The 57,671-nt window shown below is 53.9% G+C and carries 48 protein-coding genes (2 of these 48 running past the window's edge); 13 read left to right on the top strand and 35 right to left on the bottom strand.

All coding sequences use genetic code 11. The features are described 5' to 3' along the window. A protein-coding gene (gene argA, locus OGV80_RS13410; RefSeq protein WP_043017426.1) for an amino-acid N-acetyltransferase crosses the window boundary here: on the top strand, positions 1 to 261 show its 3' portion. 1,071 nt of this gene lie to the left of the window's left edge; the window shows 261 of its 1,332 coding nt (coding positions 1,072-1,332); its start codon lies off the left edge, out of view; its stop codon occupies positions 259 to 261. Between the two features lie 44 nt (positions 262 to 305). On the opposite strand, the gene recD is transcribed toward argA, so the two are convergent. The 12 genes from recD to rppH form a co-directional block, all read right to left on the bottom strand. Next, a complete protein-coding gene (gene recD, locus OGV80_RS13405) occupies positions 306 to 2,135 on the bottom strand; it encodes an exodeoxyribonuclease V subunit alpha (protein ID WP_286515107.1) in 1,830 nt (609 codons plus the stop codon). Further along, positions 2,132 to 5,677: an exodeoxyribonuclease V subunit beta gene (recB, locus tag OGV80_RS13400; RefSeq protein ID WP_087052046.1), complete on the bottom strand. Its 3,546-nt coding sequence runs from the start codon at positions 5,675 to 5,677 to the stop codon at positions 2,132 to 2,134. The genes recD and recB overlap by 4 nt, the downstream gene beginning before the upstream one ends. Beyond that, on the bottom strand, positions 5,670 to 8,558 hold the full coding sequence (gene ptrA, locus OGV80_RS13395; RefSeq protein ID WP_047408993.1) for a pitrilysin: 2,889 nt from the start codon (positions 8,556 to 8,558) through the stop codon (positions 5,670 to 5,672). The genes recB and ptrA overlap by 8 nt, the downstream gene beginning before the upstream one ends. 179 nt (positions 8,559 to 8,737) lie before the next feature. Beyond that, a complete protein-coding gene (gene recC, locus OGV80_RS13390) occupies positions 8,738 to 12,106 on the bottom strand; it encodes an exodeoxyribonuclease V subunit gamma (RefSeq protein ID WP_087052045.1) in 3,369 nt (1,122 codons plus the stop codon). 12 nt (positions 12,107 to 12,118) lie between these two features. After that, entirely contained in the window at positions 12,119 to 12,442 is a 324-nt protein-coding gene (locus OGV80_RS13385) for a prepilin-type N-terminal cleavage/methylation domain-containing protein (RefSeq protein WP_043017431.1), read from the bottom strand. After that, positions 12,427 to 12,834 carry a DUF2509 family protein gene (locus OGV80_RS13380; RefSeq protein ID WP_286515104.1) on the bottom strand — a complete coding sequence of 136 codons (408 nt, stop codon included), beginning with the start codon at positions 12,832 to 12,834 and terminating at the stop codon, positions 12,427 to 12,429. The genes OGV80_RS13385 and OGV80_RS13380 overlap by 16 nt, the downstream gene beginning before the upstream one ends. Further along, complete coding sequence (locus OGV80_RS13375) at positions 12,831 to 13,394, bottom strand: prepilin peptidase-dependent protein (RefSeq protein WP_080626148.1); 564 nt, start codon at positions 13,392 to 13,394, stop codon at positions 12,831 to 12,833. Before OGV80_RS13375 ends, OGV80_RS13380 begins: the two co-directional genes overlap by 4 nt. Then, positions 13,385 to 13,855 (bottom strand): prepilin peptidase-dependent protein, encoded by a 471-nt coding sequence (locus OGV80_RS13370; protein WP_181634345.1) that lies wholly within the window; start codon positions 13,853 to 13,855, stop codon positions 13,385 to 13,387. The genes OGV80_RS13375 and OGV80_RS13370 overlap by 10 nt, the downstream gene beginning before the upstream one ends. 183 nt (positions 13,856 to 14,038) lie before the next feature. Then, positions 14,039 to 14,833 (bottom strand): thymidylate synthase, encoded by a 795-nt coding sequence (gene thyA, locus OGV80_RS13365; RefSeq protein ID WP_003033990.1) that lies wholly within the window; start codon positions 14,831 to 14,833, stop codon positions 14,039 to 14,041. Between the two features lie 6 nt (positions 14,834 to 14,839). Beyond that, entirely contained in the window at positions 14,840 to 15,715 is an 876-nt protein-coding gene (gene lgt, locus OGV80_RS13360) for a prolipoprotein diacylglyceryl transferase (protein WP_043017436.1), read from the bottom strand. 222 nt (positions 15,716 to 15,937) lie between these two features. After that, on the bottom strand, positions 15,938 to 18,184 hold the full coding sequence (gene ptsP, locus OGV80_RS13355) for a phosphoenolpyruvate--protein phosphotransferase (RefSeq protein WP_043017437.1): 2,247 nt from the start codon (positions 18,182 to 18,184) through the stop codon (positions 15,938 to 15,940). 12 nt (positions 18,185 to 18,196) lie between these two features. Then, complete coding sequence (gene rppH, locus OGV80_RS13350; RefSeq protein WP_135324454.1) at positions 18,197 to 18,727, bottom strand: RNA pyrophosphohydrolase; 531 nt, start codon at positions 18,725 to 18,727, stop codon at positions 18,197 to 18,199. A gap of 684 nt (positions 18,728 to 19,411) precedes the next feature. Here rppH and mutH point away from each other — a divergent pair. The 4 genes from mutH to OGV80_RS13330 all read left to right on the top strand — a co-directional run bounded on the left by mutH (position 19,412) and on the right by OGV80_RS13330 (position 22,406). Further along, positions 19,412 to 20,107, top strand: a complete 696-nt coding sequence (gene mutH / locus OGV80_RS13345) for a DNA mismatch repair endonuclease MutH (RefSeq protein WP_043017438.1) — start codon at positions 19,412 to 19,414, stop codon at positions 20,105 to 20,107. Positions 20,108 to 20,182: 75 nt separating this feature from the next. Next, positions 20,183 to 20,896 carry a TerC family protein gene (locus OGV80_RS13340; protein WP_003033961.1) on the top strand — a complete coding sequence of 238 codons (714 nt, stop codon included), beginning with the start codon at positions 20,183 to 20,185 and terminating at the stop codon, positions 20,894 to 20,896. Between the two features lie 144 nt (positions 20,897 to 21,040). Further along, positions 21,041 to 21,259: a lipoprotein YgdR gene (ygdR, locus tag OGV80_RS13335; protein WP_000758660.1), complete on the top strand. Its 219-nt coding sequence runs from the start codon at positions 21,041 to 21,043 to the stop codon at positions 21,257 to 21,259. A gap of 106 nt (positions 21,260 to 21,365) precedes the next feature. Continuing rightward, positions 21,366 to 22,406 carry an NADP(H)-dependent aldo-keto reductase gene (locus OGV80_RS13330; protein WP_003033954.1) on the top strand — a complete coding sequence of 347 codons (1,041 nt, stop codon included), beginning with the start codon at positions 21,366 to 21,368 and terminating at the stop codon, positions 22,404 to 22,406. Between the two features lie 100 nt (positions 22,407 to 22,506). Here OGV80_RS13330 and lplT read toward each other — a convergent pair whose 3' ends face one another. Together lplT and aas are read right to left on the bottom strand one after the other, a co-directional pair. Continuing rightward, complete coding sequence (gene lplT, locus OGV80_RS13325; protein WP_075145678.1) at positions 22,507 to 23,700, bottom strand: lysophospholipid transporter LplT; 1,194 nt, start codon at positions 23,698 to 23,700, stop codon at positions 22,507 to 22,509. After that, a complete protein-coding gene (aas, locus tag OGV80_RS13320; RefSeq protein ID WP_199994608.1) occupies positions 23,693 to 25,852 on the bottom strand; it encodes a bifunctional acyl-ACP--phospholipid O-acyltransferase/long-chain-fatty-acid--ACP ligase in 2,160 nt (719 codons plus the stop codon). The genes lplT and aas overlap by 8 nt, the downstream gene beginning before the upstream one ends. Positions 25,853 to 26,449: 597 nt before the next feature. Here aas and galR point away from each other — a divergent pair. After that, complete coding sequence (galR, locus tag OGV80_RS13315; RefSeq protein ID WP_043017443.1) at positions 26,450 to 27,478, top strand: HTH-type transcriptional regulator GalR; 1,029 nt, start codon at positions 26,450 to 26,452, stop codon at positions 27,476 to 27,478. 13 nt (positions 27,479 to 27,491) lie between these two features. Further along, positions 27,492 to 28,502 carry a LacI family DNA-binding transcriptional regulator gene (locus OGV80_RS13310; RefSeq protein WP_047408970.1) on the top strand — a complete coding sequence of 337 codons (1,011 nt, stop codon included), beginning with the start codon at positions 27,492 to 27,494 and terminating at the stop codon, positions 28,500 to 28,502. An 87-nt stretch (positions 28,503 to 28,589) separates the two neighbouring features. Here OGV80_RS13310 and lysA read toward each other — a convergent pair whose 3' ends face one another. After that, complete coding sequence (gene lysA, locus OGV80_RS13305) at positions 28,590 to 29,846, bottom strand: diaminopimelate decarboxylase (protein WP_043017445.1); 1,257 nt, start codon at positions 29,844 to 29,846, stop codon at positions 28,590 to 28,592. 118 nt (positions 29,847 to 29,964) lie between these two features. Here lysA and OGV80_RS13300 point away from each other — a divergent pair, with 118 nt between their 5' ends. Then, positions 29,965 to 30,900 (top strand): LysR family transcriptional regulator, encoded by a 936-nt coding sequence (locus OGV80_RS13300; RefSeq protein WP_043017982.1) that lies wholly within the window; start codon positions 29,965 to 29,967, stop codon positions 30,898 to 30,900. Here the strand turns inward: OGV80_RS13300 and OGV80_RS13295 are convergent. Next, complete coding sequence (locus OGV80_RS13295; RefSeq protein ID WP_075145676.1) at positions 30,872 to 31,579, bottom strand: aspartate/glutamate racemase; 708 nt, start codon at positions 31,577 to 31,579, stop codon at positions 30,872 to 30,874. The two genes, OGV80_RS13300 and OGV80_RS13295, sit on opposite strands and share 29 nt — an antisense overlap. A 141-nt stretch (positions 31,580 to 31,720) precedes the next feature. On the opposite strand from OGV80_RS13295, the gene OGV80_RS13290 reads away from it, so the two are divergent. Further along, positions 31,721 to 32,047: a cupin domain-containing protein gene (locus tag OGV80_RS13290; RefSeq protein WP_043017447.1), complete on the top strand. Its 327-nt coding sequence runs from the start codon at positions 31,721 to 31,723 to the stop codon at positions 32,045 to 32,047. A 106-nt stretch (positions 32,048 to 32,153) separates the two neighbouring features. Here the strand turns inward: OGV80_RS13290 and araE are convergent, their stop codons facing one another. From araE to OGV80_RS13265, 5 genes are all read right to left on the bottom strand, one after another. Next, positions 32,154 to 33,572: an arabinose-proton symporter AraE gene (gene araE / locus OGV80_RS13285; protein WP_043017983.1), complete on the bottom strand. Its 1,419-nt coding sequence runs from the start codon at positions 33,570 to 33,572 to the stop codon at positions 32,154 to 32,156. Between the two features lie 316 nt (positions 33,573 to 33,888). After that, positions 33,889 to 34,650, bottom strand: a complete 762-nt coding sequence (kduD, locus tag OGV80_RS13280; RefSeq protein WP_003033923.1) for a 2-dehydro-3-deoxy-D-gluconate 5-dehydrogenase KduD — start codon at positions 34,648 to 34,650, stop codon at positions 33,889 to 33,891. 56 nt (positions 34,651 to 34,706) lie between these two features. Continuing rightward, positions 34,707 to 35,543 carry a 5-dehydro-4-deoxy-D-glucuronate isomerase gene (gene kduI / locus OGV80_RS13275; protein ID WP_008785720.1) on the bottom strand — a complete coding sequence of 279 codons (837 nt, stop codon included), beginning with the start codon at positions 35,541 to 35,543 and terminating at the stop codon, positions 34,707 to 34,709. Between the two features lie 599 nt (positions 35,544 to 36,142). Next, complete coding sequence (locus OGV80_RS13270) at positions 36,143 to 37,321, bottom strand: acetyl-CoA C-acetyltransferase (protein ID WP_006686936.1); 1,179 nt, start codon at positions 37,319 to 37,321, stop codon at positions 36,143 to 36,145. A gap of 102 nt (positions 37,322 to 37,423) precedes the next feature. Beyond that, positions 37,424 to 38,308 carry a LysR family transcriptional regulator gene (locus OGV80_RS13265; protein WP_047408964.1) on the bottom strand — a complete coding sequence of 295 codons (885 nt, stop codon included), beginning with the start codon at positions 38,306 to 38,308 and terminating at the stop codon, positions 37,424 to 37,426. A gap of 101 nt (positions 38,309 to 38,409) precedes the next feature. Here OGV80_RS13265 and OGV80_RS13260 point away from each other — a divergent pair, with 101 nt between their 5' ends. Both OGV80_RS13260 and OGV80_RS13255 read left to right on the top strand, forming a co-directional pair. Continuing rightward, positions 38,410 to 38,865, top strand: a complete 456-nt coding sequence (locus tag OGV80_RS13260; protein WP_047408961.1) for a multidrug/biocide efflux PACE transporter — start codon at positions 38,410 to 38,412, stop codon at positions 38,863 to 38,865. 142 nt (positions 38,866 to 39,007) lie between these two features. After that, a complete protein-coding gene (locus tag OGV80_RS13255; protein WP_003825569.1) occupies positions 39,008 to 40,237 on the top strand; it encodes an amino acid permease in 1,230 nt (409 codons plus the stop codon). Between the two features lie 784 nt (positions 40,238 to 41,021). Here the strand turns inward: OGV80_RS13255 and rcnR are convergent. Further along, positions 41,022 to 41,294, bottom strand: coding sequence for a Ni(II)/Co(II)-binding transcriptional repressor RcnR (gene rcnR, locus OGV80_RS13250; protein ID WP_043017452.1), 273 nt, complete (start codon positions 41,292 to 41,294; stop codon positions 41,022 to 41,024). A 120-nt stretch (positions 41,295 to 41,414) separates the two neighbouring features. On the opposite strand from rcnR, the gene OGV80_RS13245 reads away from it, so the two are divergent. Next, complete coding sequence (locus tag OGV80_RS13245; RefSeq protein ID WP_286515093.1) at positions 41,415 to 42,314, top strand: nickel/cobalt efflux protein RcnA; 900 nt, start codon at positions 41,415 to 41,417, stop codon at positions 42,312 to 42,314. Between the two features lie 45 nt (positions 42,315 to 42,359). On the opposite strand, the gene OGV80_RS13240 is transcribed toward OGV80_RS13245, so the two are convergent. The 7 genes from OGV80_RS13240 to OGV80_RS13210 all read right to left on the bottom strand — a co-directional run bounded on the left by OGV80_RS13240 (position 42,360) and on the right by OGV80_RS13210 (position 50,863). Next, positions 42,360 to 43,742 carry an amidohydrolase family protein gene (locus tag OGV80_RS13240; RefSeq protein WP_087052040.1) on the bottom strand — a complete coding sequence of 461 codons (1,383 nt, stop codon included), beginning with the start codon at positions 43,740 to 43,742 and terminating at the stop codon, positions 42,360 to 42,362. A gap of 12 nt (positions 43,743 to 43,754) precedes the next feature. Beyond that, the gene (locus OGV80_RS13235; protein WP_286515092.1) at positions 43,755 to 44,705 is read right to left on the bottom strand and encodes a carbamate kinase family protein; all 951 of its coding nucleotides are present in this window, start codon (positions 44,703 to 44,705) and stop codon (positions 43,755 to 43,757) included. A 26-nt stretch (positions 44,706 to 44,731) separates the two neighbouring features. Next, the gene (locus OGV80_RS13230) at positions 44,732 to 46,282 is read right to left on the bottom strand and encodes a xanthine permease (RefSeq protein ID WP_080626139.1); all 1,551 of its coding nucleotides are present in this window, start codon (positions 46,280 to 46,282) and stop codon (positions 44,732 to 44,734) included. Positions 46,283 to 46,399: 117 nt separating this feature from the next. Continuing rightward, on the bottom strand, positions 46,400 to 47,818 hold the full coding sequence (locus tag OGV80_RS13225) for a YlbE family protein (protein ID WP_087052039.1): 1,419 nt from the start codon (positions 47,816 to 47,818) through the stop codon (positions 46,400 to 46,402). Next, the gene (fdrA, locus tag OGV80_RS13220; RefSeq protein ID WP_087052038.1) at positions 47,818 to 49,365 is read right to left on the bottom strand and encodes an acyl-CoA synthetase FdrA; all 1,548 of its coding nucleotides are present in this window, start codon (positions 49,363 to 49,365) and stop codon (positions 47,818 to 47,820) included. Before fdrA ends, OGV80_RS13225 begins: the two co-directional genes overlap by 1 nt. Continuing rightward, entirely contained in the window at positions 49,343 to 50,164 is an 822-nt protein-coding gene (locus OGV80_RS13215) for an oxamate carbamoyltransferase subunit AllH family protein (protein WP_167373399.1), read from the bottom strand. Before OGV80_RS13215 ends, fdrA begins: the two co-directional genes overlap by 23 nt. A 93-nt stretch (positions 50,165 to 50,257) precedes the next feature. Beyond that, positions 50,258 to 50,863 carry an ankyrin repeat domain-containing protein gene (locus OGV80_RS13210; RefSeq protein ID WP_047408940.1) on the bottom strand — a complete coding sequence of 202 codons (606 nt, stop codon included), beginning with the start codon at positions 50,861 to 50,863 and terminating at the stop codon, positions 50,258 to 50,260. 391 nt (positions 50,864 to 51,254) lie between these two features. Between OGV80_RS13210 and OGV80_RS13205 the strand changes: the two genes are divergently transcribed. Next, a complete protein-coding gene (locus tag OGV80_RS13205) occupies positions 51,255 to 52,184 on the top strand; it encodes a LysR substrate-binding domain-containing protein (protein WP_043017460.1) in 930 nt (309 codons plus the stop codon). A gap of 42 nt (positions 52,185 to 52,226) precedes the next feature. On the opposite strand, the gene OGV80_RS13200 is transcribed toward OGV80_RS13205, so the two are convergent. From OGV80_RS13200 to pgaA, 6 genes are all read right to left on the bottom strand, one after another. After that, positions 52,227 to 52,499, bottom strand: a complete 273-nt coding sequence (locus tag OGV80_RS13200; RefSeq protein WP_003033869.1) for a GNAT family N-acetyltransferase — start codon at positions 52,497 to 52,499, stop codon at positions 52,227 to 52,229. Between the two features lie 11 nt (positions 52,500 to 52,510). Further along, positions 52,511 to 52,741, bottom strand: coding sequence for a 4Fe-4S mono-cluster protein YjdI (yjdI, locus tag OGV80_RS13195; protein ID WP_047413384.1), 231 nt, complete (start codon positions 52,739 to 52,741; stop codon positions 52,511 to 52,513). A gap of 81 nt (positions 52,742 to 52,822) precedes the next feature. Next, complete coding sequence (gene pgaD / locus OGV80_RS13190; RefSeq protein WP_043017461.1) at positions 52,823 to 53,329, bottom strand: poly-beta-1,6-N-acetyl-D-glucosamine biosynthesis protein PgaD; 507 nt, start codon at positions 53,327 to 53,329, stop codon at positions 52,823 to 52,825. Next, on the bottom strand, positions 53,326 to 54,660 hold the full coding sequence (gene pgaC / locus OGV80_RS13185) for a poly-beta-1,6-N-acetyl-D-glucosamine synthase (RefSeq protein ID WP_043017462.1): 1,335 nt from the start codon (positions 54,658 to 54,660) through the stop codon (positions 53,326 to 53,328). The genes pgaD and pgaC overlap by 4 nt, the downstream gene beginning before the upstream one ends. Next, positions 54,657 to 56,678 carry a poly-beta-1,6-N-acetyl-D-glucosamine N-deacetylase PgaB gene (gene pgaB, locus OGV80_RS13180; RefSeq protein WP_043017463.1) on the bottom strand — a complete coding sequence of 674 codons (2,022 nt, stop codon included), beginning with the start codon at positions 56,676 to 56,678 and terminating at the stop codon, positions 54,657 to 54,659. The genes pgaC and pgaB overlap by 4 nt, the downstream gene beginning before the upstream one ends. A gap of 9 nt (positions 56,679 to 56,687) precedes the next feature. Further along, a protein-coding gene (gene pgaA, locus OGV80_RS13175; protein WP_047408928.1) for a poly-beta-1,6 N-acetyl-D-glucosamine export porin PgaA crosses the window boundary here: on the bottom strand, positions 56,688 to 57,671 show its 3' portion. Its footprint extends 1,479 nt past the window's final position; the window shows 984 of its 2,463 coding nt (coding positions 1,480-2,463); its start codon lies beyond the right edge, outside the window — the gene reads right to left on this strand; its stop codon occupies positions 56,688 to 56,690.

The raw sequence follows: 57,671 nt of genomic DNA, 5'->3' as shown, positions 1-57,671 counted from the left end.
GAGAGAATTGGCGAGATGGCGTGCGTGGCGGTGCATCCGGACTACCGTAGTTCGTCGCGCGGGGAAGTGTTGCTGGAACGGATCGCTGCGCAGGCCCGGCAAATGGGGCTAAGCAAGCTGTTTGTGCTGACCACGCGCAGCATCCACTGGTTCCAGGAGCGCGGTTTCACGCCGGTGGATATCGACCTGCTGCCGGAAAGCAAGAAAGAGATGTACAACTATCAGCGGCGGTCAAAAGTGCTGATGGCGGATTTGGGGTAAGAGTCGTTGCCGGATGCGGCATAACTGCCTTATCCGGCCTACATCTACATCATGCCGTCATTAAATAATGCTGACAATCCGCTGCGACGTTCGGTGCGGGTGGCAATGGCGCCACTCAGTATCCGCTCATCGGCATACAGCGACAGACGGCGGCGCGCGCGGGTAACGGCGGTATAGACCAGCTCGCGGGTAACCACGGGTGAATGCTGGCTGGGTAAAATCAACGCCGCGTGGTCAAACTCGGATCCCTGCGATTTATGCACCGTCATCGCCCAGGTGGTTTCATGCTCAGGCAAGCGGCTGGGTTGCACCGATTTGATAGCACCGTCCGGCAGCGTAAACCACACCCTCAGGCCCTGTCCACGATCGAGGGCAATACCGATATCGCCGTTAAATAATCCCAGCGAACTGTCATTGCGCGCGATCATCACCGGCCTTCCCTCATACCAGCGGCTATGCGGTGAACGATGAATTTTACGTTTTTGCGCCATCACCTGCTCGATGCGTTCATTCAAACCGCCCACGCCAAACGGCCCTTCCCGCAGGGCACATAGCAGTTGATACTCATTGAAGGCCTGAATGACAGCATCCGGCTCGGCACCCTCGCGCAGTAAATCCAGATAGTGCCCATAGCCCGCTAACGCCTCATCCAGCATTGCGGCATAATCCTCGCTGCTGTGTAACGTGCGTTTTTCGATGTCGCTAAATCCCTGCTGGAAAACCGTTTTTATCGCAGCTTTGTCGCCGCGATTAATCGCAGCAGCCAACTGACCAATTCCGGAATCGCTGCCAAAACGGTAGCTCTTTTGCAGCAGGCACAGACTGTCGCGCAGAGCTGCCGCCTGAGTTCCCGGCCCTGCCGGAATAGCGCTTCCGGTCAGGCGACTGAGCTGGCGGGCGCGTTCCGGGGTAAACCCGTCACCGACGAAAGCACAGATATCCCCCAGCACCGCCCCCGCCTCGACAGAAGCGAGCTGGTCGCGATCGCCCAGAAAAATCACCCGCCCGTGCGGCGGCAGCGCATCGATAAGGCGCGACATCATCGGCAAATCGATCATCGAAGCTTCATCAACCACCAGCACATCCAGATGCAGCGGGTTTCCCGCATGATGACGCAGGCGCTGACTGCCAGGCTGAGCGCCTAATAATCGATGCAGCGTACTGGCGTCATCGGGAATGCGTTTCTTTTGCTCATCGGTTAGCGGTAGCTCTCGCAGTGCCGCACCCAGCGAGGCGGTCAGGCGCGCTGCCGCCTTTCCCGTTGGCGCTGCCAGTCGAATACGACAGCGTTCACCGTCCGCCATCTGAATCAATGCCGCCAGCAGCCTCGCAACCGTTGTCGTTTTTCCTGTTCCCGGCCCGCCGGAGATCACCGATATACGACGGGTCAGCGCTACAGCAGCGGCCACTTTTTGCCAGTTAACTCCCTCTGATGGCGGAAACAGCGCCTCCAGCGTATGGGTCAGGCGTTGTTCGTCCACCTCAATGGCGTGGTTTACCTCACTGAAAAAGCGCGCCACCGCGCGTTCGTTATGCCACATCCGGTTCAGGTACAGGCGATCGCCATACAGCACCAGCGGCGTGGGTTGATCGCCACGGCTTACCGCCCCGGAAGCCAGCAGGCAGTCCGCCCAGTTCTCAGGCTCTCCCGCTTCAGCGAGCCAGCCGCTTAACAGAGGATGCGCGTCCTCACTCAGGGATAACCGTGAAAGCGGTAAGCAGACGTGTCCTTCACCTGCTTCGCGGCTGAGCAACGCCGCAGCCAGCGCAACGGCAGGGTTATCATTTCCGGCAACCGCCAGCGCAAACTGAGCATCCAGAGGCCTGAGCTGCTTTTGCTCAACGGCTTCCAGTAATCGTTTCTGGATTGTCATGACATCTCCTCCAGCAGCGCACCAGCAAACAACTCATCCATCAAGGCGATCAACTCCCCGTCAGGTCGGGTCGCGTAAATTCCCTGCTGCGGATTCTCACTGTCAACGCCACGCAGGAAGAGATAAATAACGCCGCCAAAATGGCGTTCATAATCATAATCAGCAATGCGATGGCGCAAGTAGCGATGCAGCGCCAGGGTATAAAGTTGATACTGCAGGTCGTAGCGATGCGCCTGCATGGCAGAGGCCATCGCCTGCTGCGTATAGGCTGAGCTGTCTTCGCCCAGCCAGTTCGATTTGTAATCGAGCAGGTAATAACGCCCCTGGTGGCGGAATACCAGGTCAATAAACCCTTTCAGCATGCCACGCACCTGCATAAATTCCAGCGCAGGGCACCCCGCCGAGAGCGGATCGTACTGACGAATCAACGCATCAAGTTGGTTGGCCATCAGCGGCTGCGAAATCGGCAGATAAAACTCCATCTCCACCTGTTTTTCACGCGCGGAAAGATGGCTCAAACTCACGCCCGTCTCGTTGAGAGGCGCTTGCAAAATGGCGTCCAGCCATTCGGTCAAAACCGGCGTCCAGTGCGCGTCATAACCCCCCAACGCTAGTTGCTCTTCGACCCAATGCGGATCCACCGGTTGCGTAAAATCGAGATCTTCAAACAGGCTATGCAAGAACGTACCCGGCGAAGCGCCGCGCGGGAACTGATGCGGTGTAAGTCCTGACTCTTCAATAACCTCACCGACGCCTGCGGCATCGATATCGAGTCGCGGGATCAGATCCTGCGCGATACCATGTCCCCGCTGTTGCAGACCGGAATAACTGGTCACTCGCCAGCTATCGCCGGGCGTACGCCGCAGTATTTTCGCACTCAGTTCGCTGCTAACAGCCTGCGTAACCTGCCAGGGTTCACCGTCAGACTGCGCAGGCGTCTGGCAGGCAATATCGTCGCTACATAGCGCTTCAATCGCGCCACGCAGGCCCGCAGCATCCATCGGCTCGCCTTTTTGCAACAGGCGGCCAAGGGCACTCTGATGCACATCGGTATCCCCTTTTTTATCGCCCCGGCGTCGCACCAACGGCGCAACGCCAAGGCTGCAGTGCCATACCGAACGGGTTAACGCGACATAAAGCAAACGCAGATCTTCCGCAAGGCGTTCCGCTTCGGCCAGCTCAACGCTCTCCTCGGCATCGCTGAGATCCAGCACAGCTTCAAAAGAGCTGCGATCGTGGTAGAAAGCCTGATCCTGGACACGGAAATTGGTGATAAACGGCAGCCAAACCAGCGGATACTCCAGCCCTTTCGATTTATGGATGGTGACGATTTTGACCAGATGCTTGTCGCTTTCCAGCCTGAGCTGCTGGCTGGACGCGTTGCTGTCGGGTTCAAGAATATGCTGGGATAACCAGCGCACCAGCGCATGCTCACTTTCCAGTTGTGACCCCGCTTCCTGCAACAGTTCGCTGATGTGTAGAATGTCTGTCAGGCGGCGTTCGCCCCCCGCCGTCGCCAGCAGGTTTTCCGCAATCTGGCGGGCTGCCATCAGCGCGCGCAGCATCGGCATCACGCCGCGTTTATGCCAGATCTGACGATAGCCATCGAACTCTTCGACCACCGCATCCCAGGCATTTTCGTCGTTATTTAACGCTTCAAGATCCTGCGCATTCAGCCCCATCATCGAGGTCGCCAGCGCGCTACGCAGCGTATTCTCACGCTCCGGCGTCATCACCGCCTGCAGCACCCACAGCAACTCCTGCGCCTCCAGCGTTTCAAATACGCTGTCACGGTTAGAGAGGTAGACGGAGGGAATGGCCAGTTGGGTCAGCGCATCACGGACCAGCGCCGCTTCCTGGCGGCTACGAACCAATACGCTGATGTCCGACGCGCGTACCGGACTGGATGTTTTACCACTGACCAGTTGCGCAGCACCAGAATGTCCGGCCTTAAGCCAGTCGCGAATTTGCGTGGCGCACACCTGGGCCATGTAGTTCTGATAGTCGCCCACGCCACAGCTTTCCCCTTCCATCAGCCACATACTCATAGCGGGCTGCGTTTCACCGTGTAAAACAAACTGAAGCGCCTGGTTTTTTTCTGCAGATTTTACCGGGCTGAAGGGGATTTCGCGGAACATAAAGGCGTCGTCCATCTGGCTGAAAAGCGTATTCACGCTATTGACCATGCCAGGGGCCGAACGCCAGTTGGTATCGAGCGTATAGTGTGCGCTGACTTCGCTGCGCGCCTTCATATAGGTGAAGATATCCGCGCCGCGAAACGCGTAAATCGCCTGTTTCGGATCGCCAATCAGCAGCAGTGCAGTATCCGGCTGATGCTGCCAGATCCGGCGAAAAATACGGTACTGCTGCGGATCGGTATCCTGAAATTCATCGATCATCGCGACCGGAAAACGGGTACGAATCGCCGTCGCCAGCGCATCGCCGCTTTCACTGCGCAACGCCGCATCCAGACGGCTGAGCATATCGTCAAAACCCAGCTCACCGCGGCGTCGTTTCTCTTCGGCAACCGCCGTGCGGATCTCCGCCAGCGCCCGGGTGATCACCAGATCCCGCAGGGTTAACGGTTCGCTAAGCAGTTCATCAATAGCAACAAACAGCGGGTGCTGAGGAGTTATCCCGCCCGCTTTAGTGCGCTCTTCCAGAAAACGCTGTGAGAATTTCTCCAGCGCGTCAGGAAGCTGGTAACTTTGAGTTTCTTCCTGCGCCCACGCGCTGATCTTTTCGATCCACTTCCCCTGGTTACCGCGATTAAATTTACGCCGATCGATCCCGGAGGCTTCCAACAGGCCGTCCAGCTCATCAACGCAATCACGCCACTGCCGCTTGATTTGATTAATGCGCGCGAGAATTTGTTCGTGCCGGGAGGCCAGCGTTTCGTCATCGGACGGCGGAGCCTTGATAACTGGCGCTTCCCCCTGCAGATAGCGATCGATATCCCTCAGCAGCGCCTGCGGTCCTTTCCACGTTTCAAAAATCACCTGCGCAATGTCGCGGGGCAGCGGGTAGCAGTGTCGACGCCAGAAGTCCGCACAGGCCTGATAGCGCAGCAGCGATTCATCTTCTATCAGTTGCTGTTCGAACAGCATGCCTGATTCAAAGGCGTTGAGACTGAGCATACGCTGACAAAAACCGTGGATGGTAAACACTGCCGCTTCATCCATCTGTCTTTCAGCCAGTAACAGCCACTGAGCGGCCTGTTTTTTATCGGCGATTTCATCTAACAAACGGGCGTATAGCGGGTTGTCGGTGGTTTCACGCAGGCAGGCAATTCGCAGTTCATGAATGTTGCTACGAATTCGACCGCGCAGCTCTTCGGTGGCCGCCTCGGTGAAGGTGACCACCAGCAGTTCTTCGACGGTCAGAGGACGAGGAAAGGCGGCAGCGCCGCCCAGTCCAAGCAGTAAACGTAAATACAGAGCGGCGATGGTAAAGGTTTTACCGGTGCCCGCAGAGGCTTCAATCAGGCGCTCGCCCGTCAGGGGCAAGCGCAGTGGATCAAGGGACTCAGCGGCATCATTCATTCTTATCACTCATCAGGGGTAAGGTTTGCTGCAACGCGCTGACGGTCTGCCACACTTTCCAGCCTTCCGGGTGCACATATTCTGCTTTCCCGTTCTGACTGCCGGAAACCTGTGACAGTATCGCCATGCCTTGCGGCTCAACCACCGCCTGATGGAAGAAATCGGCAAGTTTTTGCGGCGTCAGCAGTTTAATCTGAGCCACTATTTTATCACGTGAATCGAAGCGCATATTACCGCGATCAAAATCTTTGCTTAACTGCGAGGCTTCAGCCCCCAGCGTTTGCGGCGCCTGCAGCATTTGCGCAATAATCGCCTGCTGAATTTGCGCAAACTCTTCAGGTTTCATCGCCCGCAGCTTCGCTTCCGCCGTCGGGAAGAACGCTTTATAACGCTCCCAGAGGTAAGACGGCTGCTTATCGCTGCTTTGCAGCAGGAACCCCATTCCCCACTGACGGCCAACGCTCATTGGGAATGCAAATACGGCGTAGCCTAACTGTTCTTCAGTACGCAGTTGATTGTAGAACCACGGCTGAACAATCTGCCCTAACATGGCGCTGTAGGCTGAACTGGCGTATTCATCGTATCCGGTTGGCACAAATACGGCCGCCAGCGCAGAATCCGTGCTGCTACCTGCTTTTTCAAAGATAACGGACTGCTTCTTGTCCACCACCACATCTTTATTGCGACACCACTGTGACCCGTTAGCGCCAAGCTGTTGCTGGATATCCCGCGCCATGGTTGTCGCCTGAGCTGCGCTCATATTACCAATTACCAGGAATTCAGGCCGCGCACCGGTTTTTAAGGCGTCGCGGTAGGTCATCACCTCTTTCAGGGTGATAGAAGGCAGCAGCTTACGGCGTTCATCACGTGAGAAATACGGTACCTGAGAAAGCATCTGCACCGGCATAATGGCCTGATCGTAGGCTTTCCCCTTCTCTGCGGAATCCATCATCTGCGCATACCACGATTTTGCCTGTTCCAGCTGTTCATCCGTTGAGGTGTAGCTGAAATAGCCGCTCAGCAGCGCCTGAAAAAGCTGCGGCAGACGTTGGGTGTAGCCGTTGGCGTTAAGCATCAACCCATTGTTAGCATTGGTTGAGAAACCAATTCCACCTACCGACGCCTGGTTGCTTAACTGATCGAGCGCAATCCCCGCCAGGTAATCGTTAAGTGCGAATAAAACCTGGTTGCGCGCGCTGTCCATGGCTTTCGGGTTACGCAGGATCGCGCTAACGTCAGCCTTCGGCTCACTGGCAAAATACTGGCTCGGCGCATACACCACACGTAAATCCGGCTCATCAACAATCAGTTCCGGGTGGGCGTATTTTTTATCCGTTTTAATCAGTGTGAAATCATCCGGAATGTAGGGGTTTAACTCCGGTAAAGACAGCGCAATGCCCTGCGCTTTTTGCTGCCAGTCGGCAAAGGTTTTGTCGCTGATCTTATCCACCTGGTAAGGCGCATCGACAAAATACGCGGTTTTATTATGCGGTTCTTTCGCGCTGATATACCAGATACGCGCATTCTGCGGCGTCATCATTGCCAGGCGTTGCTCAACGGCTTTCGCATCGTACTGGTCAGCAATATTCACCGCATCCAGCGTATGTTCGACGGGAACACGGATCATGGTATCAGCCAACCATTCCACGTAGTCCATATCACGGGTGATGGAGGGATAACGGAAATCCAGATCCAGCACGTGCGCCAGCTCGTCAAAATAACGTTTATCGACGCCTTTCTCGCGTAACAAATTGAGGTAGCTAAAGATTGCCGCAACAACTTCATCGCGGTTCGCCAGCCCCTTGTCGGTTAACGTCGCGGAAATGGCTAACACGCCGCTGTTCCCGTTGACCACCGGATCGGAGTCTGCGCGAATACCTTCAACCAGGCCCTGCTTTTGCAGCCAGTCAGACAACGTGCCCGGGCTACGATTGCCAATCAGGTAGGTCACCAGTTCATCGGTTTTACTGCGGAACTGCGCGCTGTTGTTATCGATACGAAACTCGACGCGCAGCACTTTACGCGGCATTGCCGGAACATAGTGGATGATGACGCCCTTTTGCGCGTCGGTGACTACCGGTACGGTAATTTCAGGTTTTGCGATATTTCTGTTCGGTACGCGTCCAAAGGTGTCAGCCGCTATCCGCGCCAGCTCTGGCAGCGGTTTATTACTATAAATCACTGCCTTCATCAGGTTCGCGGAGTAGTACTTTTCATGAAAATTTTGTAATGCCTGCACCACCGGGTTACCCGGTTTATCGCTTAATGTCTCGAGATTTCCGCCGGAGAAACGCGAGCCTGGGTGCGCCGGGTTGATGGTCTCAGCGCTCACCTGCGCCATACGCATCCCGTCTCGGGTACGCGCCAGCGTCAGCTCGGAGTTAACCGCGTTACGCTCACGGTCGGCATATTTTTTATCCAGTAACGGATCGGCAATAGCGTCCGCCAGACGATCCACTGCCCCCACCAGCGCGTCGTTTTCGACTTCAAGATAGAAGGCCGTACGATAAGGTGCTGTGCTGGCATTGTGGCTGCCGCCATGCATTTTCAGGAATTCAGCCAGGCTGTCCGGCTGCGGGTATTTTTTCGAGCCCATCAGGCACATGTGTTCAAGATAATGCGCCAGCCCCTGATGATCGTCCGGATCTTCCAGCGAGCCCACGGGGACGACCAGTGCAGAAAGGGATTTCACGGCCTGAGGATCGGATACCAGCAGCACGACCATGCCATTATCAAGGCGCACGGCCTGATACTGACGGGTGTCTTTATCGCTTTTACGGATGGTTTCAGCTAAAGGCTGCCAACCGGTATCTGCCTGACTTACGGGAACCCAAAGGGCGACGAACAACAGTAATGCGCTGAACCAGGTGCTGCGGGGCATTCACAAACCTCATCATTAACGTATTCACCTGTTCACTGCAAAGCACGTATGAATACGTGGTCTGAACAGGGCAAGACTCTGTGCTGAACGAGCCAGCATCTTCTCTTTATAAGAATCAGTCCGTGACAGAATGCGCATCATAGATGAAGCCATCGAGTTGCGCAATTTTTATACAATCATCATGACTGATTAAAGCGAAAAATCGGTAACAGGTAGTGCTGAGACTGTAAAACAATGGTCTCCAGCGTATCAGCATCCAGTTGTCGCCAAAGACGCTGATACCAGATGTCGTCGCCTTCACCTCGTACTATCATGTTGCCTTCATAGGCCTGCAGAAACTTACTGCGCGCTTTTTGCAACGTTGCATCGTCATCTAACATGGCATCATTTGCGGCGTCATAACAGGTTTTTATCCATGCACCGCCGCTTTCGGGCAACACCAGCAACGGTGACGACATGCCTTCCCGATACCCCTCAATGAGTTGCGACAGGTACAGTAACGCCTGTTCTGCATCCAGCGGCGGAAAACGCCATTCCCCGTCTTTACGCAGGAACAACCGGCTCTCTCCCATACCGCCACTGGCACAATAGACAAGATGTTCCAGCCAAAGTTGCACACCTTGCGCAATGCTTATCAAAGATGGGCGCCAGCGCAACAAACCGTCCTCTTGTACCTGCGGCAGCCAACCGGTGATTTGCACGCCGTTACAGTTAAGATCGATTTCCATGCTCTGACAGGGCTGGCGACAGGCGATAATGCGTTCAGCCAGCGACTGCATCTCCTGACGCTGCGTATCCCACAGAATTTCGCCAAATGGCCCATAGGGTAGCGCGCCCGCCGCACGAAAACGGCGGAACAGCCGTTCAGCATCGTTCTCTTCAACCAGCGTATTAAGCAATTGCTGATTAAGTTGATAGCGGGTTAATCCTTCAAGGGTGAAAGGTTCCGTATCGGGGATCTCACTCTCTTCAGAGCGGAAATTAACCCTCAAACGCATCTGGAAAAAGGCGCGTACCGGATGAGCCCAAAATCGCTGCAGCGTTTCCAGCGTCAGCGTTTCGGGTATCTCAAAGGGCAGAGGCTGTACAAAGTCCGAGTGCGCTTTTCCTGACAGACTCGCCGCAGGCAGCCATTCCCGGGCATAGCTTTGCTGTTCACCCGGTAGATAGTTTTGTGCATCAAAGGGCATACGGGTATGCAAACGGGTAACGTGCGCTTTTACCCGGGCCTCGCTTTGATCGCAGGTTAACGATTCATCGCCCGGCAGATAGTGGCTTTGCCCAATGTAGTCCATCAATTCCTGTACCAGAACCGACGGGAAGCGCTCGCTGTTGTCCTGAATGGATCGGCCAATGTAGCTGATATAGAGCGTTTGCTGTGCCGAAATCAATGCTTCGAGGAACAGATAGCGGTCATCATCGCGACGACTACGATCGCCCCGCATCGGTTTTTGGCTCATTAAATCAAAGCCCAGCGGCGCAAGCTGGCGCGGATAAACGCCATCGTTCATGCCCAGCAGGCACACCACCTTGAAAGGAATAGAACGCATCGGCATCAGCGTACAAATGTTAACGGGCCCCGCCAGGAAGCGCTGGCTGATGCGCTCCTGGTCAAGACGCTGCGCCAGCTCATCACGTAACAGAGAGAGCGGTACGGCCTCGCCATACTCGGCTCCCAAACCTTCAGTGATAATGGCCTGCCACTGCTGTTCAATCAGCGTCAACGCCGCTTCGGTATCCGCGTCCGGCAGGAAGAAATCATTAAGCATGTCCCGGCAAACAGGTAGCCATTCTTCCAGCGGTCGTTCCTGCGCTAACCCTCTACGCCAAAGATTGAGCTGCATCAGCAACGAGGCCAGATGCCCTACCAGCTCGGCAATCAATCCGCTGGACTCATCGTAAGGCAATACCGATTGCCACTCGCCCTGCGCGCTTTCCATCGCGTAGCCGAGCAGCATACGCGTTAAACCAAATTGCCAGGTATGCTGACCTGTAGGCGGAAGCTCCAGCTCACGCACGTTATCGTCGTCAATTCCCCAGCGAATACCGGATTCATTGACCCATAAGCGAAGATAGCGCAGCCCCTCTTCATCAATATTGAAACGCGCCGCCAGCACGGGAACATCCAGTAACGCCAGGACATCCTCTGAGACAAAACGGCTATCCGGCAGCGACAGCAGGCTAATAAAGGCCTGTAAGACGGGATGAGACTGGCGCGCCCGACGGTCGGAAATTGCGTAAGGTAAGTAACGCTCGGCTGGCGCGCTGCCAAAGACCGACTGAATGAATGGACTGTAGCTGTCGATATCCGCCACCATCACGATAATATCGCGCGGCGTCAGCGTTGGATCCGCTTCCAGCATTGCCAGCAAGCGGTCATGAAGAATTTCTACCTCGCGCTGTGGGCTATGGCAGACATGGAAAGTCACGCTGGTATCGTTCAGCTCAAGCCGGCGTTTATTGTCGCTCCGGGAATATTCTTCCAGCGTAACGCCCGCCACAGCATGACTTTCAAGCTCCAGAATATCCGATTGAATATTGTGCAAAAGATTGTCAGGCGTAATATCGACGAACGCATCCAGCTCCTGACTATTCTCTAGCTCTGAAAGCAGGTAAATGTAATCGCGCCCCAGTTTGCCCCATGAGGCCAGCATCGGGTTGCCCACATCCTGTTCGCCATCGCTATTAAATAATCCTTCAGCTTTCTGACTGTCACGAAACAACGGCAGATGGCGTTCTTCAAAGCTGTGCCGACGCTGACGCGCCATCAGCTTCGCCAGCCAGGCGGGATCTTTTATATCCCCCCAGTAGTAGCGACAAGGGTTGGTAAACAGCAGATGAATATCAATGTGCTTACCCAGCGCCTGCAATGCCTGCAAATAAACCGGCGGCAGCGCCGAAATACCGCAAATAAAGACGCGAGAAGGCAGTCCCTGCGGGCACTCGGACGCACTTTCCAGGGTCTGAATAAAACGTTGGTATAAATTGGCACGATGCCAGCGCGGCTGACCCAATTCCTCAGTGTATTCCACCAGCGCTTTCCACAACGGGGCCTGCCAGGCCTGAGACTCGCCAAGTCCGTCAACCAGTCGCCCGGCTTCCCACTGGGTCAACCAGTCAGGGCGGTAGACTAAATACTGGTCAAAAAGGTCAGCAGCACGCGAGGAAAGCTGAAACAGCTTGCGCTTATCGGTGTCGTCCGTCAGATAGTGGCGCAGCAATGCGAAATCATCGCCATCCAGTAATTGCGGCAACAGCGTCATCAACTTCCAACTCATGCTCTGTTTGCTAAACGCGCTCTCTTTAGGGATATCCGGCAGCACGCGCACAAACATATCCCAGATAAAACTCGCAGGCAGCGGAAAATCGATGTTGGCGGCAATACTAAACTTCTGTGCAAGGGTCATTTGTAGCCACTGCGCCATGCCGGTACTTTGAACCAGGATCATCTCAGGTTCAAAGGGGTCGTCCAGCCGCTCGCGCTCAACGATAAATTCCATTAACGCTTCCAGCACATCCAGACGATTGGAGTGGTAGACCCTTAACATAGCGACTCCTGACTACTGACGATTCGGGCAATGCAGACGCGTCATCTGACCCTGCCTGCCCAGGGGTGAAGATATTTTAACGTTGATGCTGACACATCCCGCTCTCGTTGTCTGCATTCGGTTAATCTGCCAGTCCAAAGGTGATGAAAACTGATACAGCTGGGTTTGCTGCCAGGCATGACGCCAGAGTTGTTGGTACTGGTTTCTGATGATAAAGCTGTTCATCAGCGCCCGCTGGTATCCCGACAACGCGGTCACAATCATTATCATCAGTACCATTGCCAGCATCACTTCCGGCAGGCTAAAGCCACGCTGTCTGTTCAGGGGATCTGACATAACGCCTGCTCCTTTAACGGGCAAAAATCGCTCCAGCCATTGGCCGAGAAGGCGATGTTGCCATCGATAACCGCTCCCTGACGCCATAGAGACACCCCTTCATAGTGAGCAATAAGCAGCACGAAATTATTAGTAAGCAGGCGCAGGCAAACCGCGGCATCCTTCATGGTATCGCGCCGACACTGTACGGCGGGTTGTATGCGCCAGGGCTGCATACGTCCCCATTCCAACGCGGATTGCACCGTCGCCTGACGCTGCAGCGCCTGGCTTTGCGTCACCACTCGTGAAGCAAAACTGGCCTCCTGTCTGCTAGCGCCTTGCAGCAGAAGACTACCGAGCACCAGCAGCAACAGGACCATCGCCAGAGATGAAGCGCCTCTCTCGCTGTTCACAGGTTGAATCCCGTAACGCTGTACACGGCTTCAATAACCTTTTGTGGTTCGACATTGTTCACTCCGCGCAAACGCAGCGTAAGGAGCGGGGAATATCCGCTGATCTTCAGGCGTTCAACCTGAAATGCCTCAATCTGTATCGTGGCTGGATCGGTCATTTTCTCCCACCCTTTTCCATTACAGTCAGTTGCTCCCCGCAGGGTCTCCAGCACCTTGTCCTGTAAACGAAACCCGATAGCATCAGCCTCTTTAGCGGAACTGCTGTCCCAAACGCCGTTGCTGTTAGCATCCCAGCGGGCAATAACACAGTCCCCCTTAGCCGATATCACCAGTCCCTCTCCGCCACAGTTTCCCCGGCAATACCCTGCCCGCTGAAGGTGCTTAGCCACGGTATAGACCCGCTGCCATATTTCATCTTCCAGCGCCAACTGGCTCGTATTGCGCAGAATCTCTCGCTGTAGCGCCGGTAAAAATTGCGCTGAGCTAAGCAGTAAAACGCTGCTAATCGCCATCGCAATGAGTACCTCCAGCAGTGAAAATCCCCGTTCCTTTACTGACATAACCGGGCCTCATCGCGCTCGCAAAGCCTGATTCGCCCCCAACCAGATACCACCACCCGCCATTCCCCTGCCGTATTTTTCAGGCGGATATGTCCGGCCCATGCCGTATTGCGCAGACCAAAAAAGGCCAGTGAAGGCGTTATCTCTGCCAACTCGACATCGTCCCAGAGCGGTGTAAACACCAAAGGTGAAGCGGGTTTGCACACATCTTGCGAAGCCGCAGAGCTGACAAAGCACCACGATGCGCCATCCCGAATCACGCTTATCACGTGATCGCGGTTACGCCAGTTAGCATCTTCACGCAGTTGCAGCAGGTAATCCCGGACCTGGCAGGCGGTTTGCCACAGGCGCTGTTGTTGCTGCCAGCGCTGCCAGCCATAAAGACCTGATGCGCCAAGCGCCGCGACGATCAGCATCGTAATCAGGGTTTCGAGAAGCGTGTAGCCGTGTTGTTTTTTCATGCCGCCAGTATGGCGTGAGGAAAATGAATAACGAGCGGGAAATTCGGTTTCTACGGCGAGCTACGGAGAATATTTTTCGAGTTGCAGTCCATTGCAATAATTCAGGAATCTGCGCCGAAGAACGCGATTTTAGATAAAAAAAACCGACGCACACAGGCGTCGGTTGTGACAGCATGAAGCCGGTTAGATAGCCACTGGCGCTTTAATACCAGGATGCGGATCGTAGCCTTCAATTTCGAAGTCTTCGAAGCGATAGTCAAAAATAGATTCAGGCTTACGTTTGATAACCAGCTTCGGCAGCGCGCGCGGTTCACGGCTAAGCTGCAGATGCGTTTGATCCATATGATTGCTGTACAGGTGCGTGTCGCCACCGGTCCAGACAAAATCACCTACTTCCAGATCGCACTGCTGCGCCATCATGTGCACCAACAGGGCGTAGCTGGCAATGTTAAACGGCAAGCCGAGGAACACATCGCACGAACGCTGATACAGCTGGCAGGAGAGCTTGCCATCCGCTACGTAAAACTGGAAGAACGCATGGCACGGCGCCAGCGCCATTTTATCCAGCTCGCCGACGTTCCATGCGGAAACGATGATACGGCGAGAGTCCGGGTCATTTTTGAGCTGGTTTAACACCGTGGTGATCTGGTCAATATGGCGTCCATCTGGCGTAGGCCACGCGCGCCATTGTTTGCCATAAACCGGGCCTAAATTACCGTTTTCATCCGCCCATTCGTCCCAGATTGAGACGTTGTTTTCATGCAGGTAGGCAACGTTGGTGTCGCCCTGCAAAAACCACAGCAGCTCATGAATGATCGAGCGTAAATGGCAGCGTTTAGTCGTAACCAGCGGGAACCCTTCCTGCAGATTAAAACGCATCTGATGACCAAAAATGGAAAGCGTTCCGGTTCCGGTACGGTCGTTTTTCTGTGTGCCTTCATCCAGCACTTTTTGCATCAGTTCTAAATACTGTTTCATGGTTCCTCAGGAAACGTGTTGCTGTGGGCTGCGGCGGTACGCCCAAACCATCATAATAATGCCTGCGACAATCATCGGGATAGAGAGGATCTGTCCCATGCTGATGTACTGTACCCAGGTGCCGGTAAACTGCGCATCCGGCTGGCGGAAGAATTCAACGATAATACGAAACGCGCCATAGCCAATCAGGAACAGACCGGATACCGAGCCCATCGGGCGCGGCTTGCGAATGTACAGGTTGAGAATGATAAACAGCACGACACCTTCGAGCGCCATCTCATAAAGCTGTGAGGCGTGGCGCGGCAGCGAGCCGTAGGTATCAAAAATAGACTGCCATTGCGGGTTAGTTTGCAGCAGTAAAATATCTTCGGTGCGAGAGCCCGGGAACAGCATGGAAAACTTGAAGTTCGGGTCAACGCGTCCCCACAGCTCACCGTTGATAAAGTTACCCAGACGCCCTGCGCCCAGACCAAACGGAATCAGCGGGGCGATGAAATCAGAAACCTGGAAGAACGAACGTTTGGTGCGTTTGGCGAAGATAATCATCACCAGGATCACACCAATAAGCCCACCGTGGAAGGACATCCCACCGTCCCAGACGCGGAACAGATACAGCGGGTTGTCGAGGAATAACGGGAAGTTATAGAACAGTACATAACCAATACGTCCACCAAGGAACACCCCAAGGAAGCCCGCATACAGTAAGTTTTCTACTTCATTTTTGGTCCAGCCACTGCCCGGACGATTCGCGCGGCGGGTCGCCAGCCACATCGCAAATATAAACCCCACCAAATACATTAAGCCGTACCAGTGAAGCGCGACGGGTCCGATTGAGAAAATGACCGGATCGAAATCCGGAAAATGCAGATAGCTACTGGTCATCTGTCACCACAAGTTCTTGTTATTTCGCTGAAGTCAGACAGCAATTGATAAGCGCGCCTGCATAATACAGGCGCTCCAAAGGTGCGAATGATAGCACAAGGGGATCGCAGCGGATGCCGGGAAGATGTAAAAGATCTGTATAGGTAATCTTTATCCCCCCGCAATGCCTGATGGTGCTACGCTTACCAGGCCTACAGGCTGATAACACGAAATTTGTCAGGCCTATAATCCCCCGCGAATCAATCCCCCCATGCCACGGCGCTCCATAAAGGCCGCTACCTGATGGCGTACTTCTGCCGCCATCTGCGCTTCCAGGCTGCGCTGCGCCAGCGTTTGCGCTTCATCAAAATCGATATGACGCAGCAGATATTTGACGCGAGCGACGGAACGACCGTTCATCGACAAATGACGAAAACCAAGGCCGATCAGAATAGCCACGCACATCGGGTCGCCCGCCATTTCACCGCACAGGCGCAAATCGATACCGCTTTTTTCGGCTTCCTGCGCAATCATCGCCAGCGCACGTAACATCCCCGGATGCAGGCTGTCATAAATGCTGGCTACCCGCGTATTGTTACGATCGACGGCCAGAATGTACTGGGTTAAATCGTTAGTTCCGACCGAGATAAAGTCTATCCGGTTTGTCAGATGCGGCAGCATGAATACCATCGACGGAACTTCCAGCATGATGCCAATGCGCGGTTTCGGGATCGCATAGCCGATCATCTCTTCCACTTCGCGTCCGGCACGTTCAATCAAACGTCGCGCTTCGTCCACTTCATCAATGCTTGTAACCATCGGCAGCAAAATGCTGAGGTTGCCTGTTGCCGCGTTGGCTCGCAGCATGGCGCGAACCTGGATCAAAAAGATCTCTGGCTGATCGAGCGTTATGCGGATCCCACGCCAGCCAAGGCACGGGTTCTCTTCACTTATTGGCATGTAGGGCAGTTGTTTATCGGCGCCGACATCCAGCGTACGCAGAGTTACCGGCTTATCGTTAAACATTTGCAGCATACCCTGATACTGTGCAACCTGTTCTTCTTCCGAAGGAAAACCGCTTTGCAGCATGAACGGGATTTCTGTGCGATACAGACCAATGCCATCGATCCGGCTTCCCAGCTTTTCTTCATGTTCCGGGCTGAGACCCGCATTGAGCATCACTTTCACGCGCTCGCCGCTTTTCAACTGCGCTGGCTGGTTGACGTCGTCTTCCGCCAGGCGGCTCAGCTCAATTTCTTCACTGATAAGACGCTGGTATTCCTGGATCAACACCGGTTCCGGATCAACCAGCAGTTCACCGCGATAACCGTCCACCACCAACGTACGGCGATGCAGCACCGAAGGCTGGATATCGGCCCCCATGACGGTAGGGATACCCAGCGCACGAACCATAATTGCCGCATGGGAGTTGGCTGCGCCGTCCCGGACAACCACGCCGACTAGCCGGTCCTGAGGAAGTTCCGCCAGCGTGGTCGCGGAAAGTTCATCCGCCACCAGCACAAAACGTTCCGGCCAGGCATTCGGCCCCTGAACAGAGTCGTCAAGATGGAACAGCAGACGCTGGCCCAGCGCACGTAAATCTCCGGCCCGCTCTTTGAGGTAGTTATCACTCAGCGCGGCAAATTGTTCGGCAAACTTTTCGATGATCGTTTTCACGGCCCACTCGGCCACCGAACCGTTATCCACTTCCGCAAACAGCTCACGGCGCAGACGGGTATCGGAAAGCAGGTGTGAATAGAGATCAAAGATCGCCGCCGTTTCTTTCTGCGCCCCGGCGGTAAAGCGTTTGCTGTAGCGGCGAAATTCGTTCGCCGCCTCTTCCAGCGCACCGGTCAGTCGCTCGCGCTCAAGCACCGGGTCCAGCGTTGAAGCCTGATAGACCTGTTCCATCAGCGGCAGCGTCGCGTCCTGCCAGCCTTCGGCTATTGCCACACCGGGAGCGGCAGGCAATGCACGGATACGCGTTTGCCGGTATTGGCCAAATAGCGCGTTTAGCTGCGACTGCGAAAGAATAGCCGCCATTTGCGTGGCGAGCGTGACGAGGAAAGACTCTTCACTTTCATCGTACTGGCGCAATTCGCGCTGCTGTACCACCAGCACACCTAAAAGCTGGCGGCGCTGAATGATCGGCACGCCTAAGAACGCACGAAAGCGCTCTTCTTTTACCGAAGGAATGTATTTAAAGCTGGGATGTTTTTGCGCATCGGCGAGGTTGATAGGTTCCGCCAGCCTGCCAACCAGGCCAACGATACCTTCATCAAACGCGAGTGCGACAGTGCGACCACGCGGTTTTTTCAGTCCCCGGGTCGCCATGAGGTAATAACAACGTCGATCGTGATCGGCCAGATAAACCGAACAGACCTCTGTATCCATCGCAAGACAGATGTCGGTAACCAGAATATTCAGCGCTTCATTCAGACGCGGAGCACTGGCCACCTTTTCGACTATTTCGCGCAGGCGGGTGAGCATAATTTGCGTAGCTTAACCTCTTTTACGTCTGTACGCAGGTGCGCTTTGCGGCTTAGGAGTACTCTCCTGAAGCGCCATGACAACACTTGCGAATTCTTTCATCACCCTGCGATAGACATCGCGTTTAAATGACACCACCTGTCGAACCGGATACCAGTAACTCACCCAGCGCCAGCCGTCGAACTCAGGTGTACTGCTGGTTTGCATATTGATTTCAGCATCGCTGCTGATCAATTGCAGAAGAAACCATTTTTGTTTCTGGCCGATACAAACCGGCTTCGTGTCCCAACGCACCAAACGTTTCGGTAACTTGTAACGCAACCAGTTACGAGTAGAAGCAAGGATCCGTACATCTTTACGACTAAGACCCACTTCTTCAAAGAGTTCCCGGTACATCGCCTGCTCTGCTGTCTCTCCTGCATTTATCCCACCTTGCGGGAATTGCCAGGAGTGCTGACCAAATCGCCGGGCCCACATGACCTGCCCCTGGCGGTTACAAATTACTATCCCTACATTCGGGCGGTAGCCATCGTCATCAATCACCGGACTACCTCAACATAAACCTTATATACAAACGATTGTTTCACACTCCTGAGGGGCGGTAAACCACTCTGTTAAGGGTGCGATATTCTAATAACAATTGAATAACTCACAGCTAAGGGCCGAGTTATAAACAGAATAAGGGCAAGCAAGGCGATTTTATTCACCTTTTCTGTGGATATAGTTGTGAAGAAGTACGGAATTACTATGGGAAAACCCAGAACAGTCCGAATAAGACATTCGTCACATATCAAAAATAGTCTTATGGATTCATAAAGTTAAAACCGATCAGTGCAAATAAACACTTAGAAATGTGACGTGTATCACGCACACGATCTTCAGGCTGATGAAAGATCGACCAGCGTTGGTTTTATCCACAGATTATGCCAATAAGTTAGGCACAATTTGTGTGAAAATTCGATTTTCGTCGCACGTCAAGGCTGTAAATTGAAACAGTAGTGGGGCTTTTTCACAGTTATCCCATCTTTCTGTGGATAACATGGTGTAAGATCCTGTTCATTGTCAGTGACCAGAATTGGAAAACCCACTTCGCTGTTGCGCAACTCTGCACACGTGAATCTAAAAACCAATATAAATCATAGAATTGAATAAAGGATGTGGAAAAAGATAAACTCTGTCCACACGGTATAAAATCATTGCTCATTTTTTCACCTAAGGGTTAACCCGATGCCTGAACTCCGTCCGTTGCTTTCTCCCCCTGAATCTGAAGCCCAGTTGCTAAGCCAGGCGCGGCTACTTTCGGGCTACGCGTTAGGAGAATTAGCGGCAATGGCGGGAATCGTGGCGCCTAAGGATCTCAAGCGCGATAAAGGCTGGATTGGCGTGCTACTGGAAATCTGGCTCGGTGCCAGCGCGGGCAGTAAACCAGAGCAGGATTTTGCGGCACTAGGCGTGGAGCTGAAAACGATCCCTGTGGACAGTCTTGGCAGACCGCTGGAAACCACCTTTGTGTGTGTGGCGCCGTTAACCGGTAATACTGGCGTCACCTGGGAAACCAGCCATGTGCGGCACAAACTTAAACGCGTTCTGTGGATCCCGGTGGAAGGCGAACGCAGCATCCCGCTGGCTGAGCGCCGCGTCGGCTCTCCCCTGCTGTGGAGCCCGAATGAAGAAGAAGACCAGCAGTTGCGTCTGGACTGGGAAGAGTTGATGGACATGATAGTGTTAGGCCATGTCGAACGCATCACCGCTCGCCATGGGGAAGTACTGCAGCTGCGTCCTAAAGCAGCCAACGCCCGAGCGCTAACCGAGGCCATTGGCGCTCATGGCGAACCCATCCTCACCCTGCCACGCGGCTTTTACTTGAAAAAGAACTTCACCCGCGCATTGCTTGAGCGACATTTCTTGTTCCAGGCGCAATAGGCACCGTCCGGCCTTTCACCCGCCGCGTTACGGGCCTATAATTACCGCTTCTTTTTTTTGGCAGGACTTTGTTAGATGTTATTTGCATGGATAACCGATCCTAACGCCTGGCTTGCGCTCGGTACGCTGACGCTGCTGGAGATCGTTCTTGGGATCGACAATATTATTTTCCTCTCTCTGGTTGTAGCCAAACTCCCGACAGCGCAACGTAATCATGCCCGACGCATTGGGCTTGCAGCGGCGATGATCATGCGTCTGGCACTGCTGGCTTCTATCGCCTGGGTAACGCGGCTGACAAACCCGCTATTCGAACTGTTTGGCGAGGCGATATCAGCGCGCGACCTGATCCTTCTGCTGGGGGGATTGTTCCTTATCTGGAAAGCCAGTAAGGAGATCCACGAATCCATTGAAGGCGAGGAAGAGGGACTGAAAACCCGCGTATCTTCTTTCCTGGGCGCGATTGTGCAGATCATGTTGTTAGACATTATCTTCAGTCTGGATTCCGTGATTACTGCGGTTGGCTTGTCCGATCATCTGTTTATTATGATGGCGGCGGTGGTGATTGCCGTAGGCGTGATGATGTTTGCCGCGCGCCCAATTGGCGAGTTTGTCGATCGCCATCCTTCGGTAAAAATGCTGGCGCTCTCGTTCCTGATTTTGGTCGGTTTTACGCTAATTCTGGAAAGTTTCGACGTCCACGTTCCGAAAGGATATATCTATTTCGCTATGTTCTTCTCTATCGCAGTAGAGACCCTGAACCTGTGGCGTAATAAAAAAAATCCGCTCTGAGGAAACCCATCGCTCCCTGCAAGGGGAGCGAATGCCGGCCACACCTACCCCTTCTCACAGTTTAAGATTTTACTGCTTTCACCATGCACAACTTCGCGTTATTACTAAACTATTGTCAGACGCAGGCCATGTGAGGATAAGCAGATGAAAAAATGGGCAGTTTTGATTTCCGCCGTAGGACTGGCTTTTGCCGTTTCCGGATGCAGCAGCGATTATGTAATGGCAACAAAAGATGGTCGAATGATCCTGACCGATGGAAAACCAGAAATTGACGATGATACCGGTCTGGTGAGCTATCACGACCAGCAGGGCAATGCGATGCAGATTAACCGCGATGATGTGTCTCAAATCATTGAACGCTGATGGTTGAGGTCAGCAGCGCGCTGGCCTTAACAATTTTACTTCCCTTTTTCGCTTCCCTCAGCCATTTTTATAATCCTTATGTCGTGATTATAAAAAGGAAACGGCTATGCAATATCACCGTATACCCCACAGCTCGCTGGAAGTCAGTACACTGGGGCTGGGCACAATGACGTTTGGTGAACAAAACAGCGAAGCCGACGCACATGCACAGCTCGATTATGCCGTAGCACAGGGCATAAATTTAATCGACGTTGCCGAGATGTATCCGGTACCGCCGCGTCCTGAAACCCAGGGTCTCACCGAAACCTACGTAGGTAACTGGCTCGCCAAACACGGTAGCCGCGAAAAGCTAATCGTTGCATCTAAGGTCAGCGGCCCATCACGTAACAACGACAGCGGCATTCGCCCGAATCAGGCGCTGGATCGTAAAAATATCCGTGAAGCGCTGCATGACAGCCTGAAAAGACTGCAAACCGATTACCTCGATCTGTATCAGGTTCACTGGCCGCAGCGCCCGACCAACTGCTTTGGTAAGTTAGGCTACAGCTGGACGGACTCCGCGCCGGTCGTTTCCCTGCTGGATACGCTGGACGCGCTGGCAGAATTTCAGCGGGCGGGGAAAATTCGCTATATCGGCGTGTCCAATGAAACCGCCTTTGGCGTGATGCGCTATCTGCACCTGGCGGACAAACACGATCTGCCGCGCATCGCCACCATCCAGAACCCTTACAGCCTGCTGAACCGCAGCTTTGAGGTTGGACTGGCGGAAGTGAGCCAGTATGAAGGGGTTGAACTGCTGGCCTACTCTTGCCTGGGCTTCGGTACGTTAACCGGTAAATACCTGAACGGCGCGAAACCTGCCGGTGCACGTAATACGTTGTTTAGCCGTTTCACGCGCTACAGCGGCGAGCAAACACAAAAAGCCGTCGCGGCCTATGTGGATATCGCGAAACGCCATAATCTGGATCCTGCGCAAATGGCGCTGGCATTCGTGCGTCGTCAGCCGTTTGTCGCCAGCACGTTGCTGGGTGCCACGACGATGGAGCAGTTAAAAACCAACGTTGAAAGCCTGCATCTGGAGCTGAGCGAAGAAGTACTGGCGGAGATTGAAGCGGTGCATCAGGTGTATACCTATCCTGCACCGTAACGGTTAGCGCCTGATGGCGCTATGCTTATCAGGCCTACAGACAGCGTTCCCTGTAGGCCGGATAAGGCAACGCAGCCATCCGGCAACAGCACGTAACAGACTAATGGCGGCGCTGCCAAATCCACAGCGCCGCAATCGCCAGCGCAAACAGCGCACCAAATCCAATACCAATCGCAACTGCCGGGATCCCCACCAGCACCGCCAGTGAGTAAATACCCAGCATCAGCAGCATCGCACTGTTTTCGCCGAGGTTTTGCACCGCTATCGCATTACCCGCACCGACGCTTTTCTTGCCCCGCTCCTGCAGCAACGCATTCAGCGGCACCACAAAGAAGCCACCAGACACGCCGATAAGCATCAGCAACGCGTAGGCCGGAAGCAGCGAATGTTGAAGAGAGAAAATCAGCACCACGATGCCAATCAGGATCCCCGCCGGCATACAGCGCGACACGGTTTCCAGCGTCACCAGCTTCGCTGCCGCACCCGCGCCTACCACAATCCCAATCGCTACCATGGCATTGAGATAGGTCGGCGTGGCGTTATCGGTGATACCGAGCGCCACCGGGACCCACAGCACCAGCAGAAAACGCAGCGTGACGCCCGCGCCCCAAAAAAGGCTGGTTCCGACCAACGAGAAACGTGTTTCACCGTTGCGCCATAGCGAAGAGGCGGCACAGAAGAAACTGCGCGTCATTTTCCCCAGATGCCAGGACTGACCAGGGCGAGCCGCGGCCAGTTTCGGGATATACAGGTTAGCCACTACCGCGCCAGCATAAGCCAGCGCACAGGCAGAAAGCGCGGCAATCACATGCCAGTCGGCCAGTACGCCGCCGGCGACAGAACCGAGCAAAATCGCGGCAATGGTGGAGGCTTCCATCAGGCCGTTGGCCTTCACCAGTTTGTCACCGGTAGTCAGTTCACCGAGAATGCCATACTTGGCCGGTGAATACGCCGCCGCGCCGATCCCCACCAGCGTATACCCGAGAAAGGGATTAATGCCGAAGCAAATACTCGCCGCACCCAACAGTTTCAGGGCGTTCGCAAACATCATCACTCTGCCTTTGGCAAAGCTATCCGCCACCTGTCCAACAAACGGCGCAAACAGGATGTAAGCGCCCACAAACACCATTTGCAGGATTGGCTGGCTCCAGTCCGGATAAAATTGTTCCTTCAGCAGCGCCAGCGTGGCGAACAGCAGCGCGTTATCGCCAAACGCCGACAGAAACTGCGCGGCGATAACGGACATCATCCCTTTGGACCAGATTGAAGTGTTAGTGTGCACTGACTCACTCATGTTGTTTTTCCGGCTCATCGACCCAGCTTTTCAGCGTAACAAAATCCGGCTTACCGCTGCCGAGTAATGGGAGTTGCTTCAGGTGGCGAATATCACGCGGTACGGCAAGTTCAGGTACGCCGTGCGCCCGCGCATACTGTTGTAGTTTTTCACGCGTGAGGTCGGTGTCGGTAGTAAACAGCACCAGCGCCTCACCTTTGCTGGCATCACTCTTGATCGCCGTGGCGTGCATTTTGTCTGCAGATACCGCCAACGCCAGTTGCTCAACCATTTCCAGAGACACCATCTCTCCGGCAATTTTAGCGAAACGCTTGGCGCGCCCCTGAATCTGTACAAAGCCGTTTTCATCAAAGCGCACAATGTCGCCGGTGTCATACCAGCCGCGCTCAATCTCACCTTGCGCATTCTCTGCCGTCGGCACTTCCAGCACACCGGGTTTTTCAACGCGTAAATAGCCGCTCATAATATTGGGGCCTTTCAGCTGTAAACGCCCACCGTCCTCAATACCCGGAACGGCTAACAGTCGGGCATCCATGCCAGGCAAGATGCGCCCTACCGTTCCCGGTTTTGCCGCCATTGGTACGTTGATCGACACCACCGGCGCACATTCCGTCACGCCATAGCCTTCAAGGACGCGCAGGCCAAATTTCTCCTGCCACAGCTGCTTTGTGCTGTCCTGCAGTTTTTCCGCGCCCGCCACCACATAGCGCAGGCGGTGGAAATCGTACGGATGCGCGAAACGCGCGTAGTTGCCAAGGAACGTAGACGTACCAAACAACACGGTGCAGTTCCGGTCATATACCAGCTCTGGCACAATGCGGTAATGCAGCGGGCTGGGATAAAGGAACACTTCTGCGCCAGTCAGCAGCGGCGTGAATAATCCCACCGTCAGGCCAAAGGAGTGGAACAGCGGCAGCGCCGACATAAAGCGGTCATCAGCGGTGAAATCGGCAATCGTTTTAATCTGCTCAACGTTCGCCAGAATGCTCTTGTGGCTATGGACCACGCCTTTCGGATGGCCTTCCGAACCGGAGGTAAAGAGGATCACCGCGGCCTCTTCCGGCTGCTGTTTAACTTGCGCCAGATGCGGTGCCAGCAGATGTGAGAAAATCCACAGCTTATCGCTAAATGTCACATCAGCTTTTAAGTCCTCCAGATAAACCCAGCGCACCTGGGTGAGCTGTTCTGGTAAATGCCAGAGTTTGCCTTTTTCGAGAAACTGTCTGGATGTGAAGATCGTTTTGATTTCGGAGGCAGTAATGGCGCTGGTTAACCCTTTCACGCCCGCGGTGTAGTTCATCATGGCCGGAATGCGTCGACGCGCAATGGCGCCAAAAATGACCGCCGCGCTGATGCCCGCGTTTGGCAGCATCAGGCCAATTTTTTCACCTTCGACACTGTATTTTTCCAAAATACGGGCCACAAAGAGCGTCTTCGTGAGCAGCTTGCGGTAGCTGTCCGGGGTAAAGTTGATATCTTCAATGCAGTTTTTGCCTGCGCCAAAACGGTATTTTGCCGCCAGCAGCGACTCGTATAGCGTTTCACGCGGACGCACCGCCATGCGCGCTTCCATCATAATTTGATGCAGCATTTCACCAGCAATTTTGCGGCGATCGCGGGCACGCGGCGCTTCCGGCATCGGCATGTGGGTCGGCGGCAGAATATGCAGTTGGATACGCGGGAAGAATCGCTGTTTAACCCGACCTTTCAGGCGGCTAAAGCGGGAAAGCTCTGCGCCCTCAATGCGGACAGGAACGACCGTCGCCCCCGACTTAGCGGCGACAAACCCCGCGCCGTCATAAATTTTCATTAACGAACCGGTGGTAGAAATACGTCCTTCCGGGAAAATAACCACCGGACGCCCCTGCTCGACCAGACGAACCAGATGTTTAATCGACATTGGTTTGGTTGGGTCTAACGGCACGAAATCAATCAGCGGGGTTAGCCAGCGCATATACCATTGCTGGCTGATCGAGGTGTAAACGGCGAAGACGGGACGAATTGGTAAAAATAGCGCCAGCAGGATGCCGTCTATAAATGAGACATGGTTGGGAGTGATTAGAACGCGTTCTCCCTGTAGCGCGCTAACATCGCCCGTGACGCGAACGCGGAAAAGCACGCGAAACAGATTACGAAAAAAGCCAAATAGCATCTCAACTCCCTGTGCCATTAATTACATAAACATTAATGGTGGGAGAGTATACGAGTTGGGGAACAGGCGCGACAGGTAACTGGTAAATACAATCCGAAAAAAAACCTGCGCATCCGCGCAGGTCGGTGCAAGAGACAGGTACGAAGTGCGTACCGAATAATCTCACCAATCAATACCTCTGGGATCTTGATTGTGGTCGTCAGACACCAGATACGCCAGCGCGAAAACGCAAAGGAATGAACCCAAATGCAACGAGTTGTGTAAATTATCGGTTACTGTTACAGATAGGCTGAAGATAAAAAAAAACCTGCGCATCTGCGCAGGCTGGTGTAATTCTAGTGATCAACCCGAAAGTTGATTTCACCTATCAATACCTCTGGGATCCCAACTCTAGCAATCCGCTCAGTTCTCCCACCAGCGAACAATCGCAACAGCACATCGCAAAGTGTAAGCAAAAATTAGCATTTTCTATTTTCTGTCTTACTTCGCTCGTGCGCGCTCACATTTGCGACGTCCTGACGGGCAATCTGCTTGAACAGCCAGCCATTTTCCGTAACACTGACGGAATGTAAGCGTTTACCCACAACAGGTACTATCATGGCGACCATAAAGGATGTAGCCCGACTAGCTGGTGTTTCAGTCGCCACCGTTTCTCGAGTGATCAATGATTCCCCCAAAGCCAGCGAAGCATCGCGTCTGGCCGTAACGAGTGCAATGGAATCACTCAGCTACCACCCCAATGCCAACGCGCGTGCGCTGGCGCAACAATCCACAGAAACCATCGGCCTGGTGGTCGGTGATGTGTCCGATCCATTCTTTGGGGCAATGGTTAAAGCTGTCGAGCAGGTGGCCTATAACACCGGGAATTTTTTGCTGATTGGCAACGGCTACCATAATGAACAGAAGGAACGTCAGGCGATTGAACAGCTCATTCGTCATCGCTGCGCGGCGCTTGTTGTCCATGCCAAAATAATCCCGGATGCCGAACTGGCTTCGTTAATGAAGCAAATCCCCGGCATGGTCTTGATTAACCGAATTCTACCGGGATTCGAACAGCGCTGCGTTGCCCTCGATGACCGTTTCGGCGCGTGGCTCGCTACCCGACACCTCATTCAACAAGGCCATACGCGCATTGGCTATCTGTGCTCCAATCACACGATTTCGGATGCGGAAGATCGTCTGCAAGGTTATTACGACGCGCTGAATGAGAGCAACATACCGGTCAGCGATCGACTGGTGACCTTCGGCGAACCGGATGAAAGCGGCGGTGAACAGGCGATGACCGAGTTACTTGGGCGTGGTAAAAACTTCACTGCGGTAGCCTGCTATAACGACTCAATGGCGGCTGGCGCCATGGGCGTATTGAATGATAACGGCATTGATGTGCCGGGAGAAATCTCGCTGATTGGCTTTGATGATGTGCTGGTTTCCCGCTACGTGCGCCCACGTCTGACCACGGTACGCTATCCCATCGTGACGATGGCAACCCAGGCCGCCGAACTGGCACTCGCGCTGGCGGAGAAGCGCCCCGTGCCTGAAATTACCCACGTTTTTAACCCAACTCTGGTGCGTCGCCATTCCGTTTCGACGCTGACGGAGCCAGGGAATTCATCATCAAACGATTAACCAGGATAGCGTTATGACTACGATGTTGGACGTTTCACGGCACGCAGGTGTCTCAAAAGCGACCGTTTCGCGCGTACTGAATGGCACGGGTCAGGTAAAAGAGAGCACGCGCCAGAAAGTGTTTAAGGCCATGCAGGCACTTGATTATCGACCCAATTTTTTAGCGCGCTCTTTAGCAAACCGCACCAGCAACAGCATTGGTCTGGTCGTTTCGACATTTGATGGATTCTACTTCGGCCGCCTGCTGCAACAGGCCTCGCGCCAGACGGAGTCTCACGGCAAACAGTTGATCGTCACCGACGGGCACGACACGCCGGAGCGTGAACAGGAAGCCGTACAAATGCTGGCCGACAGGCAGTGCGACGCCATTATTCTCTATACCCGCTATATGAGTGAAAAGGCGATAATGTCGCTGATGAACAGCATTGCTATGCCCCTGTTGGTCATCAACCGTGATGTCAGTCAGGCCCGCGATCGCGCCATTTTCTTTGAACAAGAAGATGCAGCATATCAGGCGGTCAATTATCTGATCTCTCAGGGACACAGCGATATTGCTTGTATCACCGTGCCTGGCCATACGCCTACCGGTAAATCCCGCCTGATGGGATATCGTAAGGCGTTGGAAAAAAACGGTATTCCCTGGGATCCTGACAAGGTCAAATACGGCGACTCCACGATGACGCGAGGCTATGAAGCCTGTCGTGAACTGCTGGAGGAAGGGGTGAAATTCAGCGCTCTGTTCGCCTGTAACGATGACATGGCATTAGGCGCATCAAAAGCGTTACATCAGGCCGGACTAAGGATCCCAGCGGACGTCTCATTATTTGGTTTTGATGATGCGCCCAGCGCCAAATGGCTGGAGCCGGGGCTGTCTACCGTTTATCTGCCGATTGATACCATGATAACCACGGCAATCGACCAGGCTATCCGGCTGGCTAACGGCGAGAGCGTAGAGCCGATCCCGCCGTTTACCGGTAAACTGGTGTTGCGTGAATCGGTGACAACGGGGCCGTATTACGAATAGTGCCGGATGGCGCAAGCGCCTTATCCGGCCAGTTAATTTCGTAGGCCGGATAAGCGTAGCTCCATCCGGCGTTTCACAACGCTATATTCAGATTAACTCCAGCGCCAGTAGCTCATCAATGGTCTGGCGACGGCGAATCAGTCGCGCCACGCCTTTATCAAACAAGACCTCCGGCAGCAGCGGGCGGCTATTGTAATTTGACGACATTGACGCGCCGTACGCCCCGGTATCATGCAAGACCAGATAATCTCCCGACACCACCGCAGGCAACAGACGGGTTTCTACATTCCCACCTTCCTGCTGGGTAAACACGTCGCCGGATTCACACAGCGGCCCCGCCACCACGGTTTCAATCTGCTGCGCGTTTTCCAGCGAGCGGCCATCACCCGCCAGCGCGGAGATATGGTGATAGCTGCCATACATCGCAGGGCGCATCAGATCGTTGAATCCCGCGTCGATCAGCACAAAGTGACGGCTGCCCATCTCTTTTACGCTGCGCACCTGCGCCACTAACACGCCAGCTTCTGCGACCAGAAAACGACCAGGCTCTATCTCAAGTGCGACCGGGTGGCCCAGGTGTTTAGCGATCTGCTCACGCGCGGCATTCCACAGGCCGAAGTAATGATCGGTGTCGATCGCCTCTTCCCCTTCACGATACGGGATTGATAAACCGCCGCCCGCGGAGATCGCCTCCAGATCCTGACCAAATTCAACCACCTGGCGCACCATTGCGCCGCACACCTGCTCCAGATGGCCGTAGTCTACGCCGGAGCCAATGTGCATATGAATCCCCACCAGCTTTAACTTATAGCGCTGGATCACTTCCAGCGCCGCCGGTAGATCGCTGTACCAGATACCATGTTTGCTGTTTTCACCGCCGGTATTTGTTTTCTGACTGTGCCCATGCCCAAAGCCAGGGTTTACGCGCAGCCACACGCGATGGCCCGGCGAGACCTGACCCAGTTGTTCCAGCATATCCACCGACCCGGCATTTACCGGAATGCTCAATTCATGCACCCGCGCGAGCGTCGCTTCATCAATCATATCGGCGGTAAAGACTATCTCATCTTTCCCAGGTACAAAGCCTGCCGCCAGCGCACGTTCAATTTCGCCAAGCGAGACGGAATCAACCTTCACGCCCTGCTCGCGCATCAGACGCAAAATATGAATATTCGAACATGCCTTCTGAGCAAAACGCACCACGTCAAACTGACTCAGCTTAGCAATCTGGGCGCGAATAATCTGCGCATCATAGACCCACACCGGGCAGCCGAATTCGGCAGGCAAGCGCAGCAGGTTGTCGGCGGTCAGGTCAGTGTCTGTGTTGTTGAGTGGACGTGGCATGGTGTGCTCCTGTATTGGCTTTTTTATGATTACGCCACAACCCGAAAAGAATAAAAAATATCGTTTTATCGTGAGTCTATGCAAAAATGATATGGATTGGTTCATTCGAGGATTGCCCATGCCCGCCGTTAACCTGCGTCACATTGAAATCTTTCACGCTGTGATGACGGCGGGAAACCTGACGGAAGCCGCGAGGATGCTCAATACCTCACAGCCTACCGTCAGCCGCGAGTTAGCGCGCTTCGAGCAAGTTCTGGGGCTAAAGCTGTTTGAGCGCAGCCGTGGGCGCTTGCATCCAACGGTACAGGGATTACGTTTATTTGAAGAGGTGCAACGTTCGTGGTATGGCCTGGACAGAATAGTGAGCGCCGCCGAAAGCCTGCGCGAATTCCGTCAAGGCGAACTGTCGATCGTCTGCCTGCCAGTATTCTCACAGTCTTTTTTACCGCCGCTGCTGCAGCCATTTCTCGCGCGTTATCCGCAGGTCAATATTCAGATAGTGCCGCAGGAGTCACCGCTGCTGGAAGAGTGGCTGTCGGCACAGCGCCACGATCTGGGGTTAACGGAAACGCTGCATACACCTGCCGGAACGAAACGCACTGAATTGCTGGCGCTGGATGAGGTGTGCGTACTGCCGCAAGGGCATCCGCTGACCCGCAAAGCGGTATTAACACCGCAGGATTTTCAGGGAGAGAACTACATCAGCCTGTCACGAACCGACAGTTACCGTCAGCTACTGGACACCCTGTTTAATGAACATCAGGTGAAGCGCCGCATGGTGATTGAAACCCATAGCGCCGCTTCAATTTGTGCGATGGTGCGGGCGGGCGTTGGGATCTCGGTGGTAAACCCGCTGACCGCGCTGGATTACGCCAGCAGCGGAGTCGTTATCCGCCGCTTCAGTATTTCGGTGCCGTTCACGGTCAGTCTGATTCACCCGCTTCATCGCCCCGCCTCGGCGCTGGTTGATGCTTTTACTGCACATCTGCAAGCCCATCTGCCGAGACTTATCGAACCGCTGGAGGCTATTTTGCATCCACAGTCGAAAGCATAAATGCCACCGCATCTTGCGCATGGATTGCCGCAGTGTCGAAAACAGGTAGTGGGCTTAGCTCTGCCGGAACCAGCAGACCAATCTCGGTACAGCCAAAGATAACCCCTTGCGCCCCCTGTTTAGCCAACTGGTCAATCACGCTCAGGTAATAGTCGCGAGAGGCTTCGCTGAACTCACCGAGGCACAGCTCGTCGAAAATAATCTGGTTTATTTTCTGGCGGTCATCAGCTTCAGGAATAAGCGTGCTAATGCCAAATTCAGTCTGTAAACGCCCACGATAAAAATCCTGCTCCATGGTGTAGCGCGTACCCAGTAGCGCCACGTTGCTCATCTGCTGCTTTTGTATAGCCCGACCCGTTGCGTCGGCAATATGCAGGAACGGCACATCACAGGCGCTTTCAATCGCCTCAGCAACTTTGTGCATGGTATTTGTACACAGCACAATCCCTTGCGCTCCAGCTTGCTGAAGCCCTGTGGCGGCCTGCGCGAGGATCTCCCCGGCCCGCTGCCAGTCACCGCTTGACTGACAAACTTCAATCTCGTGAAAATCTACGCTGTGCAACAGAATCTGTGCCGAATGCAGACCACCCAGATGCTGTTTTACCCCTTCATTAATGAGCCGATAATAAGGAATAGTGGATTCCCAGCTCATACCGCCTAACAGACCGATCGTTTTCATCATTTCCCCTGACTCGTTATTGTCTCTCCAGTGAACCAAAGATGTGATCAACTTTCCACATCTGTTGGCGTGCATTTCTTTTTTTAATTTTCTGATATAGGTTTAATGAAACATCGTTTTAATTAACAACAGGAAGGCCGGATGTTTATTTTTCATAAAGAGACCACGCTTGACGATCTGGGCAATGGCGTTACCCGGCGCATTCTCGCTCACGACGGTAAAATGATGGCGGTTGAGGTGAACTTCGAGCAAGGCGCGATAGGCCCGATGCACAATCATCCGCATGAGCAGCTGACTTACGTGTTGTCCGGTGAGTTTGAATTTACCATCGGCGAAGAAAAGCATGTCGTCAGGGCAGGCGATACCCTGTATAAACAGCCGAACATTATGCATGGCTGCGTTTGTTTAAAACCGGGAACGTTGCTGGATACCTTTACGCCCATACGCGAAGATTTTCTGCACGGGTAAAGTGCTAAATAAAAAAGCCGGGTCGCGTTAACGCTTTCCCGGCCTGGACGAGACACCACTCCTAGGCCGGATAAGGCTGAGCCGCCATCCGACACGAATGTCTGGCTTACACCCCAATATCTCTTAACTTCTCACCCGCCATCAGCTTGCGTTCGATATGCTCCAGCGTGACATTTTTGGTTTCAGGAACAAGCCAGAAGGTAATCCCGATAAACGCGACGTTCAGCGCGGTATAAAGCCAGAACGTACCGGCTGCGCCAATGCTGTCGAGCAGCGTCAGGAACGTTGCGCCAATAATCATGTTCGATACCCAGTTGGTGGTTGTGGAGCAGGTAATACCAAAATCGCGGCATTTCAGCGGCTGAATTTCCGAACACAGGATCCACACCACCGGCGCGGCGCTCATCGCATAGCCTGCAATACACATCATCGTCATGCCAACTGACAGCCAGGATAGTCCATTGGAAGCCGTGCCGTTATCAAACTGCATCAGGCAATAACCAAGCACCAGCGTCCCGAGGGCCATCACGCTGAAACCAATTTTCAGCGCCGGTTTACGTCCTGCTTTGTCGACCGTGAAAACGGCGATAAAGGTGGCAAACATAAACGTTAAGCCGACCACCAGCGTGGCAATCATTTGCTGCTCTGTGGTGGTAAAGCCCGCCATTTTAAAAATTCGCGGCGCGTAATACATGATGATGTTCATCCCGGTAAATTGTTGCATCGCCTGCAGCAACATCCCGAGGAAAACCGCGCGACGCACGTTGCGGTTAATTTTAAACAGCGCCCAACCGCCCTGCTTCAGCTTCAGACTTTCACGGATTTCGTTCAGCTCATCGCGGGCCTTTTCTGACGTATCGCGCAGCATACGCAGTACTTCTTCGGCTTCGATGTGGCGACCTTTTTCCGCCAGCCAGCGCGGGCTGTTGGGCAGGAAAACAACCAGGATGATCAGTAACACCGCCGGGAGCGCCAGCACGCCCAGCATAGCGCGCCAGTTACCGCTGTAGCTGAATGCCGTATCGGACAAAAAGGCCAGTACGATACCCAGCGTTACCATCAGTTGATACATACTGATCATTTTGCCACGCACGTTCTCACTGGCCATTTCGGAGAGATAGAGCGGTGCGGTGTAAGACGCGATCCCCACCGCAACGCCCAGCACCACGCGGGCAAAAATGAGCATTTCTACGCTGGAGGCGAAGGCCGACCCCAGAGATCCGACGACGAAAAGGATCGCGCCCGCCATCAGACTGTATTTACGTCCCAGGCGGAATGACAGCCAACCGTTAAACAGCGCACCCATTGCCGCACCCAGCATCATGCTGCTCACCACCCACTCCTGCAGACGGCTGGTCAGGACAAAATGATCGGTGATAAAAGGCAACGCGCCGGCTATCACGCCAATATCCAGGCCGAATAACAACCCTGCGACAGCCGCAGAGATAGATACAAACATATTCATACGTCGCGTATCGCGCGCAGTGCGCGGCGCTAAAGCAGCATCATTATTTATTGAGACCATTTTTTCCTGCCAGATACAGAGTAACCATGTCATTGAAAGTAAGGGATCCCTTACAGGAAGCGTCAGGCGGGAAACGGCAAAAACATGGATTAAATAGCTACACCACATCGTTATGTGATGGATATTCCAATTTTAAAATTTAATGACAATCACTCAATTAAATTTAATCTATTGATATTAATGAATATTAAAAATCAAGAATCCATATATATGGAAATAAATATGGAATAATTTATAACCACAATATGGATTTTAATGATCCAAATGTAAAAAAAACCCTGCCAGAGGGCAGGGTTTGACGGTTCAGGAAAGCGAATTAACGTGCCAGCCAGCCGCCATCAACCGCAACGGTATAGCCGTTGATATAGTCAGATGCGCTGGACGCCAGGAACACGACAGGCCCCATCAGGTCGCTCGGCAGCCCCCAACGACCCGCCGGGATACGATCGAGGATTTCTGCGCTACGCTGCTCATCAGCACGCAGTTGTTGAGTGTTGTTCGTCGCCATATACCCCGGCGCAATTGCGTTGACGTTGATGTTATGTTTTGCCCATTCGTTCGCCATCAGACGGGTGACGCCCATTACGCCGCTTTTAGACGCGGTGTAAGACGGCACACGGATCCCGCCCTGGAAGGACAGCATAGAGGCGATATTGATAATTTTGCCGCCGTTACCCTGAGCGATAAAGTGTTTCGCCGCGGCCTGAGACATAAAGAACACGCTCTTAATGTTCAGGTTCATCACGTCATCCCAGTCTTTTTCGCTGAAGTCGATCGCATCGTCACGACGAATAAGACCCGCATTGTTGACCAGAATGTCGATATGACCAAATTCCGCCACTGCACGCTCAAGCAGCGCCGGAATGCCGTCGATTTGACGCAGGTCGGCGGTCAGACTTAAAAAACGGCGGCCCAGTGCGGTCACGCGTTCGATGGTTTCCGTCGGTTCAACAATGTTGATACCGACGATATCGCAACCTGCTTCAGCCAGACCCAACGCCATACCCTGACCCAGGCCGGTGTCACAACCGGTCACAACGGCGACTTTTCCTTCAAGAGAGAATGCATTCAAAATCATTGTAAATCCTTAATTTTTATATTGCCTGCCGCAGCAGGCACGGCTGTCGCCCGCGATTAGCGCAGATCTTTGACTGCAACATGGTCCATATCATCAAAGACCTGGTTTTCGCCGACCATGCCCCAAATGAACGTATAAGCTTTTGTGCCGACACCGGAGTGAATTGACCAGCTCGGAGAAATCACCGCCTGTTCGTTGTGCATCACAATATGACGCGTTTCCTGAGGCTGACCCATCATGTGGAAGACGCAGGTATCTTCTTCCATATTGAAGTAGAAGTAGACTTCCATACGACGTTCATGGGTATGACACGGCATGGTATTCCACAGGTTACCCGGCGCCAGTTCCGTCAGGCCCATGCTCAACTGGCAGGTTTCCAGCACATCCGGCACAAAGTATTTGTTGATGGTACGACGGTTACTGGTGAGGTTATCGCCCAGCGTCACTGGCGCAACGTCTGCTGGCGTGACTTTTTTGGTTGGGTAAGTCGTGTGTGCCGGCGCGCAGTTGTAGTAAAACTTCGCCGGTTTCGCCGTGTCGATGCTGGCGAATACCACTTCTTTTGCCCCTTTCCCGACGTACAGCGCATCGCGATGGCCAATTTCATAGCACTGGCCGTCAACGGTAATCGTGCCAGGGCCGCCGATGTTGATCACACCCAGCTCACGACGCTCGAGGAAATAGGTTACGCCCAGCTGTTTGCCGACTTCGCCACCCACAGAGACGGTTTTGGCCACTGGCATAATGCCGCCAACAATGATGCGATCGATGTGGCTGTAGACCATGGTGTATTCATCTGCGACAAACACTTCTTCGACCAAAAACTCATTACGCAGCCCCTGAGTGTCCAGGGTTTTCGCATGCGCACTATGGATGCTTTGTCTTACGTCCACATTTACCTCCAGTGATAAATTGACCGTGAATGCTTAAACGAATAGCAAAACGCTGTTCCGTTTTATCTTATGCGCTCATGATATCCCTCCCGGAATGGGTTTTCAATTACAACTAAAACGATGTTTCACTTTTTCTGCATCTTATTGTCAAAAGTGTAATTGCGATCACGCTAGCGCATATAATTCGCGAGAACATTTCAAATAAAATTATTTAAAACAATTAGATAGATAAATACACAAAAAAGTAGTTCATTAGTGGTAGGGATAAGACACTGAAAATACAGTCGGGCTCATACGATGTTTGCACACCTTTTCAAACAAAGTGCGCAGTCAATCACATGAAATGAAACAACGTTTTGATATGTTGGCAGGGTTTAGAGTGTATGTTTCTGTAACTGGCCTTGCCCTCCTGTTGGAGGGCTTTTTTATAGAGGAAGAGATAACACGGCAGAAAACTGTTCGAGAAGAAAAATATATACCCTAAATAATTCGAGTTGCAGGAAGGCGGCGACGCAGCGAATTCCCCGGAGCGTACATAAGTACGTGACTGGGGTGAGCGAGTAAAGCCAACGCACATGCAGCTTGAAGTATGACGGGGATTAGTCTCGTTCGATAGCGAGCGCCACCCCCTGACCGCCGCCAATACACAGCGTTGCCAGTCCTTTGTGCGCCCGACGCTTCACCATTTCATGTACCAGTGAAACCAGAATTCGGCAGCCAGATGCGCCAATCGGATGGCCGAGAGCAATGGCTCCGCCGTTCACATTTACCCGCCGTTCATCCCACTCCAGCATTTTCCCAACGGATAATGCTTGCGCGGCGAACGCCTCGTTAGCTTCAATAAGATCAACATCAGCCAGTTGCCAGCCCACACGCTCAAGACAGCGGCGCGTCGCATACACTGGCGCAATCCCCATCAGTGCGGGATCAACCCCGACGCTGGCAAAGGCGCGAATGCGGGCCAGCACCGGTAAATTCAGCTCCTGCGCTTTGGCTTCGCTCATCATCATCACCGCGGCGGCGCCATCGTTGATGGATGAAGCGTTACCCGCGGTGACCGAACCGAGCCGGTCAAAGGTAGGATCCAGACGCGCCAGCCCTTCGGCGCTGGCATCGGTGCGCGGCTGCTCGTCGGTATCCACCACGAAAGATTGCCCATTACGCTGCGTTACCACCGGCACGATTTCATCTTTAAAACGTCCGGCATCGATTGCCATCCGTGCCTTGTGCTGTGAGTGCAGCGCGTAGGCATCCTGTAATTCACGGCTGATGCCGTATTCCCGCGCCAGGTTTTCCGCAGTAACGCCCATATGGTAATCGTTGAAAGCGTCCCACAGTCCGTCATGCACCAGGCTGTCGACCAGTTGACTGTTTCCCAACTGTGCACCGGTGCGGCTATCGGTAAGAACATGCGGCGCACGGCTCATATTTTCTTGCCCGCCCGCAATCACAATGTCGGCTTCGCCGCACTGGATAGCCTGGGTCGCCAGATGCAGCGCTTTCAGACCCGAGCCGCAGACATCGTTAATGGTGATGGCGGAAACGGTATTGGGTAGCCCACCATTGATGGCGGATTGACGCGCCGGATTCTGCCCGGCGCCTGCGGTAAGTACCTGTCCGAGGATCACTTCATCCACGGCGTGAACATCCACGCCAGTGCGTTCCAGTAACGCCCTGACCACCATGCTACCTAATTCAACGGCAGAGTGGCGCGCCAGCGTCCCCTGGAAGCAGCCAATCGGTGTCCGTAACGCCCCGACTATCACAACCTCTTTCATCACCACCTCAGCGCAAAATAACACCGCAATAGTAGATGATTGTTAAAAAGAGTTATCAAGGTTGTTTAAAAACGGTGATTTTTATCACAAAGGAAATTCGTATCATTTATTGGTCATCTGAACGCCACTCTGCTGTAAATGGTCGCGCAGCCAACTTCCCGCCACGCCAGGGGGGGATTTTTTATTCCACAACAGATCGATAGAGATAGCCTTTGGCCAACCGGGCAGATTCAATTGAACCAGCGGTTTTTCTGCCGCAAACTCCTCCACCAGCGCACAAGGGAGCGCGCACCAGCCGAATCCCTGCACCGCCATACTCAGCAGCAACAAATAGTTAGGCGCCGACCAGACGGGGCCACGCGCCACGTTGGTGCCGTTTTCCAGATAGGTATTCAGACGCAACTCGCGCCAGGTATGTAGCTGTTCCCACTGCAGTTTTTCATGAGCCGCCAGCGGATGCGACGCCGCGACGTATAATCCCATCCAGGTTTGCATCGGCAGACGCGTAACGCCCATGTCGGTCGGGTAATCCTCGCGCGCTTCGATCAACCCCACCTGAGCACGTCCTTTTTGCAGCAGATCGATCACGTCTTCATCTTCGCCAATCAGACATTCAAACTCGGTATGGGGAAACTTGCGGTCAAACTGCACCATCAACTCTTCCAGCACATCCGGGTGTAGCGTGTCCGAAAGCACGAAAGTCAGACGCGCTTCCGTCTCACCCGACAGCGAGATCGCCGCCTCATCGAGACGTTCGCTGGCCGTCAAAATGGCCTGCACATAGCCCAGCACCCGCTTACCTTCTTCAGTCAGCGTTGGCTGGCGGGATGAGCGGTCAAAGAGCGCAAAACCAAGATCGGCTTCCAGATGCGCAATGGCCGTACTGATGGTGGACTGGCTTTTGCGCAGCCGCCGGGCCGCCGCAGAAAATGAGCCGCAGGACACGGTCTCCACAAATGCCGTTAACGCTTCAGGAGAGTAACGCATGAACTATCTACTTTATCGATGGATACTATCTTTTAGATATCACATAAAACGATAAAATTGCCACCATTCCGTTATCCGGGCATTAAAGAAGGTTTTAGGTTATGCAACACGATACAGTCCAACGCCGCTCGCTAGTGGAGCGTATTTTTCATGCCGTCTGCTTTGAAGGCATTGCCACCGCTGTTCTCGCACCAACCACCGCATGGTTGATGCAGCGCTCGGTGCTGGAAATGGGCGGACTGACCGTTCTTCTCGCCACCACGGCGATGATCTGGAATATCATTTATAACGCCCTGTTTGACCGCCTGTGGCCATCACATCTGGTAAAACGTACGGCGAAAGTGCGGGCATTTCACGCCTTAGGCTTCGAGAGCGGTTTTATTGTGATCGGGGTGAGCATCGTGGCGTATGTGCTAAACGTCAGCCTGATTCAGGCATTCACGCTGGAAATAGGTTTCTTCCTGTTCTTCCTGCCGTACACCATGTTCTATAACTGGGCTTATGACACGTTACGCGAGCGTGTTATGAAGCGTCGCCAGCAGCGCGTTACTGCCTGATAATTAAAATAATAGTCGGAATCTTCTCGGTTCCGGCTATTAATCCATTCACTAGCCCACTCGTTCACACCTCCCCCAGCCCCTGCCATTTGTGGTAAATTGCGCTTCTTTTTGTTTATTTTATAGTTGATACGTTCAAATAATGTCGAAATTTTGGTCAAAAGAAGAGACTCTCTGGAGCTTCGCACTATATGGGACTGCCGTCGGCGCAGGAACCCTCTTCCTCCCCATACAGCTGGGTTCTGCAGGCGCGGTGGTATTGTTTATCACCGCACTCGTCGCCTGGCCTTTAACCTACTGGCCGCACAAGGCGCTGTGCCAGTTTATCCTGTCCTCAAAAACCTCGGCAGGTGAAGGAATTACCGGCGCGGTTACGCACTACTACGGCAAGAAGATTGGCAGCCTGATTACCACTCTCTATTTTATTGCCTTCTTTGTGGTGGTGCTGATCTACGCCGTAGCGATAACCAATTCACTCACCGAACAGCTGGCAAAACATATCACCATCGATCTGCGGATCCGCATGCTGGTCAGTTTTGGCGTGGTGCTGGTGCTGAACCTGATTTTTCTGATGGGCCGACAAGCCACCATTCGGGTCATGGGCTTTCTGGTGTTCCCGCTGATCGCATACTTTTTATTCCTTTCGCTTTACCTGACCGGAAGCTGGCAACCAACGTTACTCACTGGCCAGATGTCTTTCGATCAGCACACGCTGCATCAGGTTTGGATATCTATTCCCGTGATGGTTTTCGCTTTTAGCCATACGCCAATTATCTCTACGTTCGCCATTGACCGACGTGAGAAATACGGCGAGCAGGCCATGGGTAAATGCAAAAAAATCATGAAGGTAGCCTACGTCATCATCTGCCTGAGCGTGCTGTTTTTCGTCTTCAGCTGTTTGCTTTCGATTCCGACAAACTATATCGAAGACGCGAAAAATGAAGGCGTGACCATTCTGTCAGCGCTATCGATGATGCCCAACGCGCCGGCCTGGCTGTCGATATCCGGGATCATCGTTGCCGTTGTGGCGATGTCAAAATCGTTCCTCGGCACCTACTTTGGCGTGATTGAAGGGGCAACGGAAGTAGTAAAAACGTCGTTGCATCAGGTGGGAGTGAAGAAAAGCCGGGCTTTTAACCGCGCCCTGTCCATTATGTTGGTTTCGGCCATTACGTTCATCATCTGCTGCATTAACCCTAATGCCATTTCAATGATTTACGCGATAAGCGGGCCACTGATTGCCATGATTCTGTTTATCATGCCGACATTATCGACCTATCTGATCCCGGCACTGAAGCCGTACCGTTCAGTGGGTAATCTGATCACCCTGATTGTCGGTCTGCTGTGCGTATCTGTGATGTTTTTTGGCTAGAACGTGTTGTTGAACGGCTCATTCTCCTGAAAGTGGGTGCGATGTCGTTCAGTTAACAACTCAATTTCAGAAAGTATCAACCTGTGTTGGCGGAAGTAATGAACATGCTATCTCAGAGAAGGGTTCCGTTCACCTCATGTTCATCGTTTCTCTGAAGCACCGATTCCTGTGAACGTGCAAGGGAGGCTCACCGCCGCCTCCCTTGCAACCCAGGCTCCCGGCGGGAAAATCGTCGCTACGCGATTCATTCGTCTTATGCCGTCTGCCTGTCGGGTCGGGGCCGAGCCTGCGTCCATGCAGCCCGTCCCCTCTGTCCGCATCCCTGCGGACAGCCCCGGTCAGACGTCAACTCCTCATCGATTTTCAGCCGGACCCGAGTCATCGCTTCAACGCTCTGATTTCCAGTTAAATCTGTTTTGCTGTTCAGACCAAAAACGCAGATGGTGAGGTGTGGGCTGGTCCGGCTGAAAATTGCCGACGTGTTTCCGTAAGCCGGGGAGAGCCAGCATGGATGCTGGCTCAGGGCGCGCTTTGCAGGGACGCTACCTCGCGCCCGACCCGGTAGCCTGGAGGAATAAGCGGAGGGGACCGCGGAGCGGCAATTTTCCCGCCGGGAGCCGGGATTGTAAAGGGCGTGGCGAAGAACGCCCTTTACACGTTCACGGGTATCAATGCTTCAGAAAAATAACACTGCTGAGGTGAACGGAACCCTGAGAAAGAATCACATGTTCACCCTACATGCTTAACTGGACGGTATTGAACGTGGATGAGCCGTTAAACTGACTTATTTGATGTACGAATCCAGCACTTTCAGGATCACATCCAAATCCTCTTCGCGCTTAATTTCATCGCCCTGATGCACAATGTGCTCGGTTAGATGACCTTTAATCACTTCACGCATTAATCCATTTACCGCACCGCGGATCGCCGCTATTTGCTGCAATACCGCCGCGCATTCATGCGGTTCATCCAGCATGGTTTTCAACGCCGCTACCTGCCCCTGAATCTTGCTGGCTCGGGCTTTCAGCTTTTGTTTGTCGCGGATCGTATGTGACATAGCTTTACCTTTTTAACGTCTGGCTGTAGCGACAATACCATCCTCATTCTACTGGGGGGTAGTATTTAATACTGGGGGGGAGTAGAATCAAGCAAAATTAAACAACTAAGAATCATTCTCATGGGTGAGTTTTCTACGCTTCTTCAGCAAGGCAACGCCTGGTTTTTCATTCCCAGCGCGATTCTATTGGGTGTGTTACACGGGCTGGAACCAGGGCATTCCAAGACGATGATGGCGGCCTTTATTATTGCTATTAAGGGAACCATCAAACAGGCGGTGATGCTGGGGCTGGCGGCAACGCTGTCGCATACCGCCGTGGTATGGCTGATTGCGCTAGGCGGGATGTATATCAGCAAAGCGTTTACCGCCCAGGCCGTCGAGCCCTGGCTGCAGTTTGTCTCGGCGATTATTATTCTCGGGACCGCATTCTGGATGTTCTGGCGGACCAGGCAGGGAGAGCAGAACTGGCTGGCCCAGACGCATCATGACCACGATCATGGGCATCATCACCACGCTAACGAGCATCACCATGATCATGACGGTCATCACCACCATCATGATGGCCGCGATGACGATCACCATCATCATCATGAACACGATCATGCCGCACTGGCCGGGCTGAACGAAGGTTCAAAAGAGTATCAGGATGCCCACGAACGAGCGCATGCCACCGATATTCAGCGGCGCTTTGCGGACAAAGAGGTCACCAACGGCCAGATATTACTGTTTGGTCTGACCGGCGGGTTGATCCCGTGCCCTGCCGCCATTACGGTACTGCTGATTTGCATCCAGCTCAAAGCCTTCACGCTGGGCGCGACCATGGTACTGTGCTTCAGCCTCGGGCTGGCGCTGACGCTGGTAACGGTGGGTGTGGGAGCGGCAATCAGTGTGCAACAGGCGGCCAAACGCTGGAGCGGATTTAACACGCTGGCACGCAAAGCTCCCTATTTTTCCAGCGCACTCATTGGCATGGTGGGGCTGTATATGGGGATCCACGGCTATCTGGGAATTGTCGGCTAACAAGCAAAGAGCGCAGCAGCGATTGCCGCTGCGCGTAAAACCAGATTAGCTTGCGACATTCCCCCACACCAGTTGCCCTTGATGGAAGGTCGCGGTGCGTGGGGAAATTCGCGCGACGGCTTCCGCCGAACAGGAGGCATCCACCAGCACAAAGCTGGCTTCATCCTGCGCTTTCGGCCAGACGCGCTCACCTTTATCGTTGAGCGGCAACACATCGCCAGTAGCGAGGAACAACGCCCGCGACAGGTTGAGTTCGTTGGGGCGAATATAGAGCTGCGCGTACAGATTTGCCTTTTCCAGCATGTCGCCCAGCCCGTACGGCGACCAGTGGTCAATCACGCTGTCTGTTCCGGTAATCACTTCCACACCGTTGTCACGCAGCTGTTTAAGCGGCATGTGCAAGGTACCGATCGGCACCGTCGAGGCAATGGTAATCTGCTGTGCCGCCATGCGGCCCGCCAACGTATCTACCTGCAGTTCGTTCAACGTTGCCAGCGCAAACGCGTGGCTGATGGTCAGTTTGCCCTTTAACTGTGGCGTTTTCTCCACCGTCTCCACCATGTAATTCACTGCCGCCACGCCCGCCGGGCTGGTTTCATGCAAATGGATATCCACGCCTTTATCGTAATCCAGCGCAATCTGGAACATGGTGTCGAGGGATTTTTCCATCGCCCCATCGACGCTGGTGGGGTCAAGACCGCCGACATAATGCGCTCCCGCCTGCATCGCTTCGCGCATCAGCGGTTCAGATTTTGATAACAGCAGGCCATGCTGCGGAAACGCCACGATTTCACAGGCAAAACCCGGTTGACGACGCGCCAGTACCGCCTGCAGGTTTTCGAGATTTTTCAGCCCGGAAACCGGTTCGATATTGCAATGGCTGCGCGCGATCGAGGTGCCTTTTGACTGCAGCAGATCGATGAGCTTTTCCGCGCGCTCCTGTGTGTAAGGCTGGAGTTCAGGCAGCAGCTTTTGTTCCAGGCGGATCATATCCTGAATGGTAGTGCCTGCCGGACGGTTCAGCGAACGCCAGGGACCGCCATAAAAGGTTTTATCCAGATGGATGTGCATGTCGCGCATGGCGGGCAGCATCAGCTTTCCTCCCGCATCATAGTGCGGCAGCGTCGCATCCGGATGCTGCTTATTCTCGCGCAGCGCAACAATTTTCCCGTCCTGGATTTCAACGGTTTGTAGCGCGGTACGGGTATGCACCACCACCGAATTTTCGTAATCAAACCCGGCTTCCAGCAGGACGTTATCCAGGTAATAGTGCTTATCGTTAATCGTCATTGTGCTCTTCGACCCGCAGGTGTTCCCGACAGGATTAGCAGCATACGCGACCGGAGCCACTGCGCCAAACAGCGCGGCAGCTGTCACCATTTTTCCACTCTGACTTAAAAATTCACGGCGGCTGTTACTTTCCTTCATTCACGTTTCCTCTCAGGAATGGACAATATGGGTGCCCGTTTCGCCACGCAGTGCGGCAGGCAGGCATTCCGGCGTGGTGATGATCACTCGTCTACCGCCACGCTCCAGAAACGCCAGACTGGCAACGATCTTGGGTAACATGCTACCCGGCGGGAAATGCCCCTCCTGCATGTAACGGGTCATCGTTGCGACATCCACCGTATCCAGCGCCTGCTGGTTGGGTTTGCCAAAATGAATACAGACCTGCTCGACGCCGGTGGTGATGACCAGAATGTCAGCGCGAATCTCCTGCGCCAGCAGCGCCGTGGAGAGATCTTTATCAATCACTGCGTCCACGCTCTGGTAATCCCCCAGCTCGCTACGCACCACCGGGATGCCGCCACCGCCTGCGCCAATCACCACAAAGCCTTGCTGGGTCAGCGTTTTGATCGCCTCCGCCTCGACAATGCGCTTCGGTTGTGGAGAGGCGACTACCCGGCGGTAACCGCGCCCTGAATCCTCAACAAAGCGCCAGCCCGGATTGACCCGCTGCAGTTCATCGCGCTGTGCTTCACTAAAGAACGCCCCGATAGGCTTGGTGGGGTTAGCGAAGCCCGGATCGTTTTTGTCGACCTCCACCTGCGTGACCACCGTGACCGCCTTCTGCTCGCCGCGTCGTGCCAGTCGGTTGTTCAGCGCCTGTTGGATCAGATAGCCGATGCCGCCTTGCGTATCGGCGACGCAGTTTGCCAACGGGGTAAGCGGCAGCCCTTCACGCTCGTGTGCGATTTCCGCACGCCGTAGATCCAGCCCAACCTGCGGCCCGTTACCGTGCGTCAGCACAATGTTGTAGTCCGATGCCAACATCTCCAGCACCGTATCCGCCACCGCTTTCACCGCTTCAGCCTGATGTTCAATCGACTGGCTGGCGTTATCTTTGATAATGCTGTTGCCGCCAATGGCAACGACTACAAGTTCTTTCATAGTGTTATCTTCCGCGTGCAGGCGATTCAGGTCGTTTTCGTCGGTTCCTGCTCTGGCGCAGTCACCGCTTCACGGCTATCAAGAACATGCTTGAGGACAAACATGCCGCTCATCATCAGGTAGGCCACAACAAACATCATCGAGCTGCCTTCGGCAAAGCCAACCGCTGGAGAGTGGATCACGCCAAACAGCGATAACAGCGCACCAAAGGCTGCGGCAATCGCCCCGCGCAGCGGCTTATTCATAATGGCGAAGATAGCGACGCAGCCCCACAGCATGCTGGCCAGCGGCGCGCCGCTTCCCAGATGCACCAGTCCGTCGTAATAGACACCTTTGCTGTGCAGCAGATCGCTCCCCAGTTTCCCCGCAGATGTTCCGGCGGCCCCCATCACGCTGTTGACGATGGTCAATGCCCAGTTAGCAATCCACGGGAACAAGCAGATGAAGATAACGGGAACCTCGACTTTGGGCGTCTCTCGCACCACCTGATTGGCGGTCACCACACCGATAAATACCAAAATCGGCACTATCGCGGTCATCGGAATAATGGCGAGCATAAACGCTCCTAACCCAAATAACGGCACCAGGAACATGGTGATGCCTGAAGCGAGGGTATAACCGATGCTGGCACCCATCGCTTTCCAGCCCGCATGCCCAACATACACGGTCACCGGGAACGGGTTGCCGAGCATGCAACCGAGCATGGAAGCAAAACCGTTCGCCATCATGACTTTACGGGTGTTGTACTCATCCCCCGCCGCATGCGCGCTTTCAATGTTCTCGAGGTCAAAAATGTAGTTCGCCAGACCCAGAGGAACAGCAGAAGCCAGATACGGCAGCGCGTGCGGCAAACCTTGCAGGAAGCTGTCGACATGGATTTCCGGTGGGTTAAAACCAAAGGAAGCCATCGACGATTTAATGGCCTCCGGGCTTTGCAAACCAGAGATCCACGCCAGGGCCGTACCGGCAATCAGCAGCAGCAAACCGGTAGGAATACGGGCAAAAATCGGCTTCTTACCGAACCAGTTAATGAAGATCAGCAACAGGACGATGAAAGAGACGGTCGGCGCTTCAAATGCCTGCAGCATCGGGTTCATCGCCAGCAGCAGCAACCCCAGGCCGGACAGACAAGACAGCAGTACCGTGCGCGGGATCATCTTGCGGATGGTCTCACCCAGGAAGGAGCCGCCCACCAGGATCAACGCTTCAACAAAACACCACACCAGCGCGATTTGGATAGCGAAGTTGGCATCTTTGGTTTGCTGATAAACCGGCATCAGCACCAGGAAAGTCACAGTAAAGATCGACGGTGCGCTCGGTCCGGACGGCAGCGCCGTCACGTCTTTACGTCCGGTTTGTTTTGCCATCTGCAGGCCAAACCAGGCATAGCAGACGCTGGCCACCAGCACCGCCAGGCCAAAGGCAGGCGCAATGCGACCATAGACAATTTCGGTAGGGATCCCGACAACAAAAATGAGCAGCCCCATCATTGTCAGCAGGTTAGTCAGGTTGTTGGTCATCAGCCCGAAGTAAGCTGCCCAGTCACCACGTTTCCATTCAAGTTTTATGCTGTTCATGGAATATCCTTCACAGGTTAAGCATCGTTTGCGATCGCGGAGATCGCCCAGCCCTGCAGGTAAGCAACGTTTTTCGCTTCGCTACTGTGGGGCTAACCGCGTTAGCCCCGGTTATTGTTATTGGCAGTAGCGGTCGCGCCAGTTGAGGATCGCCTTTTCAAAACAGGCGAACGGCGGGTGAACTATTCCAGCGCCGATCATGCCGATCCCCGCATCTTTGTGCGCAATGGCGGTGTTGATCACTGGCAGAATGCCGGTGCTGCCCACGCGCGTAATATCGATAGCGGTCGGTACCCCCATAAAACCAAGCAATGGAATGGTGAGGTTGGGGTTTTCGCCGAGGGTGATTTCACGCATCTGGCGCGAGAAATCAACCGCCTCCTCGACCGTACCGCCCACCAGCGCCACGATGGCCGGTGCCGTCGCCATGGCGAAACCGCCAATGCCGTAGGTTTCGGTAATCGCGCTATCGCCAATATCGCGCCCGGAATCTTCGGGCTTGTAGCCCGCAAACATCGGACCAATCACCTGCTGCGCCGGACCGGTAAACCACTGACCCGGTAAGCCACTGATGCGCAGACCGAACTCAACGCCGTTACGCGCCATCGTCGTCACCACGGTGCTGTATTCGATACCGTGTGCGGCGTCCATTGCGGCTTTACACATCGCCATCCAGGTCGGTCCGGAGAAGTAATCGCTGCTGAGGACGAACTCGAACACCTCTCGCTGTTGCTCAACCGGATAGCCGGTCTGAATAATCCACGGCGTCAGCGCCTGAATCAGCAGCGCCGTCCCGGCGTTGTTGCGGTTGTGACACTCATCGCCCATATGCAGCGCCTGAGCCAGCATCAGACGCAGATCGATTTCGCCCGCCAGCTTCATGGCGTCGCGCAGCATCGGTCCCATCACATCGCGCATCCAGTTCAGGCGCTCGATAACGCTCTGATCGTTCGCCCCCATGCGCAGGATCTTCGCCATCTGCTCGCTCATATTGGTATATGCGCGGTTGCCGTAAGTTTTGTTCTCAACGATGTGCATAAACATCGATGCCGAGGTCACGCCCGCCATCGAGCCGACACAGTCATGCTCGTGGCAGGGTGAGAAGATGATTTCACCCGAGGCGGCCAGTTCGGCGGCTTCATCCAGATCTTTCGCCAGCCCTTCAAACACCAGCGCACCGGTTACCGCGCCCTTCATTGCGCCGCACATTTTTTCCCAGCGGATTGGCGGCCCGGCGTGCAGGATGGTGTTACGGGTCATGCCCGGTACGACGTTGATCGCCTGGTCATAGCCAATCAGCACCGGATGCGACTGAATAATGCGTTCCAGCGCCTGCTGGTTAGCGGCAGCAATTTTGTCTGCCAGCGGCGAATCGGCAATGTCGTCCAGCGCAGCCACGACCTGCATGTTGCCCTGGCCCGGCGGCGTCCAGTCGAGTTGAGTCACGGGTACGTTTTGCTTTTTCAGGTCATAGCTGAACATCGCGATGCCGACGTTAATCACGTTCAGCGGCTGGTTAAACAGTGTCTGGCTCATCAGGCTTCCTCCCCCTTACAGATAAATTCACGCGCCAGCAATCCGGTGTTGGTGCTACTGCTCGCCCAGATAACGCCAGCATCGGTCAGCATCTGACACTGTTTTTCCAGTGACGGCGTATCAAGATCGGTTCCCAGCACATAGCCGAGGATCTCAAGCGGACGCCCCTCTGCGGCGGCGATCGCTTTGGCTTCAACGATCGCCCCAAGCATCACGCCAACCGGATCTTCATGCGATCCAAATCCAAGAACGAAGTCCATAACGATCACGCCGACTTCAGGATCGCGCGCTTCCTGCAACAGACGACTAATGCGGTTGGTCGGATCGATCATCGGGTGCGGTTTACCATTGGTAAAATCGTCATCACCGAAATCGAGGAAGGTATGCGCCACGCTGCGATTGAGATCCGTTAGGCGGAACGCCGGATCCGGATGAATGTTGCTATAAACTTCGGCATGTTTTTCCATGGCGGCAAACATCGCCTCATCGCACAACGTGCCGCCGCAGAATAAGCCACGGATGTACTTTTGCTGCGGGGTGAGGCGGGCGCGAACCTCTTCAATCAGCGGCCAGTTGAGCGGATGGAGATCCAGGCTCTCTTTTTTCACGCCGGTCAGCAATACCGCTTTCAATGCCGCCTCTTTAGTTCCGCGTGCAAACTGCAGACCTTTTTCATCTGCAGGCGCGGCTTCACGGCCGAGGAAACACACCACAACGGGCTTATGACAGGCGCGCGCACGTTCCAGCACCTTGCGCGCCACCGCGGTCGCAGGAGGTTTGGAAATAAGTGCGATGATCTCAGTTTGCGGATCGGCCTCCAGCATGCCAATCGCGTCAAGCATCATCAGGCCGCCAATCTTCTCACTTAGATCGCGACCACCGGTGCCAATCAGTTGGGAAATCCCGCCGCCAAACTCGTGAATACGTACGCTCAGTTCCTGGCTACCGGTACCGGACGCACCAACAATCCCGATGTTGCCGCGACGCACCGCGTTGCCAAAACACAGCGCCGCGCCGTTGATAATGGCGGTTCCGCAATCTGGCCCCATCATCAACAGCCCTTTTTCATGCGCCAACTGCTTAAGCGCCAGTTCGTCTTCAAGAGAGACGTTGTCAGAGAACAACATCACGTTGAGGTTATTTTGCAGCGCCTGACGCGCCTCACGCGCGGCAAACAGGCCATTGACCGAGATCACCGCCAGATTGCTGTCAGGGACGTGCTTCTTCGCGCTGGCCAGCGTGGCATAGCGCGCTTCATGCTGACCGCCCTGCTCTTTATGCGTAAACAGATCGTCAATCGCCACCAGCGTCTGGTCGTTCGCCGCCTCGCTGGCGCCTTTAATGACGATCATCAGGTCGCCACTTTTCGCCTCTTCAAGTTCAGGCGTCAGCAGGCCGAGATTCTTCAGTACGCCCTTATTCATTTCTGTCGCCATAGCCACGAACGCCTGCTCAACGCCATCGAGCTTATTTGCGCGTGTGGAAATAGACATCAGTGAGACAGAATCAAAATACGTGTTCTTTTTAACAACTATCCTGATCGACATAATTCCCTCCGGACCTGTGGCTCAGGGCGCAGGCATCCGCCATGCCATACAGCATGTCGCAGCCAGAACTTGAGCCGATATTTTTAATGTCAGTAATATATTGCGTAGAAACGAGTTGTTGCTCAGTAATAATATGGTTCAGCAGCCGTCCGACGCTTTCCCGATAACGTTGATGAAAGGCTTCCTCCAGCGTTATTTTGCTGAGTAACGTTGTATTATTTCCAGCACGTTGTAAGGCAACTAAAAAATCTTCACGATATTTCCCCAGCGGATGCCCGGGAATAAATAGAATGGTGCTTAAGCCCACTAAATAATCATCCGATGAGGGCGTCAGACCAATCCCCAGACCAATTAAATGGCTGACCGCTGTAGAGATATTTTCTCCTGTATGTAACGCCGCCAGTAAAGTTTGTCGGCGGTTGAGTAATTGACGGGTGATTTCCTGATAAAACGGGTTATCTCCCTGGTACAAAAATAATGAGTCATCGCTTCTTAGCTGTTGGCGGATAAGCTCTTCCCAGCACAGCCAGCGGATTGCGGCAAGGCTTACTGCATCTGGCGTCCAGCGTGGTATGCGCCACGGCAGGCACCCGGAGGTTTCTATCCATTTATCGTTGCCAACTGCTATTCCCGACCTGGTAAAACTGACCCACTCACCGGGGTAAAACAGCTCTTCACAATGCGTCAGCGCCAGCCGACAGCTGTTAGGCGCGTTATCACAACCTTCACTCAGTAACGTCAGCAGTCGCTGCTGTTCGGGTATTAACAGGTTTACCGCGCGGGAAAAAACCTGTTCCACCCGTCCCGTTCCCCGGAAAGCGAGAAACGCGCCGTCTGCGGTTAGCGCCTGTACGCATCGCCGTGATGGCGTAGCGATAGTGGCGCTCCTCTGTCAGGCTCCGGCCGCAATCAGCAGTTCGGCAATCTCGTGATACCCTTTCTCCCGCGCCAGTTCCAGCGGGGTTTTACCGTATTTATCCGTCATGTGTGGGTTTGCGCCATGGTCGAGCAGCAGCTTAACGATTTCTTGCTGCTTCGCGCCGCCGTCATTAAGCACGATGGCTTCCAGTAACGGCGTCCAGCCGACAAAGTTGGTATGGTTAACATTGATATCGGTACGCAGCAGAAGTTCGCGGACGATCTCGACATGGCCTTTTTCGCTGGCAGGCGTAATACCAACGCCGCCAAACCGGCTCAGGCAATTGAGATCGGGGTTGGCCGGCAATACGATACGCAGCAACGTTAAATCATTAGTCAGACAGCTAATCAGGAATGGATTAAAACAGGTTTGATCCTGTTTATTAATATCGGCACCAGCGGCAATCAATAAAGAAACACAGTCATAATGCTTATTCAGGCTGGCAATAATAATGGCGGTGCGTCCCTGGCGGTTAGTGGCATTAATATCCACACTTTTTGCCAGGCAGGATTTTAATCCATCAGCACTGCCCTGCTCTGCCGCCAGCAGAAATTCAGTAATGAGTTCTTTCTCTGACATAATCGCTCTCCTGCAGTTTTTTAGACTTTTTAAATATCCAATAAGCTGAGAATAGCAACAGAGCGCAGAGAATAATATCCGCTTAAAATTCATTCATCGTAAGCGTGTCGATTATTGAATTATATTTAACAATGAGAACAAAACGTGCTGTAGTGCAATCTTTTCCTTATGACAGAGCTGCTTTTTGCCATTAATCAATAGTCAGGAAAATCAGGCGCGATGCTGCACGGATAGCGGCCTGCAATTAATATACAGAAGTGTGATTGCCTTCAAATCAAATGTAAAACTAGTGTTAAATTCTGTTCAAAACTGATTGCTCTGTATAAGGATTACAAATACATTCAACAATCATCGCATCGCGGATACGCGTTTGCCGCCGGAGGGGAGAAAGATGAATTCAATTTTTACCGAGGAAAACCTGCTGGCATTTACCATGGCTGCCCGCTATAGCAGCTTTAGCAAAGCGGCTGAAGAACTTGGCTTAACCACATCGGCAATTAGTTACACCATTAAGCGCATGGAGCTGGGGCTTGATGTGGTGCTGTTTACGCGTAGCACCCGTAGCATTGAGTTGACCGAATCTGGTCGCTATCTGTTTCGCAAGGCCACCGACCTGCTCAACGATTTCCACGCCATCAAGCGCAGCATTGATACCATTGCTCAGGGTATTGAAGCCCGGGTACGTATCTGTATTAACCAGCTGTTATATACCCCTCAACACACGGCGCGACTGCTGCAGGTACTCAAGAAACAGTTCCCTACCTGCCAGATAACCGTCACCACCGAGGTGTATAACGGCGTCTGGGATTCGATCATCAACAACCTTGCCAACATCGCTATCGGCGCGCCGGATACTTTACTGGATGGCGGCGGGATTGATTACACCGAGATCGGCGCGATCCGCTGGTCGTTTGCGATTGCCCCGGATCATCCGCTGGCTTTTATGCCTGAACCGATTTCTGAGAGCCAGTTGCGCCTGTACCCGAACATCATGGTGGAAGACACCGCGCACACCATCAACAAGAAGGTCGGTTGGCTGTTACACGGCCAGGAGTCGATTTTGGTTCCCGATTTTAATACCAAATGCCAGTGCCAGATCCTGGGGGAGGGCATCGGTTTTCTGCCGGACTATATGGTGCGCGAGGCGATGGAAAAGTCGTTGCTGGTCACGCGGAAGATCCACAACCCGCGTCAGGATTCACGGATGTTGCTGGCAACCCAGCATTCAGCAACCGGTCGGGTAACGCAGTGGATTAAAAAGGAGTTTGGCCCACAAGGGGTGTTGACGGGAATTTATCAGGATTTGCTGCATCGGGAGTGATGCCCCGGACGGCGATTATGCCTTCCGGGGTACGTAATCTTTTCAGGCGCGAATATCGTCGTACTCACGGGTTTTATCAAACTCATGTTTGGCAAACGGGCACAGCGGAATAACTTTGCGGTTTTCGGCACGCATTTTCTCCACCACCTTCGCCACCAGCTGTTTACCAACGCCCTGACCTTTCAGGCTGGGATCGACATCGGTATGTTCAATAATGCTGAGATGCTCACCCGTCGGCACGAAGACAATCTCGGCAACCTGATTGCCTTCAGCATCGTTAACATAAAACTTATTGTGGCCTGCAAGAATTTCCATGGTCCCCTCACTCATTTCTGGCGATATTTCAGCGCACCGCTCGGACAGGTATCAATCACTTTAATGACCGTTGCGACATCCACTTCATCCGGAATGATCCACGGTTTACGCTTCAGATTAAACAGCTTAGCGCTTCCCCGCACACAGTTGCCCGAATGCTGACATATCGCCGTATTGAAGTAGACATCAATCTTCTCGCCGGTATAGGCCCGGTAACCTGCATCCAGTAGTTCCTTATCCACGACATTGCCTCGCATTTTTTATTGTCTGGGTCTAATCATAGACCTGTGCGAGGCCGAAGAAAGCAGTTGGCACCAGAAATATCACTCAGACCTTTTCTGCATCGACGGCTGCGGCTCTGGCGGCAAATACTCCAGCATCGCAGGCGTCGGCGGCGGCAGGCGGTTATCGGCGATATCCCTGTCCACATCGATATGACTGATTTCACCATTCTCATGATGGTGGACCGTCAGCACCCGCGCTTTGTTGAGTTCTGTAACCAGTTCCCGGGTAATGCGTAAACTTTCCGCCAGCTCATGGTCTTCCAGTCCGGGCCTGCGGCTGCGGCGTTCTACACGAAAACGATACTGGTTGTACTTCGCCCAGCTTATCAGCACCAGTCCGTTGACCAGCGCGACAAGGATGTAAAACGTGACCGTATCCAGCGTGGTGAAAAAGGGTCGCACGCCCATATAAGGTGAGTGCGCCAGAGCCGCGATCAGCCCTTTATAGATCAAATAGATAAATCCAACCCAGGCGATGACCGTCAACAGCACGTCAATAATGCGCGGCAACAAACGCCGCTCCGTAAAGATCAGTGGCTGGCTCATGATTCGATCCTCCCAATTCCACGGTCGGGACTCACCCAACGCGCCCTGCCGCGTTTGCGTTTGAGCATGACTTTCGGGAAAGCGACCAGCGTGGTGAACAGGCTTAGCATCCAGTACACCACCGGAAACCAGATAATCCAGAACAACGACGCGCCAATGCCTTTTTCGTAGCGCCGCTCAATCATCAGGCTCACCGCAAACTGCAGCAAGCACACCACGCCGAGGATAAGTCCGGTAAAGGCCGGCGGGAACAGATGTTGTACATACAGCGAGTCCGGCATCGGGATCATCAGCCCTAACAGGAACAACACGATACTGACAGCATAGGCAAACGACCAGGCGGTAGAAAAACAGAACTCAAGAAACAGCGGCCACATGCGGCGGAACTCCCACGACCACAGGCGGCGCATGTTAACGATAAACACCTCTGCTCCCCCCTGAGCCCAGCGCAGACGCTGCTTCCACAGCCCTCTTAACGTTTCAGGCATTAAGATCCAGCACAGTGCTCGCGGCTCAAAGAATACTGACCAGTGGCGCAATTGCAGCTTCCAACTGATGTCGATGTCTTCGGTGATCATGTCCGGGCTCCAGTAACCGACCTCGGCCAGCGCGCGACGACGAAACGCCGCAACCACGCCAGAAACGGTAAAGATCTGCCCATAGACTCGCTGTGTACGCTTAATCAAGCCGATAATGGAAGAAAACTCACCGACCTGCACCCGACCGATTAAGGTGGAGCGGGTTCGAATACGTGGATTCCCGGTCACTGCACCGACGCGCGGGAACTGGATAAGCGGAGCCACAATATAGGCAACGGCATCACGGTCCAATAACGCATCGCCATCAATACACACCAGGTAATCACTGCGCGCCGCGGCTGCCCCGGTCTTAAGCGCCAGCGCTTTGCCCTGGTTTTCAGCCAGATGAATCACCCGCAGACTGGGGTATTCCACAGCCAGTTGTTCCAGCACGTCGTGGGTATCATCCGTTGAACCATCGTTGATGGCAATCACTTCGATGTTCTTATATCGCTGCGCCAGCGCGGCCTCAATGGTTTCACGCGCATTGATCCCTTCGTTAAAACAAGGGATCAAAATGGAAACCAGCGGATTTCCCTGTAGCGTCGGCGGCGGCGTGTCATCTCCCCATTTCCAGTGGCGTTCACGGTAAAACCAGAAATAGACCCCGCCGCTTATCCACAATGCTGACATGAATAAGGGCCAGAAGAAGACAAAGTTCAACATCACTTCACCTGTAAAGACGACAGCCACGCCAAATGGCAGGCTGAACATCAGGCAAAGTATCAGGAAAGCAATAATGCGATCTGTCATTTTTGCGGGTACCAGTATGAGGAGAACGTCGAGCGAATCTCTGACATCTCAGGTTTGTCGCTGATGAAATCATCCGGGTAATAGCCGTAGTTACCTGCACCGCTTAATTTCAGTTGGCGCATCCATTCGGCTATTTGTTTTCCGCTGATTTCAGCCTCGTCCCCGGATTTACGCCAGTCTCGTGCCTGTAGTTCAAACACGGTTTTGTCCAGCGCGCCGGGCGTTTGTGCAACGGCATTCACTAATCTGTCGAGCCAGGCGTTGGCATCATTAGCCGGGATCTGCTCCATGAATGGCATCGCCATCGGTGCCGTCCAGTCATAGGTATTGAGGAAATCATTCAGATTCTGCGCAAACCAGGCTTCACTCTCCGGCTCCAGTACCGGCATCGCGTAAATATTGCGCGCAGTTTGCACCTGCGGACCGCGAATATTACGCACCGCCTGGGTCAGCTGTTTGGTGAAGTCGATCAGCACCTTACTTTTTAGTCGCGTCCAGCGCTCAAACGACTGTGGGTTGCTACGGATTTGCTCAATGCTGCCCGGAAGACCTGCGGCGCGGTAGGCGGCTACCGCCTCCGGTGACGCATCTTCAAAATCCGTCAGGAAAGCATCGTCGTGGAACAAAATCCCTTTAAAGCTGGCATGCTTCGCCAGGTCTTCATAGATTTCAGTGATGCGTTTACGCGCTTCGCTGTCCCAGGGAGACAGACGAACATAGTTCTCGCGGTTGATCGTAGTACGGCCCGTTTTCGGATCCCAGGCGGTTACGCGTGGAATGGAAGCGTCGAGATCGAAAGCCAGAACCGGCATCCAGGCATACACCGTCACCCCTGCCCGCGTTTGTAACTGCCAGGAGATATAGTTAAAGAGGTCGGCGCGCATTGGCAGCCAGCGGTTGGGGAAATAGAGCTCGCGAATATTCCCGTCGCCCTGCGGATCGGCGTAGGCCTGCAGGAAGACATGAGAAATGCGCATGTCATAAACGCGCTGGATAAGCTTGTCGATGTTTCGCTTCTGCTGGGCCGGATCTTTGTCATACACGTAATCCAGATCGACATGCATCACGCGCATCGTCTGCGGTTCACGTACCTGCGCAACCTGGCTGGCAAAGCGCTTCAGAGAGGGGTTATCAGAGATCAGCACGCGTGGAATATCGTCGAGAAACGCGGCATTCGCCAGCCCTTCGTTGAGCGTGAAGGCCATCTTATAGCCATGATCTTTAGCCAGGTTTAACGTTGTGCCGTTGGCCGCGCCGTAAGGCCAGACCCACGCGCGTGGCGATTTCCCGGTCACCGATTTAATCTTATTGGTGATAAGAGAGATATCCGCGTTTATGCGTCGCGTGTACTGTTCGTCCGTTTCGTAAGCGCCGGTCTTCTTATCATACAGGCGGTTCGCCACCGCCGGTTCTTTACTTCCCTGCGGGTTGGCTTCGCCACCGAAATGCGAGTTCCAGGTGTGCGCACCGACTTCCACCAACGGCGATTTGCCCATTTCTTCGACCATTTTCCAGGTGGCAAATTTATCTCGCGCCGTCATTAGCCCGCCAAAATCGACCTTTTTGTTGGCGGGGGCATCAACCCAACTCCCTACCGGAGCCCAAAGCGCAGGCCAGTTGTAGGCTTTCAGAAGCGGCCAGACGCGGGTATAAAAACTGCTATATCCGTCATCAAAGGTGAGCAGTACCGCTTTTTCTGGCAACACGATTTTACCGTCATGGGCGTCCAAAATTTGCTGCACGCTGATCGGGTTATAGCCATTATCACGCAGCCACGCCATTTGGTCGCTCAACGCGCTGGTGCGCACAGAAAGATAGCGCTGGTCGGCGGCGCCATCCTCAACGTCGTGGTAGCCGAGCACCAGAAAGCTATTTTTCGGCCACGGATGATCCGCCGTCAGCGGCGTTCTCTGCGCGGGAGGAACATAGCGAGGCGTTGTATTGTGCGCGCTACTGCACGCGGTAATCATCAACCAGCCAGCGATTAATGCGCTAAGCCACAGGCATCTTTTCAGCATGAACAATCCTTAAAACCTGACATTTAAATCGAAAGCGAGGGAGATATTCCGCTCACGTTTACCGTCGTAGGGGCGTTTATCCCAAATCAGCATCACCCCACCATCTACGACGTTGTTCCATTTGAGCCGTTGTCCATATCCCACCTGAACGATGGCACCAGCGTCCTGGCCTTGCTGCCAGTAGCCACCGACACCTGCCAGGCCTTGCTGAGTCCAGACGGTGTCATAGTGGCGGTAAAGAACCTGCTCCGCGCTCAGGCCCGGAACAACGGAAAAATCACTCTTCGGGTTGTAATACGGCACATTCTCTTTGGTGTTAGTGCTCCCGCCGATGCCTGGGGTAAAGTCCAGAGTGAAGCGCGGCGTCGTCCACATGCGTTCTTTTCCGCTGAGTCCGTATTCGATGCGATCGTTACCATCTGAGAAATGTGATGCGGCGAACGACAGTTGATATTCACGTCGTTCGTTTTGATACCAGCGGACAAACATATCGCCGCCGTTGGCATACACGCCGCTACGCAGCGCGCGCAGTGGCGTATTACGCGACAAACGCTCGGCCGAACCGCCTACGCGCCAGTTGTCATTGAAGTCATGCCAACCGGAAAGACGTCCACCAATCTTCTGACCATCGCCATAATTTCGGCCAGACACTTCCATTTCCGCCCAGTAATCACGGGAAGTCCATTCCGCGCCTGCCGCCAGATCGCGGCTGATCCCCTTCCCTTCTTCAAATTCACCGGTAGCAAAGTTGAATCCGGTAAACAGTCGCCAGTTGTCGTTAATTGGCGGGGAGTAAATCGCCGTGTTGATGTTGAAATCATTCTTACCGCTGACCGGGCTATCGGACGAGATCCCCTGCGTGCCGCTAATACGCACTTCCGACATTTTGTGGACATCACGAATACGCGCGAGGCGCAGCGTCGCTTCATCATCCGGGCTACGGGCGATAACGTCATCCGTCAGTTCATCGGCTTGCTTCCACTCCTGGAGATC

Origin of the sequence: Citrobacter sp. Ce119 (assembly GCF_030334525.1) — a bacterium.
Classification (GTDB): domain Bacteria; phylum Pseudomonadota; class Gammaproteobacteria; order Enterobacterales; family Enterobacteriaceae; genus Citrobacter; species Citrobacter europaeus.
Note: the sequence above shows the minus strand (reverse complement) of the source record. Positions and strands in the feature narration are given on the sequence as shown.

Excerpts from the sequence above, each read along its gene's own strand:
- recD (WP_286515107.1), bottom strand. The coding sequence starts at position 2,135 with ATGACAATCCAGAAACGATTACTGGAAGCCGTTGAGCAAAAGCAGCTC.
- recB (WP_087052046.1), bottom strand. The coding sequence starts at position 5,677 with ATGAATGATGCCGCTGAGTCCCTTGATCCACTGCGCTTGCCCCTGACG.
- ptrA (WP_047408993.1), bottom strand. The coding sequence starts at position 8,558 with ATGCCCCGCAGCACCTGGTTCAGCGCATTACTGTTGTTCGTCGCCCTT.
- recC (WP_087052045.1), bottom strand. The coding sequence starts at position 12,106 with ATGTTAAGGGTCTACCACTCCAATCGTCTGGATGTGCTGGAAGCGTTA.
- OGV80_RS13385 (WP_043017431.1), bottom strand. The coding sequence starts at position 12,442 with ATGTCAGATCCCCTGAACAGACAGCGTGGCTTTAGCCTGCCGGAAGTG.
- OGV80_RS13375 (WP_080626148.1), bottom strand. The coding sequence starts at position 13,394 with ATGTCAGTAAAGGAACGGGGATTTTCACTGCTGGAGGTACTCATTGCG.
- OGV80_RS13370 (WP_181634345.1), bottom strand. The coding sequence starts at position 13,855 with ATGAAAAAACAACACGGCTACACGCTTCTCGAAACCCTGATTACGATG.
- thyA (WP_003033990.1), bottom strand. The coding sequence starts at position 14,833 with ATGAAACAGTATTTAGAACTGATGCAAAAAGTGCTGGATGAAGGCACA.
- lgt (WP_043017436.1), bottom strand. The coding sequence starts at position 15,715 with ATGACCAGTAGCTATCTGCATTTTCCGGATTTCGATCCGGTCATTTTC.
- ptsP (WP_043017437.1), bottom strand. The coding sequence starts at position 18,184 with ATGCTCACCCGCCTGCGCGAAATAGTCGAAAAGGTGGCCAGTGCTCCG.
- mutH (WP_043017438.1), top strand. The coding sequence starts at position 19,412 with ATGCCTGAACTCCGTCCGTTGCTTTCTCCCCCTGAATCTGAAGCCCAG.
- OGV80_RS13340 (WP_003033961.1), top strand. The coding sequence starts at position 20,183 with ATGTTATTTGCATGGATAACCGATCCTAACGCCTGGCTTGCGCTCGGT.
- ygdR (WP_000758660.1), top strand. The coding sequence starts at position 21,041 with ATGAAAAAATGGGCAGTTTTGATTTCCGCCGTAGGACTGGCTTTTGCC.
- OGV80_RS13330 (WP_003033954.1), top strand. The coding sequence starts at position 21,366 with ATGCAATATCACCGTATACCCCACAGCTCGCTGGAAGTCAGTACACTG.
- lplT (WP_075145678.1), bottom strand. The coding sequence starts at position 23,700 with ATGAGTGAGTCAGTGCACACTAACACTTCAATCTGGTCCAAAGGGATG.
- aas (WP_199994608.1), bottom strand. The coding sequence starts at position 25,852 with ATGCTATTTGGCTTTTTTCGTAATCTGTTTCGCGTGCTTTTCCGCGTT.
- galR (WP_043017443.1), top strand. The coding sequence starts at position 26,450 with ATGGCGACCATAAAGGATGTAGCCCGACTAGCTGGTGTTTCAGTCGCC.
- OGV80_RS13310 (WP_047408970.1), top strand. The coding sequence starts at position 27,492 with ATGACTACGATGTTGGACGTTTCACGGCACGCAGGTGTCTCAAAAGCG.
- lysA (WP_043017445.1), bottom strand. The coding sequence starts at position 29,846 with ATGCCACGTCCACTCAACAACACAGACACTGACCTGACCGCCGACAAC.
- OGV80_RS13300 (WP_043017982.1), top strand. The coding sequence starts at position 29,965 with ATGCCCGCCGTTAACCTGCGTCACATTGAAATCTTTCACGCTGTGATG.
- OGV80_RS13295 (WP_075145676.1), bottom strand. The coding sequence starts at position 31,579 with ATGAAAACGATCGGTCTGTTAGGCGGTATGAGCTGGGAATCCACTATT.
- OGV80_RS13290 (WP_043017447.1), top strand. The coding sequence starts at position 31,721 with ATGTTTATTTTTCATAAAGAGACCACGCTTGACGATCTGGGCAATGGC.
- araE (WP_043017983.1), bottom strand. The coding sequence starts at position 33,572 with ATGGTCTCAATAAATAATGATGCTGCTTTAGCGCCGCGCACTGCGCGC.
- kduD (WP_003033923.1), bottom strand. The coding sequence starts at position 34,650 with ATGATTTTGAATGCATTCTCTCTTGAAGGAAAAGTCGCCGTTGTGACC.
- OGV80_RS13270 (WP_006686936.1), bottom strand. The coding sequence starts at position 37,321 with ATGAAAGAGGTTGTGATAGTCGGGGCGTTACGGACACCGATTGGCTGC.
- OGV80_RS13265 (WP_047408964.1), bottom strand. The coding sequence starts at position 38,308 with ATGCGTTACTCTCCTGAAGCGTTAACGGCATTTGTGGAGACCGTGTCC.
- OGV80_RS13260 (WP_047408961.1), top strand. The coding sequence starts at position 38,410 with ATGCAACACGATACAGTCCAACGCCGCTCGCTAGTGGAGCGTATTTTT.
- OGV80_RS13255 (WP_003825569.1), top strand. The coding sequence starts at position 39,008 with ATGTCGAAATTTTGGTCAAAAGAAGAGACTCTCTGGAGCTTCGCACTA.
- rcnR (WP_043017452.1), bottom strand. The coding sequence starts at position 41,294 with ATGTCACATACGATCCGCGACAAACAAAAGCTGAAAGCCCGAGCCAGC.
- OGV80_RS13245 (WP_286515093.1), top strand. The coding sequence starts at position 41,415 with ATGGGTGAGTTTTCTACGCTTCTTCAGCAAGGCAACGCCTGGTTTTTC.
- OGV80_RS13240 (WP_087052040.1), bottom strand. The coding sequence starts at position 43,742 with ATGAAGGAAAGTAACAGCCGCCGTGAATTTTTAAGTCAGAGTGGAAAA.
- OGV80_RS13235 (WP_286515092.1), bottom strand. The coding sequence starts at position 44,705 with ATGAAAGAACTTGTAGTCGTTGCCATTGGCGGCAACAGCATTATCAAA.
- OGV80_RS13230 (WP_080626139.1), bottom strand. The coding sequence starts at position 46,282 with ATGAACAGCATAAAACTTGAATGGAAACGTGGTGACTGGGCAGCTTAC.
- OGV80_RS13225 (WP_087052039.1), bottom strand. The coding sequence starts at position 47,818 with ATGAGCCAGACACTGTTTAACCAGCCGCTGAACGTGATTAACGTCGGC.
- fdrA (WP_087052038.1), bottom strand. The coding sequence starts at position 49,365 with ATGTCGATCAGGATAGTTGTTAAAAAGAACACGTATTTTGATTCTGTC.
- OGV80_RS13210 (WP_047408940.1), bottom strand. The coding sequence starts at position 50,863 with ATGTCAGAGAAAGAACTCATTACTGAATTTCTGCTGGCGGCAGAGCAG.
- OGV80_RS13205 (WP_043017460.1), top strand. The coding sequence starts at position 51,255 with ATGAATTCAATTTTTACCGAGGAAAACCTGCTGGCATTTACCATGGCT.
- OGV80_RS13200 (WP_003033869.1), bottom strand. The coding sequence starts at position 52,499 with ATGGAAATTCTTGCAGGCCACAATAAGTTTTATGTTAACGATGCTGAA.
- pgaD (WP_043017461.1), bottom strand. The coding sequence starts at position 53,329 with ATGAGCCAGCCACTGATCTTTACGGAGCGGCGTTTGTTGCCGCGCATT.
- pgaC (WP_043017462.1), bottom strand. The coding sequence starts at position 54,660 with ATGACAGATCGCATTATTGCTTTCCTGATACTTTGCCTGATGTTCAGC.
- pgaB (WP_043017463.1), bottom strand. The coding sequence starts at position 56,678 with ATGCTGAAAAGATGCCTGTGGCTTAGCGCATTAATCGCTGGCTGGTTG.